Source organism: Bradyrhizobium sp. CCGUVB23 (assembly GCF_024199885.1).
Taxonomy (GTDB): Bacteria; Pseudomonadota; Alphaproteobacteria; order Rhizobiales; family Xanthobacteraceae; genus Bradyrhizobium.
On the sequence record NZ_JANADQ010000001.1, the window covers coordinates 747,772 to 804,354 of the forward strand.

At 62.0% G+C, this 56,583-nt stretch carries 57 protein-coding genes, 1 tRNA gene, 1 pseudogene and 1 riboswitch (2 of these 60 cut by a window edge); of the genes and pseudogenes, 35 read left to right on the plus strand and 24 right to left on the minus strand.

The window, feature by feature from the left end:
- Positions 1-32 carry the 3' end of a carbohydrate ABC transporter permease gene (locus NLN62_RS03245; RefSeq protein WP_035664785.1) on the plus strand. Its footprint begins 823 nt before the window's first position, so the window shows 32 of its 855 coding nt (coding positions 824-855); the start codon falls outside the window, past its left edge; the stop codon is at positions 30-32.
- A gap of 151 nt (positions 33-183) precedes the next feature.
- On the opposite strand, the gene NLN62_RS03250 is transcribed toward NLN62_RS03245, so the two are convergent.
- Both NLN62_RS03250 and NLN62_RS03255 read right to left on the minus strand, forming a co-directional pair.
- The gene (locus NLN62_RS03250) at positions 184-1,737 is read right to left on the minus strand and encodes a PAS domain S-box protein (protein ID WP_254107352.1); all 1,554 of its coding nucleotides are present in this window, start codon (positions 1,735-1,737) and stop codon (positions 184-186) included.
- A 435-nt stretch (positions 1,738-2,172) separates the two neighbouring features.
- Positions 2,173-2,427: a protein-L-isoaspartate O-methyltransferase gene (locus NLN62_RS03255; protein WP_371932907.1), complete on the minus strand. Its 255-nt coding sequence runs from the start codon at positions 2,425-2,427 to the stop codon at positions 2,173-2,175.
- Positions 2,428-2,524: 97 nt separating this feature from the next.
- On the opposite strand from NLN62_RS03255, the gene NLN62_RS03260 reads away from it, so the two are divergent.
- Together NLN62_RS03260 and NLN62_RS03265 are read left to right on the plus strand one after the other, a co-directional pair.
- Entirely contained in the window at positions 2,525-2,767 is a 243-nt protein-coding gene (locus NLN62_RS03260) for a hypothetical protein (RefSeq protein WP_027527511.1), read from the plus strand.
- Between the two features lie 483 nt (positions 2,768-3,250).
- Positions 3,251-3,493 (plus strand): hypothetical protein, encoded by a 243-nt coding sequence (locus NLN62_RS03265; RefSeq protein ID WP_254107354.1) that lies wholly within the window; start codon positions 3,251-3,253, stop codon positions 3,491-3,493.
- A gap of 141 nt (positions 3,494-3,634) precedes the next feature.
- Here the strand turns inward: NLN62_RS03265 and NLN62_RS52880 are convergent, their stop codons facing one another.
- Positions 3,635-3,769: a hypothetical protein gene (locus NLN62_RS52880; RefSeq protein ID WP_256375336.1), complete on the minus strand. Its 135-nt coding sequence runs from the start codon at positions 3,767-3,769 to the stop codon at positions 3,635-3,637.
- Positions 3,770-3,919: 150 nt separating this feature from the next.
- Between NLN62_RS52880 and NLN62_RS03270 the strand changes: the two genes are divergently transcribed.
- Positions 3,920-4,132: a hypothetical protein gene (locus NLN62_RS03270; protein WP_254107355.1), complete on the plus strand. Its 213-nt coding sequence runs from the start codon at positions 3,920-3,922 to the stop codon at positions 4,130-4,132.
- Positions 4,133-4,482: 350 nt separating this feature from the next.
- On the opposite strand, the gene NLN62_RS53135 is transcribed toward NLN62_RS03270, so the two are convergent.
- The 5 genes from NLN62_RS53135 to NLN62_RS03295 form a co-directional block, all read right to left on the minus strand.
- The gene (locus NLN62_RS53135; RefSeq protein WP_305881688.1) at positions 4,483-4,632 is read right to left on the minus strand and encodes a YbdD/YjiX family protein; all 150 of its coding nucleotides are present in this window, start codon (positions 4,630-4,632) and stop codon (positions 4,483-4,485) included.
- Positions 4,633-4,708: 76 nt separating this feature from the next.
- Entirely contained in the window at positions 4,709-6,796 is a 2,088-nt protein-coding gene (locus NLN62_RS03280; protein ID WP_254107357.1) for a carbon starvation CstA family protein, read from the minus strand.
- 168 nt (positions 6,797-6,964) lie between these two features.
- Entirely contained in the window at positions 6,965-7,222 is a 258-nt protein-coding gene (locus tag NLN62_RS03285; protein WP_156944821.1) for a hypothetical protein, read from the minus strand.
- Positions 7,223-7,280: 58 nt separating this feature from the next.
- A complete protein-coding gene (gene acs, locus NLN62_RS03290) occupies positions 7,281-9,311 on the minus strand; it encodes an acetate--CoA ligase (protein WP_254107359.1) in 2,031 nt (676 codons plus the stop codon).
- A gap of 561 nt (positions 9,312-9,872) precedes the next feature.
- Positions 9,873-10,310, minus strand: a complete 438-nt coding sequence (locus NLN62_RS03295; RefSeq protein ID WP_254107360.1) for a CBS domain-containing protein — start codon at positions 10,308-10,310, stop codon at positions 9,873-9,875.
- A gap of 360 nt (positions 10,311-10,670) precedes the next feature.
- Between NLN62_RS03295 and NLN62_RS03300 the strand changes: the two genes are divergently transcribed.
- Positions 10,671-11,897: an ABC transporter substrate-binding protein gene (locus NLN62_RS03300; RefSeq protein WP_254107362.1), complete on the plus strand. Its 1,227-nt coding sequence runs from the start codon at positions 10,671-10,673 to the stop codon at positions 11,895-11,897.
- Positions 11,898-12,230: 333 nt separating this feature from the next.
- Positions 12,231-12,473 (plus strand): hypothetical protein, encoded by a 243-nt coding sequence (locus NLN62_RS03305; protein WP_027527522.1) that lies wholly within the window; start codon positions 12,231-12,233, stop codon positions 12,471-12,473.
- 119 nt (positions 12,474-12,592) lie between these two features.
- Here the strand turns inward: NLN62_RS03305 and NLN62_RS03310 are convergent, their stop codons facing one another.
- Positions 12,593-12,784 (minus strand): hypothetical protein, encoded by a 192-nt coding sequence (locus NLN62_RS03310; protein ID WP_371260580.1) that lies wholly within the window; start codon positions 12,782-12,784, stop codon positions 12,593-12,595.
- 1,408 nt (positions 12,785-14,192) lie between these two features.
- On the opposite strand from NLN62_RS03310, the gene NLN62_RS03315 reads away from it, so the two are divergent.
- From NLN62_RS03315 to NLN62_RS03325, 3 genes are all read left to right on the plus strand, one after another.
- A complete protein-coding gene (locus NLN62_RS03315) occupies positions 14,193-14,603 on the plus strand; it encodes a hypothetical protein (protein WP_371932908.1) in 411 nt (136 codons plus the stop codon).
- A gap of 143 nt (positions 14,604-14,746) precedes the next feature.
- Positions 14,747-15,103, plus strand: a complete 357-nt coding sequence (locus tag NLN62_RS03320) for a hypothetical protein (RefSeq protein WP_371932909.1) — start codon at positions 14,747-14,749, stop codon at positions 15,101-15,103.
- Between the two features lie 329 nt (positions 15,104-15,432).
- Positions 15,433-15,591 carry a hypothetical protein gene (locus tag NLN62_RS03325; protein WP_254107364.1) on the plus strand — a complete coding sequence of 53 codons (159 nt, stop codon included), beginning with the start codon at positions 15,433-15,435 and terminating at the stop codon, positions 15,589-15,591.
- 2 nt (positions 15,592-15,593) lie between these two features.
- On the opposite strand, the gene NLN62_RS03330 is transcribed toward NLN62_RS03325, so the two are convergent.
- The gene (locus NLN62_RS03330; protein WP_254107366.1) at positions 15,594-15,839 is read right to left on the minus strand and encodes a histone; all 246 of its coding nucleotides are present in this window, start codon (positions 15,837-15,839) and stop codon (positions 15,594-15,596) included.
- Positions 15,840-15,919: 80 nt separating this feature from the next.
- On the opposite strand from NLN62_RS03330, the pseudogene NLN62_RS03335 reads away from it, so the two are divergent.
- The 4 genes and pseudogenes from NLN62_RS03335 to NLN62_RS03350 form a co-directional block, all read left to right on the plus strand.
- Positions 15,920-16,210: pseudogene (locus tag NLN62_RS03335) on the plus strand (epoxide hydrolase N-terminal domain-containing protein); the annotation flags it as partial.
- A gap of 339 nt (positions 16,211-16,549) precedes the next feature.
- On the plus strand, positions 16,550-17,302 hold the full coding sequence (locus NLN62_RS03340; protein WP_254107369.1) for a hypothetical protein: 753 nt from the start codon (positions 16,550-16,552) through the stop codon (positions 17,300-17,302).
- 141 nt (positions 17,303-17,443) lie between these two features.
- Positions 17,444-18,100: a DoxX family protein gene (locus NLN62_RS03345; protein ID WP_254107370.1), complete on the plus strand. Its 657-nt coding sequence runs from the start codon at positions 17,444-17,446 to the stop codon at positions 18,098-18,100.
- A gap of 26 nt (positions 18,101-18,126) precedes the next feature.
- Entirely contained in the window at positions 18,127-18,858 is a 732-nt protein-coding gene (locus NLN62_RS03350; RefSeq protein WP_256575876.1) for a class I SAM-dependent methyltransferase, read from the plus strand.
- Positions 18,859-18,892: 34 nt separating this feature from the next.
- Here the strand turns inward: NLN62_RS03350 and NLN62_RS03355 are convergent, their stop codons facing one another.
- From NLN62_RS03355 to NLN62_RS03370, 4 genes are all read right to left on the minus strand, one after another.
- Positions 18,893-19,582: a glycosyltransferase family 2 protein gene (locus NLN62_RS03355; protein WP_027527529.1), complete on the minus strand. Its 690-nt coding sequence runs from the start codon at positions 19,580-19,582 to the stop codon at positions 18,893-18,895.
- A 5-nt stretch (positions 19,583-19,587) separates the two neighbouring features.
- The gene (locus NLN62_RS03360; protein ID WP_254107373.1) at positions 19,588-20,667 is read right to left on the minus strand and encodes a radical SAM/SPASM domain-containing protein; all 1,080 of its coding nucleotides are present in this window, start codon (positions 20,665-20,667) and stop codon (positions 19,588-19,590) included.
- Positions 20,664-21,953, minus strand: a complete 1,290-nt coding sequence (locus NLN62_RS03365; RefSeq protein WP_254107374.1) for a glycosyltransferase 87 family protein — start codon at positions 21,951-21,953, stop codon at positions 20,664-20,666. The genes NLN62_RS03360 and NLN62_RS03365 overlap by 4 nt, the downstream gene beginning before the upstream one ends.
- Before the next feature lie 80 nt (positions 21,954-22,033).
- Entirely contained in the window at positions 22,034-22,738 is a 705-nt protein-coding gene (locus NLN62_RS03370; RefSeq protein ID WP_254107375.1) for a TIGR04282 family arsenosugar biosynthesis glycosyltransferase, read from the minus strand.
- Positions 22,739-23,086: 348 nt separating this feature from the next.
- On the opposite strand from NLN62_RS03370, the gene NLN62_RS03375 reads away from it, so the two are divergent.
- Positions 23,087-24,232, plus strand: coding sequence for an acyl-CoA dehydrogenase family protein (locus NLN62_RS03375; RefSeq protein WP_254107376.1), 1,146 nt, complete (start codon positions 23,087-23,089; stop codon positions 24,230-24,232).
- 82 nt (positions 24,233-24,314) lie between these two features.
- Positions 24,315-25,154: a phosphate/phosphite/phosphonate ABC transporter substrate-binding protein gene (locus tag NLN62_RS03380; RefSeq protein WP_254107378.1), complete on the plus strand. Its 840-nt coding sequence runs from the start codon at positions 24,315-24,317 to the stop codon at positions 25,152-25,154.
- 6 nt (positions 25,155-25,160) lie between these two features.
- Here the strand turns inward: NLN62_RS03380 and NLN62_RS03385 are convergent, their stop codons facing one another.
- Positions 25,161-26,192: a radical SAM protein gene (locus tag NLN62_RS03385; protein WP_254107380.1), complete on the minus strand. Its 1,032-nt coding sequence runs from the start codon at positions 26,190-26,192 to the stop codon at positions 25,161-25,163.
- Positions 26,193-27,046: 854 nt separating this feature from the next.
- Positions 27,047-27,121, minus strand: a tRNA-Gln gene (locus tag NLN62_RS03390).
- A gap of 261 nt (positions 27,122-27,382) precedes the next feature.
- Between NLN62_RS03390 and NLN62_RS03395 the strand changes: the two genes are divergently transcribed.
- Complete coding sequence (locus NLN62_RS03395) at positions 27,383-29,161, plus strand: acyl-CoA dehydrogenase (RefSeq protein WP_254107382.1); 1,779 nt, start codon at positions 27,383-27,385, stop codon at positions 29,159-29,161.
- Positions 29,162-29,339: 178 nt separating this feature from the next.
- Complete coding sequence (locus NLN62_RS03400; RefSeq protein WP_254107383.1) at positions 29,340-30,101, plus strand: enoyl-CoA hydratase-related protein; 762 nt, start codon at positions 29,340-29,342, stop codon at positions 30,099-30,101.
- A 207-nt stretch (positions 30,102-30,308) separates the two neighbouring features.
- Here NLN62_RS03400 and NLN62_RS03405 read toward each other — a convergent pair whose 3' ends face one another.
- Positions 30,309-30,677 carry a hypothetical protein gene (locus tag NLN62_RS03405; protein ID WP_027526550.1) on the minus strand — a complete coding sequence of 123 codons (369 nt, stop codon included), beginning with the start codon at positions 30,675-30,677 and terminating at the stop codon, positions 30,309-30,311.
- 558 nt (positions 30,678-31,235) lie between these two features.
- On the opposite strand from NLN62_RS03405, the gene NLN62_RS03415 reads away from it, so the two are divergent.
- The 12 genes from NLN62_RS03415 (at position 31,236) to NLN62_RS03470 (ending at position 43,256) form a co-directional block, all read left to right on the plus strand.
- Complete coding sequence (locus NLN62_RS03415; protein ID WP_254107385.1) at positions 31,236-31,988, plus strand: outer membrane protein; 753 nt, start codon at positions 31,236-31,238, stop codon at positions 31,986-31,988.
- 219 nt (positions 31,989-32,207) lie between these two features.
- Positions 32,208-32,642 carry a hypothetical protein gene (locus tag NLN62_RS03420; RefSeq protein ID WP_156944676.1) on the plus strand — a complete coding sequence of 145 codons (435 nt, stop codon included), beginning with the start codon at positions 32,208-32,210 and terminating at the stop codon, positions 32,640-32,642.
- A gap of 109 nt (positions 32,643-32,751) precedes the next feature.
- A complete protein-coding gene (locus NLN62_RS03425) occupies positions 32,752-34,413 on the plus strand; it encodes a bifunctional UDP-sugar hydrolase/5'-nucleotidase (protein ID WP_254107387.1) in 1,662 nt (553 codons plus the stop codon).
- Between the two features lie 133 nt (positions 34,414-34,546).
- The gene (locus NLN62_RS03430) at positions 34,547-35,476 is read left to right on the plus strand and encodes a histone deacetylase family protein (protein ID WP_027526546.1); all 930 of its coding nucleotides are present in this window, start codon (positions 34,547-34,549) and stop codon (positions 35,474-35,476) included.
- A gap of 72 nt (positions 35,477-35,548) precedes the next feature.
- Entirely contained in the window at positions 35,549-35,800 is a 252-nt protein-coding gene (locus tag NLN62_RS03435; RefSeq protein WP_027526545.1) for an exodeoxyribonuclease VII small subunit, read from the plus strand.
- A 248-nt stretch (positions 35,801-36,048) separates the two neighbouring features.
- Positions 36,049-37,359, plus strand: a complete 1,311-nt coding sequence (locus tag NLN62_RS03440) for a hypothetical protein (RefSeq protein ID WP_254107389.1) — start codon at positions 36,049-36,051, stop codon at positions 37,357-37,359.
- A gap of 356 nt (positions 37,360-37,715) precedes the next feature.
- The gene (gene dxs, locus NLN62_RS03445; protein ID WP_254107391.1) at positions 37,716-39,644 is read left to right on the plus strand and encodes a 1-deoxy-D-xylulose-5-phosphate synthase; all 1,929 of its coding nucleotides are present in this window, start codon (positions 37,716-37,718) and stop codon (positions 39,642-39,644) included.
- Positions 39,645-39,829: 185 nt separating this feature from the next.
- Positions 39,830-40,384: a nucleoside 2-deoxyribosyltransferase gene (locus NLN62_RS03450; protein WP_027526542.1), complete on the plus strand. Its 555-nt coding sequence runs from the start codon at positions 39,830-39,832 to the stop codon at positions 40,382-40,384.
- A 25-nt stretch (positions 40,385-40,409) separates the two neighbouring features.
- Positions 40,410-41,144, plus strand: a complete 735-nt coding sequence (locus tag NLN62_RS03455; protein WP_027526541.1) for a TlyA family RNA methyltransferase — start codon at positions 40,410-40,412, stop codon at positions 41,142-41,144.
- Entirely contained in the window at positions 41,137-42,384 is a 1,248-nt protein-coding gene (locus NLN62_RS03460; protein WP_027526540.1) for a class I SAM-dependent RNA methyltransferase, read from the plus strand. Before NLN62_RS03455 ends, NLN62_RS03460 begins: the two co-directional genes overlap by 8 nt.
- Positions 42,385-42,452: 68 nt before the next feature.
- Complete coding sequence (locus NLN62_RS03465) at positions 42,453-42,755, plus strand: DUF1778 domain-containing protein (RefSeq protein ID WP_027526539.1); 303 nt, start codon at positions 42,453-42,455, stop codon at positions 42,753-42,755.
- Positions 42,756-42,758: 3 nt separating this feature from the next.
- Positions 42,759-43,256, plus strand: coding sequence for a GNAT family N-acetyltransferase (locus tag NLN62_RS03470; protein ID WP_027526538.1), 498 nt, complete (start codon positions 42,759-42,761; stop codon positions 43,254-43,256).
- A gap of 95 nt (positions 43,257-43,351) precedes the next feature.
- On the opposite strand, the gene NLN62_RS03475 is transcribed toward NLN62_RS03470, so the two are convergent.
- Genes NLN62_RS03475 through NLN62_RS03495 form a run of 5 tightly spaced genes read right to left on the minus strand, consistent with a single transcriptional unit; the run spans position 43,352 to position 48,277 of the window.
- Positions 43,352-44,203, minus strand: coding sequence for an ABC transporter permease (locus NLN62_RS03475; RefSeq protein ID WP_027526537.1), 852 nt, complete (start codon positions 44,201-44,203; stop codon positions 43,352-43,354).
- 1 nt (position 44,204) lies between these two features.
- Positions 44,205-45,050 (minus strand): ABC transporter ATP-binding protein, encoded by an 846-nt coding sequence (locus NLN62_RS03480; protein ID WP_027526536.1) that lies wholly within the window; start codon positions 45,048-45,050, stop codon positions 44,205-44,207.
- Positions 45,047-46,093: an ABC transporter substrate-binding protein gene (locus NLN62_RS03485; protein WP_027526535.1), complete on the minus strand. Its 1,047-nt coding sequence runs from the start codon at positions 46,091-46,093 to the stop codon at positions 45,047-45,049. Before NLN62_RS03485 ends, NLN62_RS03480 begins: the two co-directional genes overlap by 4 nt.
- Before the next feature lie 37 nt (positions 46,094-46,130).
- Positions 46,131-47,345 carry a CaiB/BaiF CoA-transferase family protein gene (locus tag NLN62_RS03490; RefSeq protein ID WP_254107393.1) on the minus strand — a complete coding sequence of 405 codons (1,215 nt, stop codon included), beginning with the start codon at positions 47,343-47,345 and terminating at the stop codon, positions 46,131-46,133.
- Positions 47,342-48,277, minus strand: coding sequence for a hydroxymethylglutaryl-CoA lyase (locus NLN62_RS03495; protein WP_254107395.1), 936 nt, complete (start codon positions 48,275-48,277; stop codon positions 47,342-47,344). The genes NLN62_RS03490 and NLN62_RS03495 overlap by 4 nt, the downstream gene beginning before the upstream one ends.
- Before the next feature lie 85 nt (positions 48,278-48,362).
- Between NLN62_RS03495 and NLN62_RS03500 the strand changes: the two genes are divergently transcribed.
- The 3 genes from NLN62_RS03500 (at position 48,363) to NLN62_RS03510 (ending at position 51,578) form a co-directional block, all read left to right on the plus strand.
- Positions 48,363-49,274 carry a GntR family transcriptional regulator gene (locus NLN62_RS03500; protein ID WP_254107397.1) on the plus strand — a complete coding sequence of 304 codons (912 nt, stop codon included), beginning with the start codon at positions 48,363-48,365 and terminating at the stop codon, positions 49,272-49,274.
- 492 nt (positions 49,275-49,766) lie between these two features.
- A complete protein-coding gene (locus NLN62_RS03505) occupies positions 49,767-50,060 on the plus strand; it encodes a hypothetical protein (RefSeq protein WP_254107399.1) in 294 nt (97 codons plus the stop codon).
- A gap of 462 nt (positions 50,061-50,522) precedes the next feature.
- On the plus strand, positions 50,523-51,578 hold the full coding sequence (locus NLN62_RS03510; RefSeq protein ID WP_027526530.1) for a class I SAM-dependent methyltransferase: 1,056 nt from the start codon (positions 50,523-50,525) through the stop codon (positions 51,576-51,578).
- A gap of 224 nt (positions 51,579-51,802) precedes the next feature.
- Here NLN62_RS03510 and NLN62_RS03515 read toward each other — a convergent pair whose 3' ends face one another.
- Complete coding sequence (locus NLN62_RS03515; protein WP_254107401.1) at positions 51,803-52,480, minus strand: DUF2278 family protein; 678 nt, start codon at positions 52,478-52,480, stop codon at positions 51,803-51,805.
- Between the two features lie 307 nt (positions 52,481-52,787).
- On the opposite strand from NLN62_RS03515, the gene NLN62_RS03520 reads away from it, so the two are divergent.
- Positions 52,788-53,636, plus strand: coding sequence for a nucleotidyltransferase domain-containing protein (locus NLN62_RS03520; protein WP_051390042.1), 849 nt, complete (start codon positions 52,788-52,790; stop codon positions 53,634-53,636).
- A 24-nt stretch (positions 53,637-53,660) separates the two neighbouring features.
- On the opposite strand, the gene NLN62_RS03525 is transcribed toward NLN62_RS03520, so the two are convergent.
- Positions 53,661-54,503: a DUF1194 domain-containing protein gene (locus tag NLN62_RS03525; RefSeq protein WP_027526528.1), complete on the minus strand. Its 843-nt coding sequence runs from the start codon at positions 54,501-54,503 to the stop codon at positions 53,661-53,663.
- Positions 54,504-54,807: 304 nt separating this feature from the next.
- A riboswitch (Fluoride riboswitch) is annotated at positions 54,808-54,884 on the plus strand.
- A 37-nt stretch (positions 54,885-54,921) separates the two neighbouring features.
- Here NLN62_RS03525 and NLN62_RS03530 point away from each other — a divergent pair.
- Together NLN62_RS03530 and crcB are read left to right on the plus strand one after the other, a co-directional pair.
- On the plus strand, positions 54,922-56,187 hold the full coding sequence (locus NLN62_RS03530; RefSeq protein ID WP_254107403.1) for an MFS transporter: 1,266 nt from the start codon (positions 54,922-54,924) through the stop codon (positions 56,185-56,187).
- 25 nt (positions 56,188-56,212) lie between these two features.
- A protein-coding gene (gene crcB, locus NLN62_RS03535) for a fluoride efflux transporter CrcB (RefSeq protein WP_027526526.1) crosses the window boundary here: on the plus strand, positions 56,213-56,583 show its 5' portion. 19 nt of this gene lie beyond the right edge of the window; only the first 371 of its 390 coding nucleotides appear in the window; the start codon lies at positions 56,213-56,215; its stop codon lies off the right edge, out of view.

The window sequence follows — 56,583 nt, forward strand, 5'->3', positions numbered from 1 at the left end:
GCGGTCTTTCTTTCGGCGCTGTCAAAGGCTGAGCTGGATTGACAGTACTGGGCGCTGACTTGGATCAAATGGCCCATTAACGGTCGATCATTTTTCAAGAGTCCGCTTTGCGCCCAACAGCGGGCATCCCACGTGGCCGAGGATACATTTGAGGCTGTCGGCGCCGGTCGGCGGAGCCCCCCGTCAAGACATGCGACGTGGATCACCCTGTCCCGCGGGAAGATTGAACTGAAACACCGCGCCCCGTGGCTCGTTCGCGCCGGCCCAAAGCCCTCCTCCATGCGCTTCGATGATCGAATGGCAGATAGACAGGCCCATGCCGATCCCCTCCGGCTTGGTGGTGTAGAAGGGCTCGAACAAGCGGTCGACCATTGCCGCGTCGAGTCCAGGACCGTTGTCTCGCACGGTGACAACAACGACATTTGAGGCATCTGCGGCCGTGCTGATCCGCAGCTCCCGTCCCCCCTGCTCGTGGCCGTTCATTGCCTCGATCGCGTTGAGGATCAGATTGAGAACAACCTGTTGCAGCTGGACGCGATAGCCCTCCACGAGCGGCAAGCCCGGCGCGAGGTCGGTCTGGAGCAAGACACCGTGTTTAATCAGTTCGCTCCGGACTATCGTGATCACGTCCAGGATGACACCGTTGACATCGAGGCTCCCTTTCGGCGCCGGCGTCTTCTTGATGAGGGAACGGATCCAGCCGATGATCTCGCCGCCCCGCTTGGCATCCGCGACAATGGATGCGAGCGCCCGCCGCGCTTTTTCGAGATTCGGAGCTTGCGATCCTAGCCAGTTCAGTGCGGCCTCGGCGTTACAGAGCATCGCGGTAATGGGTTGGCTCAATTCGTGTGTCACCGAAGCCGTGACCTGTCCCATGGCCGCCGCGCGATTGGCGTGTGTCAGTTCCGCCTGCATCTCCCGGAAGGTCTCGGCGGCTCTTTTACGCTCGGTGATGTCACGGCTCAGACAAATGATCTGTCGCTGGCCGCCTTCACAGAATTCTCGCATGCGGACTTCAACGGGAAACACGGTGCCGTCCGTTCGGCGATAGCGGCTCTCAAGCGTAGCGATGCCGCCGGCCTTGAGGCGCTCGCGGTTGACCCGCCAGCTCGCTTCATCCATATCCAGATTGAAGAAGAACGGAACAGCCCCAATCAGTTCGTCCCGGCTGTAGCCCAGGCTTTCGCAAGCATTTCGGTTCACGTCGAGAACACGACCGTCTTCATCATGGAGCATGAACGTGTCTGTCGCGTGGTCCACGAAGGTCCGGTAACGGGCCTCGCTCTCGCGCAGCGCCTGTTCGGCGCGCTTGCGCTCCGTGATGTAGCGCCCGACACCGCGGTAGCCCATGAAGCGCCCCGTCTCGTCAAACACGGGCAGCCCGGAGACGGACGTGTAGCGCTTGCCGCCATCGGGAGTCGGCCGCGCGTGCTCGAAATCACGGAATGGAAGGTGGGCATCCAGCGTCTTCCGGTGCTTGCGCCAGCCCTCTGCATCAGGCTCCAGATAAGACACTTCCCACCGCGTCCTGCCAATCTCGGCGACCGGCGGCTGGGAAAGCGTCTCAGCGAACTCCTGGCGAATGAAGCGATGATGCGCGTCGGTTTCCCAGTACACATCGAACGAGAATTGCACCAAGGTGCGAAAGCGCTCCTCGCTCTCACGTAGCGCCTCCTCGGGGTGCTTGCGCTCATTTAAATCCACCGCGGCCGACGGCACTTGAACCGGATGTTGCATAATCGACTCTTGCTGAAGAGCGATAGATCAAATCGACTTGTTTCTCGCGCCGGGTAGCGCGGTTGTCCCCCGGCCCGGAGCGGCAAGCGCCAGCGATCGTTGACGGTGCACGGGGGGTCGAACCCGGCCTCACGGTGGCCAATGATTGATCAGGAATTATGTCTTGTGACGACTATACTTATGTATACGAGGACTTCTCGACCGCCATATACCGCCATATTGAGGTGACGAGTCGGCCCGGCGGGCGGCAAACAACGCGAGCTGAACCCTGGTTCCATCGTCTGCGCGTGAGGCGGACCCGTTCTTCTTGTGCAGCAGGCGCTCGACCAATGTCCGCCGCGCGCCAAAAGCTGCTGCTCTCCAAAGTGCATTCCCGCAAGGCTTTGGTCATCTGGCCCACAAGCGCGTGCTCCAGAACTGAACGTTGATTGGCTTTCAATCTTTTGAACGCGTAAAGGGCACAAAGCGCACAAGGCCGACGGCGCGCTTGGCCGTCTCGCCAGGGCCAGTCTTTTCGACCACAGTGAGGGTCTGGGTCGTGTAAGCTGAGCCCACCGGCATCACCAGTCGGCCCCCCACTTTGAGCTGCTCAATCAGTGACGGCGGCACCTCGCCGAGCGCTGCGGTCACGACGATCGCGTCAAAAGGACCGCATTCCGGCCAGGTGCTGCGAGACGCTCGATCCTTCAAATCTGAGGGTGTTCCTAACCGCCACAGTGAGTCTTCTGGGATCGACGCTGGACGGTCGCCGCGATTTCACGAATCATCCGATGAGCCATCGCCCTTTGTGGATATCGAACTTCACCAAGCCTCAGTCTCGAATTTTCAACAAGAGGGCTTGGCAAACTTCTTCATTCACGACATTGGCGCGTTTCATGACCTCGCACGTTTTGAGCGGCTTCTCGCGAGGCGCCCTCAGGATATTTTCTCGATCATTCAGAACGACCAGACTCCTACCGTCAGCAAGCGCGCTAAATTACTGAGAATACGAAAGCTGATCTTCCGTAACGACTCGCTCGATATTCTCTGACTTGCACTTGATGCGGTATCTAAGACGTCCGTCTGCCTCGATGGGCATAAGTTGAACGATGGTGTAAATCATTTGTGGATCAGTTGCGGCACGTCCTTGTGGACCTTGGGGCTGGTGGCGAACGTCTTCATTCAGCTTATAGGCATATGACATGTGTCTACCTCTAAAAGTCGCAGCTGCTCTAGCGTGGACCATACCGTGATGCAATGCATCCGATTGCCCTCTGGCCCAGCGTCGTGAAAGCAAGAGCGGACGCTGCGGCTGCGCGACTGGTGGTCTAACGAGCTTAGCAGTGCGTCAGTAAGGTTGACCTAATACCTCGAGAAATATGCTTTAGGTGTCCGTGGTCGCATTTGACGGAGGCGGGACGAGTTAAGCAAGCACGCCTTGAGCCAATCGCCCGCTACCACTTCCCGAGCACGCGTTGTTGCGATTTGGTCTCGGCAGGTGGATGCTGTCGGCGCGGGCACAATGGAGGGCAGCATGAGCAAGGCAACTCTCGACAATCGCCACCGCAACACGGACGGACAAATCAGCGCCAAACACGGAAACACCCTCATTCGCACGTTGCGCAAGGTGTACGGCCAGAGTTTCGCGGCTGGCTTTCCTGACACCGAGAAGCTCAGCGAGGTTCTACTTAAGCTGAACGAGACATCGTTGAGCCAGCTCCGCCGTGATCATGAGACCGGCCACTTGGAGCACAAAATCACCAAAGCCTCGAAGTAAGGCCGCCGGCCCCGCGGCGGTGCGTCTAGGAGCTGGGGCGACCAACCTGCTGCAACAGCTATCGTGTACAGTCCGCACGGCAGCGCCGCTGGTGCGGACGAGACCAGGCGGCCTTCCGGACAAGGCATCAGACGACGCTAGCTATTTCTTTTTGCCGGAAGCCAAGGTCGGCTGCCATGCCGAGGCCTTTTGGCTTAGCGCGGCGGCAATGACCTTGATCTTCTCTTTTTTAGGCTTCTTGGCCTCCCGATTCCCTCTCTGCTGGCGGTTAGCCATGTCGAACTCCTTGGGTTTGAAGGTGACACAGGAATTAGATCCAAACCGGGCTAACGCCGTATCACAAGTTTCATTCGGCCCGGAGAGGCGATGTGCGTTTGGTGAGTAGCCTTGCCCTTGCCACCGACGACACGATCGAGCCCTTCCGTAGTGAGCTCAGCCTCGGCCTTGTCAGTTCTCGAGCGGGCCAAGCGCCAGGGCAAGAAGTTTGGGCGTCCGGAGCGTCTTGATGACGGCCATAAGCGCAAGATCGCCGAGTTCTATGCTGCCGGGAAGACGATCCCCGAGCTTGCCGAGGAATATGGCTGTGGCGTCGGCACCATCTGGAGGGCGCTTCAACCCGAAACCAGCCAAGCGGCGTAAGCAGAGGGGTAAATAGCGGCTCAACTGATCACGTCGAAGCGATTCTAACCGATGTGGCAACGGGGGACACTATGGGAAAAGCGGCAAGAAACGAGCGGCAGAAACTCAATGCGACGTTTCTGAACAACTTGGCGGCGGCTTTTGCAGTGGCGGGATTCGTCGCGCCCTACTTTTATGTGATGAACACAAAAGAACTGCGCGAGATGCCGATTTTAGAGCTGCTAGCTAATCAAGGTTTCTGGCCGTCCCTAAAGCTATTGATCATCACACTAATCTTCACTTTTGGCCTGCGCGTTTGGGCCCTCAGCTATCTGGCCGCTTGCAGTCAGCTGCAGAGCCAGGATTGGCTTTCAGCAGCAGCCTCTAAAGCGACCTTTCCCGACGGCATAGCGCGCCTGCTGGCGTTCGCGGAAGAACTCCACATACGTCATGATTGGCTGGTCCGGATGCTTCGCCTGCCGATGCGCGACGTATGTCTCGTAATCGGGAACGCCGATCATCAGACGCGCAGTGCGCGTGCTCCAATAACGGGCGGCCCGGACCGCGCTGGCGGATTGCTCGAACAAGTCGTGCAGGTCAGGCATGGCCACCTCCCGCGGTTACTCCAGCGAGCCCAATCTCCGATGCGGTCGGCTGCGGATTGCCCAGCGCTCGCCGGATATTGATCAGGCCATAGATTACTGTCGCAACGACCACCAGCACGAACACAGCTGCCAGCGTTGCATCGATGTAGTCGTTGAAGACGATCCGGCTCATCTCGCCAAGCGTCTTTGCAGGTGCCAACAACTGACCCGCTGCGATCGCATCGCCGTATTTGAGTGCGTGGCCGATGAACCCCACATTTGGATCGGGGCTGAGCACCTTCTCGAGCCCCGCGGTAGTCGTGCAGACCACGAGCCACGTGGCGGGCACAATCGTGACCCACGCAAACCGCTCGCGTTTCATCTTGAATAGGACGACGGTGCACACCGTCAACGCGATTGCCGCCAGCATCTGGTTGGCGGTCCCGAACAGAGGCCATAGCGTCCAGATACCCCCCAATGGATCGATCACTCCAACGTAGAGAAAGTAGCCCCAGAGTGCGCAGGAAAGCGCCGAACCGATAATATTGTTGGTCCAGGACGAAGTCTCCTTGAAGGCTGGAACAACGTTGCCGATGAGATCCTGAATCATGAACCGGAGCACGCGCGTTCCGGCATCGACTGTCGTGAGGATGAACAGGGCCTCGAAGAGAATTGCGAAGTGGTACCAGATGCCCATCAGGGTACGGCCGCCAAGGAACGACGACAGGATTTGGGCCATGCCGACGGCGAGCGTTGGTGCGCCGCCGGTGCGCGACATGATCGAGGTCTCTCCGACGTCCTTTGCCACCTGGGTGATATCATCCGGGGTTACCGTGAACCCCCATGCCGAGATTACCTGTGCCGCTTGCTCGGCCGTAGTGCCGATCAGTCCCGCTGAACTGTTCATCGCAAAATAGACGCCTGGATGGATGATACTGGCGCCGATCATAGCCATTATGGCGACGAAGGATTCCATCAGCATTGCGCCGTAGCCGATGAATGCGATCTGTGTTTCGTTCTCGATCATCTTCGGCGTCGTCCCCGACGAAATGAGTGAATGCCATCCTGAAACTGCGCCGCAGGCGATGGTAATGAACAGGAACGGGAACAGGCTGCCAGCCCAAACTGGTCCGCTGCCGTCGATGAACTTGGTGACGGCCGGCATCTGGAGATCGGGACGAACGATGATGATGCCAATGGCGAGCAGCGCGATGGTGCCGACCTTAAGGAATGTCGAAAGGTAATCGCGCGGAGCCAGAAGCAGCCAGACCGGCAGCACGGATGCGACGAAGCCGTATCCGATGATGATCAGCGCGAGGGTCTCCCCGCTCAGATCGAAATACGCGGCGAGCGAAGGCGTCTCGGACACGGTCTTGCCATAGATCAGCGCCGCGAGAAGCAATATGCAGCCGAGTAGCGACATTTCGCCGACCCTGCCCGGGCGGATAAACCGACTGTAGACCCCCATCAGAAGCGCGATCGGAATCGAGCAGAACACCGCGAAAGTTCCCCACGGACTGCCGATCAGAGCCTTATCGACAACGAGAGCGAGGACCGCAAGTACGATGACGCAGATCAGGAGAATGCCGACACCGGCGATGGTGCCAGCCACCGGTCCCATCTCGGCGCGCACGATGTCGCCGAGCGAACGACCATCGCGCCGCGTCGATAGAAACAGCACGGTCATGTCCTGGACCGCACCGCCAAACACCGCGCCGGCGAGGATCCAGAGCGTGCCCGGCAGATAGCCCATTTGCGCGGCAAGCACTGGACCAACCAGTGGACCCGCGCCGGCGATCGCCGCGAAATGATGGCCGTAGAGCACGTACTGATTGGTCGGGACGTAATCGAGACCGTCATTGTGGCGAGCGGCAGGCGTCTGCCGCGTACCGTCGACCCCGAGCGCGCGGTTGGCGACGAACAACCCATAAAACCGATAGGCGATAAGATAGATGCAAGTCGCGGCGACGACCAACCACGCGGCGTTGACCGCTTCACCACGATTGAGCGCCACGATCGCAAATGCCACGGCACCCAGAAGAGCAACCGCGATCCATAAAAGCTTCACCTGCGGCGCACTTGTGTTGTTGAATGTACTCATGGATGTCCTCCGCACTACAGGAGCCCAAACAAGAGTTTGGTGCTTTTCACTTCTTCTTTGCGCTGCAGGCTCCCTTTGCTGAAAGGTGCCTGCGCCCCGATAGCTCGGCGAGCACTCAGCTCTCTCTATCCACGACTGCTTCGCGCTCCGCGCTTCGTGGGATTACGGCTACTGCGGCTGATATCCTTCAATGCGCGTTAGCAGTTGTTCTTCCAGCCGAGCCCGGCGCTGCTCGAACTGCTCAACCTCCGCCTCGTGACCAACGTCCGCCTTGCAGCTCTCAAGGAGGTCGATGACGTGGCGGTACTGGTGACAAAGCGCATCGAAGCTTTCGTCCATCGCCACTAACCGGCGGACGGTTTCTTCATTCTCGGAGAACCTTGCCAGCAACGGCCGGATGCACTCCACGACTTCATTTGTTGCCATGGGCTCCTCCCGTGTTCCGTCCGACGCGTTTCGCGGGACAGGCCGCGAAGACCGCGGACTAGGGTTTCATCTTTCGAATCTCATCAACGATCTCGGGATTGGCCAACGTCGAGATGTCGCCGGCATCCTCGTTGTTCGAAATCGCTCCGAGAACGCGGCGCATGATCTTCCCGGAACGGGTCTTTGGCATATCAGGGACAATCACGACACGGCGCGGACGAGCTATCGCCCCTATCTCACGGATCACGGAGTCTTCCACTCGCTTGCGGATGTCCTCGCCGGGGGCGAGTCCAGGCTTTAGCGATACGTAGAGATCAGGGACCTTGCCTTTGATTTCGTCCCTGGCAGGAACCACTGCCGCCTCGGCGATCTCCTCAACAAGCAGGCTGGCGGACTCGATCTCCTTGGTCCCAAGCCGATGCCCGGCCACGTTGATGACGTCGTCGATTCGACCCAGGATGCGATAATACCCATCGGCCGCCTGCAGCGCGCCGTCGCCGGCCATGTACGGCCAATCGCGCCAGTTGCGGCTCGTTCGGTCCTTGCAGTAGCGCGCGTAGTACTGTTGGACGAAGCGATCGGGGTCTTTCCAAATCGTCTGAAATGAGCCCGGCCAGGGGTTCTGGATGCAGATGTTTCCGGCACGGCCAGAGCGCGGTGGAATCTCGGTGCCTGCCTCGTCATAGATGATCGGATGAATGCCGGGCACGCCCGGCCCTGCGCTTCCCGGCTTCATCGGGTAGAGAGCCGGTACCGTGCTGCACAGAAAACCGCCGTTCTCCGTTTGCCACCAGGTGTCGACGATGACCGCCTCGCCCTTGCCAACGACCTCGTGGTACCACTTCCACACGGCCGGTTCGATGGGCTCGCCCACAGTGGTCATATGCTTAAAGTGGTGATTGTACTTTAGCGGCTCGTCCGGCCCGGCGCGCCGAAGCGCGCGTATCGCTGTCGGTGAGGTGTGAAAGATGTTGACGTCGAGTTCTTCGGCGATGCGCCACGGACGCCCCGCGTCGGGATAGGTTGGAAGCCCCTCGTACACCACCGATGAGGCGGCGAGCGCCAGTGGCCCATAGACGATGTAGGAGTGGCCCGTGATCCAGCCGATATCGGCCATGCACCAGTAGACATCCTCCGGATGGATGTCCTGAATGTACTTCGACGTTCCCGCGACGTAGGACAGATATCCACCGGTGCTGTGCTGACATCCCTTCGGCCTCCCGGTTGTGCCGCTGGTGTACATCAGGAACAGCGGATCTTCCGCACGCATTTCCACAGCGTCGACCCGGCGCTGTCGATAGGCCGACAACATCTCGTTCATGACGAAATCGCGGCCCCCGACCAGCGGCGTTTTGCTTGAATATCGCCCTGGGTATCTCTGCCACACGAGCACCTTCTCGACCTTGACGCCTTCCTTCTCTGCCTCGCTGACTGCGACGTCGGCTTTCTCCTTGTGATCGAGAAGTTGGCCGCCACGGTAATAGGCGTCCATTGTGATCAGCACACGACTTTCGGAATCGACGATGCGATCTGCCGTGGCCTTCCCGCTGAAGCCGCTAAAGACTTGCGAGTGAATGACCCCGAGCCTGGCGCAGGCGAGCATCGTGATCGGAAGCTCTGGCACCATGGGCATGTGCAACGTCACCCGGTCGCCACTCTCTAGACCGCAGCCTTCGCGCAACAATGCAGCGACCTCGTTTATGCGAACATAGAGCTCCTGGTAGGTGACGTGCTGGATCGCTTCGTGCTCTAGCTCAGGGACGAAGTGGATCGCCGTCTTGTTCTTGTACTTGGTGAGATGGCGATCGACGCAGTTGTAACTGGCGTTGATCCTGCCGCCGACAAACCATCGCCAGAACGGCGGATTGCTCGTATCAAGTGCGACGTCCCAGGGCCGGTACCAGTCAAGAAGATCGGCGTACTCTTTGAAGCACTCCGGGACGTTGTCGAGACTGAAGCGATCAAAGACCGTTTTGTCTGTCAGGTTGGCCTGCGCGACAAATCTCTCTGGCGGGTTGACGTAGTTCTCTTCCTGCCAGTGGACCGCGATCTCGGCTTCTGACACTTCTGCTGTTGTTCTATCTGACATACGCTGTCTCCCAAGCTATCGCGTAGCCTCGAAATCACACGGGCCAAGTGGCGCTCTCGCGCAGACGGACGCTAATGGCACTCATAGAGCGAGGCCGTCTCAACAATGTGTCCAGCAAGGATCTCGCGCGCGGCTTCATCGCGTGAGGCGGAGAACTATCGGCCTTGTAAGTTTTTGGGAACTGCCACGCGTCGTTGATAACGACAGTCACTACACCAACGGTGTCCGGACCGAATGTCCAACCACGCACGTGTTGCAGAAACTTGATCATCGGGCACTCCCCATACCGCGACGGGAGCGCAATTCAACGCCAGACGCCCAAGTAGGCGTTTCATGGAAAGTTTAAATCATTTCATTCGGTTTGACGAGGCTTTCCCTAAAGACGGCGCCTGTTGCAATGCAGCGTCCGCAAAGCCCGAATTGAGCGCGGCGCAGCTATGCAGCGCACCGCCAATGTGAGGCACCCTTACTGAGCCGCGACGCAAAATCCGAAGCCGACGGCAATCGCTCTCCACCGGAGGATTCGACTGGATCGGCGGAATGGATCAATTCAGCTTAGAATCATCGGCCGCTGCCGCGGATATAGTGCTCCAACTGCTCGATCACAAATTCCCGGTCGCTGATAATACTCTTGACCAGATCACCGATCGAAACGATCCCAAGAAGCTCGCCATGTTCAATCACCGGCAGATGGCGGACGCGCTTTGTAGTCATGAGCGCCATGCAGTCTTCGATTGATTGGTCGGGCGCAACGCACACGACGTTGCGTTCCATGATTTCGTCGACTCGCGTCTGTGGCGACGCGCGCCCCTTCAAGAAGACGTTGCGTGCGTAGTGCCGCTCGGTGACGATGCCGGCTATTTTGCTGCCGTCCAACACGACCAGCGAGCCAACGTCCTTGTCGGCCATCATCTTAATTGCGTCGTAGACTTTATCGCTGGGATGGAGAGACCAGACCCGATGACCCTTCTCTTCCAAGATATGGCGGACTGTCGTCATGACGGCACCAAAGGACTCGCAAAGCATAAAATCCACTTGCCATTTTGACAGAGATCAAATCGGGCTCCTCATGGACGGCCCCTCAGGATGGAAAGCGAACCGCGCCGCCGCACACCAATGCGGCGTTGTGCGCGGTACTTCTGGTAGCCCGACTTCTGCAAAGGGTCATTCTCGACTGAGCCAGCCGGCCCTGCCTGCTGTTTGTTGTCCGCTTTTACCTGAAAGCACCTGATTGTTACGCGCTCGCGAAATGACGCGAAGGGCCAAGAACGGAAGTCGGTCTAGCTAGACAAGTTCGCGGCGCAAACCTTAGACTGCCTTATGATCGGCAAGCAGCCGACGACACACAGGGAGGCCAACATGTCCCAGACGCGGGGGATTCTACTGGCAATTCTGCTTGTCCTTTGTGTTGGCACGGAGCCAGTAGCGGCGGAGAAGAAATACGACCCCGGCGCCAGCGACAACGAAATCAAAATCGGCAACATCATGCCCTACAGCGGTCCGTTGTCGGCCTACGCGCTGATAGGCCGGGCGGAGGCGGCTTTTTTCAAGAAAATCAACGACGAGGGCGGCATCAACGGAAGAAGGATCAACTTTATTTCTTACGACGATGCGTTCAGCCCGCCCAAGACTGTGGAGCAAGCACGCAAACTGGTAGAGAGCGATGAAGTGCTGCTCATCTTCCAGAGTCTCGGTACACCGACCAACAATGCCATTCGGCAATACATGAATCAAAAGAAGGTGCCACAGCTCTTCGTTGCTACGGGCGCCACCCAGTTTGGCGATTGGAAGAGCTTTCCATGGACTATGGGCTGGCAGCCGACCTATCAGACCGAGGGGCGGATCTATGCAAAATACATCCTGCAGAACATACCGCAGGGCAAGATCGGAATTCTCTACCAGAACGACGACTCGGGTCGCGACTACGTCAAAGGCCTCAAAGATGGCCTTGGTGCCGAGGCCGCAAAGCGCATGATCGTAGCAGAACTCCCCTACGATCCTTCGGAGCCAACTGTCGACTCGCAGGTTGTTACGCTCAAAACCTCGCGCGCCGACATCTTTTTTAATGAGACCTCCCCGAAGTTCGCCGCACAGGCGATCAGAAAGGCAGCTGAGATCGGGTGGAAGCCGGTTCAGCTCCTCGCGAGCATTTCGAACTCGGTGGGCTCCGTGCTGCGGCCCGCTGGACTTGAAAACGCCAAGGGCATTCTGTCGACCAATTATCTCAAGGACCCCACTGATCCAACCTGGAAGGACGATCCCGCGATCAAGGAGTGGGCTTCATTCATGGACAAGTATTTTCCCGAGGGAGACAAGACCAGCACTTTCAGTGTCTATGGCTACCTGACAGCGCAGACCATCGTTCAAGTGCTCAAGCAATGCGGCGACGAACTCACCCGCGAGAACGTGATGAGACAGGCCGCCAACCTCAAGGATTTTGAACTTGGTTTGTTGTTGCCGGGCATCAAGATCAATACAAGCCCGACCGACTATTTCCCAGTCGAGCAGATGCAGATGTCGCGGTTCAACGGTGAACACGGTGAACTGTTCGGACCTGTGATCTCCGGGGAAATCGGGACGCAATAACCGTCGCCATGGGTCGGACCCGCGAGGTCCGTTCCGGGTCAAAATGCGAAGAACTCAACGTGAGCAAATCTCGACCGCTTCACTGCGCTGAGCGGACCTCAACAAGACGTGCCGCCACTTCGCTGACGGGCCGATTCCGTTGAAAAAGGCGGCTGTCGTGACGCAGGCCAGCGTGATAGGCGTCACAGCCTTGGCGAGAGCGTTGCGCCAGAGTGGCCTCGGATAATCCGGCCTGGCTCGAAGAGTCCCACTGTGTTTCAAGACAAAGCAGAGGGGCCAGTCACCGGATTCGGCAACAACGGAATGGACGATTTCTTGTTTGGAGGATGCTGAATGCGTGACCTTGCCGAAGCGCCGAAGTGGATCATCGATCTCGCGCGCACGGCAGCAAGCGCTCAGCTCAGTCCGAGTGTGCACGACACGGCCGCGTTCAATATGGAGCGAGTTCGCGGTTACTACGAGACTCACCTAGGATGCTCCCGCAAAGAGGCGGCGCGTGACCTTGGTCTGTCATGGACCCAGGTGCAGCACGCAGTCGGTAAACTTCGGGCTGAATGGAAGAACAGGGGTAAGTGATCGACCCAGCCGGGGGAGAAAAAAAATCTCGATGAAGCATCGTCGAAACACAAAGCTGCAACGTAGCAGAGACTTCCGAGCCGGGTCATTTGGTGATGTTTCCGCCAACGAGCGTGATTTCAGTGATCTCTGTTGAGGTGCATAAGCATAGTTTTGCAGGCTTCATCGGCTTCCGCGAAAGTCTTGAACGGTGAACCGCCGATCTTGATCGCGCCGCTGCCCCCGATAGCGCGGCGCCACGACGCCACATAGCCGGCGCGCCCGCGAAAGCCGGGGCCGGTGGGACTCTCATAGCTGATCACGAACGACAAGCCCTCGCTGCTTGCGCTCCATATTTCCATGTGTTCGATGGCACGGTGGAATTGCAGGGCCGTCCCCAGTCGTTCACCTGTAGCGGATCGCAAATATCCATCGGTATGAAAACGCCGCAAGGTTTGAACAGATGGCCTACCCCGTCTGTTCGAAAGCCGACGAACAGACGCCTTTCCGGTCGCAGTGTGGGAATTGGGACACTACTGTCCCGGACCAGTTGCGGCCGGCTTGCGGTGCCGCCTCAGCATCCTCTCCGCCATCGTCGCCAAGTCCCGCGACTGGCTTTAAGGCACCTCGGTCCCGAATCGCGGCCGAACGTGCGGCTGAGGTGCTAGCACTTCCTTCTCCGGAAAAATAATTCATTTGTGCGACCGCACCTGCCAAGCGTAGCCTTGCTGGTACCGGGGCTGAAGAACTTTGAATTCGTAACGATGTTGAGCCCGGGGGCGGGCGGCTATGCTGCCAAAGGTTCTTTGACCTACTTTATTAGATCAGCGCTTTAGACTTTCAGAGGCCGCTTTCGGGCGGCCTTTCTGCTGTGGCATGGGACAGTGGATTGGCATTTCTGTCTCGGTGACGGGCTGTCGCTCTCGCCGTGCCCAACTGCATCGATTTCCGGGAATTCCCCTTCGCCGCCGACGACGCGCAGCGATAAATTCACCGGAACAAATACGGGCAGCCAAAGTTGACAGGCGCTATGGTCAAGCCCTCGCCCGGAATGCGCAGAGTGTTGAGGCAGGCGCACCTGTACGGTCGCCTAATCGCGCACAATGGGAAACTGTATTCTCCTGGCGACAACCACCGTTTATGCAGCGAGGAGACCGCAATCGCGATGGTCAAGGCAGGCTGGCTCAGGCATCGAGGCGAGGACTATGAGGTTACGCCCGACGGCCTAAGGGCCGATGCGCGCCGCGAATAGCTTGGTCTGACCAGCCCATCCACCACGGGGCCCAAATGAACCTAGGGGGCGCTGTCCCTTACTCAGCGACGCTGCCTGCGTTTCAATTTCTCCAGATCACATAGCCCCGACGTGAGCAATAGTTGAAACAAGGCCCGCGCGGCTTTGTACCTTGCTGCGGAATGCGAAATCACGCGTCCGAACGTAATAGTCTTCCCGGAACGGTCACTTACCCTCCATTCCCACCAGCCCCATTTGCGATTGAGCGTCATCTCGTACGTGCCGCCATATTGAGATTGTCCCGCAAAGGCAGCCCTTGAGTTATGTCAAGCAAGCTGATCTTCCGGGAAACCAACTCTTCGAGCGCCGTGACAAGCGCGAACACCGAGGCCAACGCATTGGGAAACCGATCCATCCGAAGGCGATGCCGGTGATCCTAACGACCCGATGAATAGCGCGATGTCTGGATGCGCGCGCCATGGGATGAGGCGTAGGCGCTGCAACGGCCGTTGCCCGATGATGCGCTCAAGATCGTGATGCGTGCTGTCTCGCAACGGCAGCGACTGGACCAAGCGCTATCCATGGATTGCAGAGGAATCGGCAAACGCCTTTCGTCATCGATGGCGAGGCTGTGGTGCTCGATGGGCGGTAACGACCTACGGGAGTTGCCGCTGCACTACAAGTCGAACCTGGAGCGGTTTCTGGCGAGGCGACCGGACGGGATCACTGTTGCACCCTTCGAGAGCGGCGAGATCGGGCCAGACCTATTCCGGGCGGCCTGCCGCATTGGGCTGGAAGGATTGGTCTCGAAGCACCGGGACCGGCCGTATCAGGCCGGACGGTCGATGTATTGGGTGAAGGTCAAGAACCGCACCCACCCGGCGATGCACCGGGTGATGGACGCGCTCGCGCAGGCTTGACCCGTCCCAAGTTTCCAGCCCTAGCGTGCCACCGCATCCGACGCAGCTTGGGGAAAACTGCCGTTAATTCCGCCTCGCTGCATTTTCCGACTCAGCTAAAATCAGTTTCTATTCCGGCAGCGCGGGCCTTTGTCGGATGTATCATGCAATTCAGCCGCATAATGAGTCCCGTGAACGATCTGGAAGTGTGGAGCGCGAGCAGCCGCGGCTTTTCGTTCGTGATCAGCTTCGATAGCCGCACTGGTCCTGGTCTTCACGGACGACCCGGCTATCTTGCCTCGTGGCGTCCCATCCATCCGAACAGACCTGCAATCAAATTGATAGGCTCGCCCTTCAAGACTCTCACTGAAGCGGAGGAGGCCTGCCAAGCCTTCCTGAAGTACCTGACCGGATGTTACATTGGGCCGACCAATGAGCCCGTAAATCAAATCGAGGCTATCCGCCGGCTGATCCAGATCGGGCTGGAAGGCAAAGTCGAAATAATCCAGCGCCCTCCATGAAGGCCGAGCGAAAGGGGAAAGTGGAGTACGAAAATCATGAAGGTAGCGGTCGGACTTCTCGCCCTTTTGTTTGCAACGAGTGCCCTTGCTCAGAGTCCACCACCGAAGGCGGCTAAAAGACCAGTGCAGGCCAAGCCGCATCCGCCGATGGGTTGCAAACTAGTCGGCACGGTAAAGGGCACCAAGATTTGGGCCGGCGATTGTGCGGCTCCGTCAGAACTCAGAGGCACCACACCGGCCGCCGAGCCTCCAGCGCCAGAAGCACCTTCCGAAGCACCAAAACAATAGCGGCTCATCCAAGATCGGGCTGAAGTCGAAGAGATCCTAGAATGCTCGACCAGGTGATGCAGCTTCAGCTTCCTCATTGGCTGATCATCGCCGGTACTTTTTGTTGCAGCCGAGCGATGACCATCGCCGAGATGCGGGCTCGCCTTCCAAGAGACGAAAGCAAAAAACCTCCCGACCTTCGTCAGGAGGTTTTCGTTTGACCTCAGCGCTTCGCTTTCTTTGTCTTTTTTTTCTTGGCTTTCGCCTTCTTGGGCGCTTTCTTTGCGGATTTCTTGACTGACTTCTTGGCCTTCTTACCGACCTTCTTCTTTGGCCCGACCTTCTTAGCGACTTTCTTTGCGGCGTGCCGGACTTTCTTCATCTCAGGCTTCGGCGCTTCTGCAGGTGCTTCCGGAGGGGCGCCCATTGCATCGGTCGTTCGTTCGATAGCAGCTTTAACGTCGTCCATATCGAACCCCCAAAGTGTTGACAATGCGAGAACGATAAAGCGATTCGCGAAGCCATCAAAGAGCAGGTGCGCACGCTCATCTCGACATTCACTTCATCCATGTCCGGTCGGGCCACAAGGACGCGCTTGCCTTGGTCATCAATTATGGTTGGCCACGCCCGGTGCTGGAGCAGATCAAGCTCATCGGGCCGCTACCGATCCAACCGCGCATGGCGGGAAGGCCGAAGACGCGTTCGACGTCGTCATCCTGTCGATGCCCGGCAACGGTTTCTCCGGTAAGCCGACGAGCACCGGGAACGCATGGGCCAGGCATGGGCGGAACTGATGAAGCGCCCGGGCGCTACGCCCGCCATGTCGCCCAGGGGGCGAACTCAACGATATTCGGCAAAGCTGCCACTCCGGCAAGGTCACGCTTTGGCCGCGCAAAGGCCAGGCAGATCTCAGCCGCATGGAACATGAATTGCCGCGGCTCGCGACCGCTAACGGTCTCTCACAACACATAACAGGCAATTTCCCTGCATCCGCGCGAATGTTCGGGTAGTCTCCTTAGGCGCGACGTACCTGCCGAACCGCTATTCGTGCGCAACGCGATAGATAGTCTCTCCGCCTGCCACGTCTACGCCTCGGTTCCGGCCGGACCTAAGTCGCGTTGGGCGACCCGAGCCTTGGCTCAGTCGGCGTTTTTTGCATCCAAAATCAGGGAGCTCGATATGAGCAGAACTCTTATTCTGGCACGCAGCGAAACGAGACACTTCAATCTGATCTTTCTTCTGGCTTTGAGCATGCTGCTGGTCTCTCCTGCGCCATCGAGGGCGGAGCCAGCGATTGCCGAACAGATCGCCAAGACCTACGGACTCGATTCGTTCGGACAAGTCGAGGCAATCCGGTACACTTGGAATGGTGAGTTTCCTGGCGGTCACAATCTTTCTAACAAATGGGAGTGGAGCCCGAAGACCGGCACGGTGTCTTTCGAGGGCAAAGACAAGGAAGGCAATCCGATCAAGGTGACCTATCAGCGCTCACAAATCTCTAGCCAAAGCGATGTCGTCAAGAAGGAAGTCGATCCGGCATTCGCCAACGATCAGTATTGGCTACTCCTACCGTTCCATCTGCTATGGGACGGCGCGGCCGCGACCGACGAGGGCCAGCAGAAGCGACCGACGGGTGACACGTCCGCTCAGCGGGTCGTGATGAAATACCCGTCAGAGGGCGGCTACCAGCCCGGCGATACCTGGGATCTCTATGTTGGTGCCGACAAGCGGATAGAGGAGATCGTCTACCATCGGGGCGCAGCCAACCCGCCCCACCTCGTGTCGGCCAAATATGCGGACTACAAAAGGGCTGGCCCGCTCCTGATTTCAACAGATCATCCAGGGCTGGTGGACGGGGAGACCTTCCGGATTACCATCACGGATGTGTCCGTTAAACTGACTGGATCCGATAATTGGATCAACGCCCAGTGACCGTCGGAGGAGCTCGTCCGGGCCGCTGATAGGCTGATAGCGCATCGCCCGACCGCCCCACACGGCGGTGCGCTGGTTAGCTAATGGATGCGCACGGTAACGCTTCAATCAATGTTACGTCGAAGTTCGGAGCTCGCGTACATGCCCACCAATCCCTTCACCGACGTCTGGCATTTCCTGACCGCAACGACGAATGACTATCTCCACCAAGGAAATTGGCGCTATGTGATCCTTGCACTGTTCTGGGCGTTGCTGTTTGCCAGCATTGTAGTGGCCATCCGGAATTGGCAGGAGGATTCGACGCAACGGACCGGCAGACACCTGGGAATCTGGCTGGCCCGCGTCCTGATCGGCTGCCTTTGGTTCCAGGGGATGTTGTGGAAATTGCCGCTACCCGTGTCTGACGGTCTGCAGTACTGGACCGAACAGGAATCGACGAGCGCGGCCTTCGAGTTTCACCGTACGTTTTTGAAGGACACGGTGTTGCCTCACATGACGATCTTCGGGCCGGTCGTCTTTCTGGCCGAGCTTGTGTTCGCCGGGTCGATGCTGCTTGGGCTTGCGGTGCGGTTCGTGGGCGTACTGGCCTTGGTCTATACGCTGCAGCTCTGGCTCGGCCTCTACGCCAACCCGTCCGAGTGGCCGTGGACGTATATGTGCCTGGCCCTGCTGATGTTTCTGTTTGCGCTCGAGGGTGCCGGCCGGAGTCTCGGCCTCGATGCCTGGTTGCGCCGCAACGTCCTCACCGTGCGCGAGGGGAAGGGCTTTGTCGGCTGGTTCTTCAGTATCGCGGGCTAGTCGCCAACGTTTTGAGGACGAGCCCCATGATAGCACTGGCCCGCGCAGTGACGCTCCTTGTGGCGCTGGGTCCAACTTGCGCACACGCCGCCGACATCGGCTACCTGGCTCCGCCCGGAGTTGCCGCAATCGAGTTTCCCTCACCACGACGCCCGGTTGCGGAGATCGTCAGCCCACGCCGCTCATCTGAGGAACACCGTGACGCCCTGAATGAGGCCGGTGAGGTCGCCCGCCACCTTGAACTAACGCCGGGCATGACGGTCGGCGACATTGGTGCGGGCAGTGGCTACCACACGGTTCGTCTGTCGCCGCTCGTCGGCCCCGGCGGCTCCGTCGTCGCCGAGGATGTCACGCGGGATTATCTCATCGAGCTCGCCAGGCGAACGGAACGCCTTAAGCTGAAAAACGTCAAATTCGCGCTGGGCGAACCGCACGACCCTCGCCTGCCCGCGTCCTCGCTGGATGCCGCCATCCTCGTGCACATGTATCACGAGATCACCCAGCCCTATGCCTTCCTGTACAATCTCGCGCTTGCCTTGAAGCCGGGCGCACGCATCGGAATTGTCGACCTCGAACGTCCAACGCCGCAGCATGGCACGCCGATTGAGCTCTTGCGTTGCGAACTGTCCGCCGTCGGCTATCACGAGATAGCCACTTATCGGCTCGCGGGCGATGGCGGATACCTGGCGGTGTTTTCTCCACCTGGGGGAGCCGGCCGAAAGTCTCCCCGCGACATCGTTGCTTGCGGCGCGCGCTGATGACCGCTCCCGACAGCTATTGTCTGTAAGAAGCTCACAGCTCAAGCGCGAGGCGAACGAACGTCGTCGAAATGGACCAGACCGCCTTGACGCCCGCGATGAGATTGCCGGACACCTTCGATACGCCGCCGATCCGGTGGCGTTGCCCAACGGCGATCTCCAGTGCCGGCAGCCGGGCGGCCGCGACCCGCATCAGCATTTCCAAATTCCAGCCATAGGTTTCCTCTTTCATGCCAAGACGGTTGAGTTCGTCCCGGCGGATGGCGCGAAATGGCGACAGGTCGGTGAAGCTTGCGCCGTAGGCGAATCGCAGGAGCAGCCGGCCGACATGGGCCGCGATGAGCTGCTGCGGCGCCAGGCTGCCGGGCTCGCGTGGACCGCGAACGCGCGAGCCGAGGACGAAGACAGCCTGGCCCGCAACAATTGGCGACACCAACTCGGGAATGAATTCTGCAGGATCGCTGCCGTCGCCGTCGAGGAAGAGAAGAATGTCGGCGTCATCACGCGCTGCAGCAATGCCTGCCTGGATTGCGCGACCGTAACCGCGTCGCGGCTCTACAACAACATGCGCCCCAGCGGCCTCGGCCCGCTCGGCGGTACGATCCCGCGAGCCGCCGTCAACCACGATAACTTCGCTCACATTCTGCGCCAGCACCGCGGTCACAACCGGCCCAATCGCCGCTTCCTCGTCGAGACAGGGAATGATCGCTGAAACGACGGCCACCTCGCTTACAGGCTCCAGCGCAGACCGCAATTGGCGCAGCTTTTCGGCGGCTCGTCGGACAGCAGCGCCGCGCGAAAGTCCCAATACGCCGGCCCATTCCAGATTTCTCGCAAGGACTGCCGCCCTGCATGCCCAAGGGTATAATTGTCGTAACCGTGCTGCGAAAACGGCGCGATACAGCACGGCAATGCGCGGCCATTGGCCGTGAAATACATGAGCGACCACGGGCGCCGGCACAGTGACCAGGGCGAACTGTCACCGCTGCCTTTCAGACTTAATCCCGGCTCGCTCGCCGCGCCGGACGCGCTGAAGGTCACGCCAAGGGAGCGCGCCAGATCCTCGGCCTGCTTCAGACATTCGGCTTCCCCCTCGGTCAGGCGCTCGAACAAGGCTTGATCCGGCCGCGCCTTACCGATTGCCGCTTCGTCGAAAAACACCAGCCGTTGCAGATAGACTTCCTTGACGCCGATTTCGGCCGCAACCTTCACGAATGCCGGGAGTTCCGTGACAGTCTCTTTGAGGCCTGTGAGCCAGATGGAAACGAGCGGCTTCCTGTGCCCTTCCCGCTCCTGCAGCTCGCGAAACGCACGCACATTGCGGGTGATGCGGCCGAAATAATCCCTTCCCCGGATCGCCTTAAAACTCTCGCGGTTTGAGGCGTCGAGCGACACACGCAATTCATCAAGTCCGGCGTCGATCAGCGCACGGCCGTTGCGCTCACTGAGAACCGTTCCATTGGTGTTGAACAGGACGTAAACGTCGCGGTCCTTCAGGTACCCGACCATCCGTGGCAGGTTCGCAACCAGCATCGGTTCGCCGACGCCATGCAGGACCGCCCGCGTAAGACCGGGCGCCTGATCGACAATCGACGTGAACAGGTCCCATCTCATGTCTGCCGCCGGCTCGAGCTCCTCATAGGTGCGAGGACAAGTGGTACACAAGAGATTGCAACGATTGGTCACTTCGAGATAAAGGCAAACCGGCGGTCGCTGCGCGACCTCCGTGCGCTCGCCCGTGACCTGCTCGTGATAGCGGCGCGGATCGAAGCGCGCCTGGGCACCTGCCACTTCGCCGGAACTACTCATGCCGATGTCCCTGTATCTGCGGTTCGCTGCATGCGAGTCGTCCAGGCCATGAAGGCCCAAGCAAGCAAGAGACCTCCGAACAGTACCGACTTGGTCACCATTCTTGGAATGTAGAAATCCCAGTCGAGTTGCTCTGACAGCAACAGCGCTCCGATCGACGCGACCCATGTTGGCGCGGAGCCACACAGGGCGACAAACGGGGTGATGACAAGAAAATACCAAGGATAGTTTGGCGACAATAACAGGAGCGTGACGAGTAACAGCATGTTGATGTCGGCAAGCGTGGACGCGACGCTGCGATGAGAGCTGCGGGCCACAGAAAGCCCTTTGAAAAGGAGGATCAGCGCGGCCAGCACAACGTACGCGACGACATCACTTTGATGCTCGCCAAACACTAGCCGCCAGAGCGACAACAGCCAGAGATCATTGCCGGCACGGATGCCCTCTTCCGTCAGATAGCCTTCGGTCAGGAAGCCGAGAACTCTCCAACCGACCGACAAATAGGGAAGATAGCAAAGTGCGGCGGTGGCGAATACGACGAGCGGCATTTTGACGTCCCACGGCCGCCAGATCCCGGCCAGCACCGGCGCAACGTATGGTTTCACCAGCACCGAAAACGCGATCACGACGGCGCCGCGGAGCGCATGACCGGCCAGCGCAATCCACAGGCCGAGCAGCATCAGCGCCACCATCAGCGCGTCGACATGGCCGCTATTGGCAATCTCCCACACGGGAAGCGGATGCCAGAGATAGGCAGTCACCCGCGTCAGCGGGCGGCCCATTCGCCGCAGCAGGAGCACTATCAGCAAAACAGTGGCAGACTCGCACCCCAGTAGCGCGACACGCATCACAGTCACGCTCTCACCGACTCGCGTGACGACGAGAAAGAAAAATTGCGCCACCGGAGGATAGAGGGTGACGGCGGTATCGGCCCGATTGATGTGGGGAAAGATCCTCCCGTCTCGTAGAAACGCCAGCGCCTCATCGGCGGGGACATAGCGGTATGGATTGATGCCGGCGGCCTGAACCCTGCCATCCCAGACATAGCGATAGACGTCGCTGGACAGCAGCGGATCGAACCACAGCGCATAGCCTCTCAGAACGATCGCAAGGCCAAAGACGAACCACAGCGCACGCCTATCTGGCGCGCGCTCGGCGAGCCGTGTCGCCGCAATTGTCAGTAGACCCGCAGGGATAGTCGCAGCCATGAAGGCGTTGTCACCGAAAGCCTCGAAGGCGAACGGGGTCACAAGCGTCAAGCCGACGACAACAATACCGATGCTCACCAGGAGATGAAGCGGAAGCACGTTGTCCGCGAAGCGCGCCAGTCGACCGAATTGATTGGTAGCAGCCCCTGGCATTGGCTTCACAGGTTTGTCGGCGGCGCGGCTCGGAGAAAGGCCCGGCTCGCCGCAGCAAACCCACCGCCAAGAAAGCGGGTCGAGTGCCCGGCCAGCTCGTCCTGAAGCCAGCGCAAAGTTTGGATGTCGTCGACATCGTACCATTCCGAAAGCAGCGTCGTGGCAAGTTCGATTTCGGCGGCGCGCTCGCAAGTGCTGCGCGCCACGCTATCCGTTCCCCACGCGATCCGTGTGAACAATTGCCGATGCGGACGCTTCAAGCCGATGAGATAGTAGCCGCCGTCGCTTGCCGGCCCGAGCACCATCCGATCGCCGGGCTCGCGCAGGGCTTCGATCGCCTGCACCAGCAGGCGAGTTGGCAGGGTTGGGCTGTCGCCATTGACGAGCAGGACGCAGTCATGTCCGGCATCGAGGAGCGCACACGTAGCGCCAAGCAGCACGTGTCCGAGATCTTCACCGGCCTGTAACAGCAGTCCGAAACCCGCAGGAAGCAGCTGCCGAATAACGTCTTCGGCGCCGGCCGGCGCGTAGACGCCATAGCCGCGCCTGCCAAGCACCTCCGGTACCGCCTCTATGGCCGCGGCGACGTCGCGCAGAAAGCAAGCCGACAGTTCGGAAGCGGCTGCAGGACCAATGGCCCCCGCAAGCCGCGTCTTTGAGCGGCCGGGCTGCGGCGCCTTGCCGATGATCCCGATCGCCGCGCCGCTCACGGCAGCGGGGCCCCGCCATCATTGACCGCCATCGCCGGACAAACCTCGTCACACCATTGCCGGTCATTGGTAGCGTTCTCATCGACAGCCGGCAAGCGTCGCCGGATAGCTACCGCCGAGGCCAAAGGTTTCACCGAGCCTTAAAAAGATTTCGAAGGATGTAACAAAATGGCTTTGACGGACGTAATAAGCATGGCCTTTGCCCGCTGCTGGAACATCCAGATTCTGCCATACCCCGAAACTGGTCGTGTTGATCCGGTGCTGCGGGTCGCGTAGCATTGGTCGCAAGAAAGGGCGGGTTCGCTAATTTCGAACTTGGCAGGCTGTGCGCAGGTGTCGAGGATTGTCATGAACCACGAGACCGCAGTTTCGAATGCCAAAGAAATCGCCGATCGCATTCTCGCGCCGGCGGCCAGGCAAAATGACAAGGAAGCTCGATTTTCGCCCGAGGCAATTGCGGCGCTTGGTCCGGCCGGATTGCTCGGAATCACGCTGCCCACTGAGGTCGGCGGCTCGGCGCTTGGACCACGGACGCTCGCTGCCGTCATCGCCACGCTTGCGCAGGCGGACGCGTCCGCCGCGATGGTTTACTTGATGCACATGTGTGCCACCGCAACGATTGCGGGAGCTCGTCCGGGTGCCGCGGTCTCGCAGACGCTGGCGGACATTGTGGCCGGAAGACACCTGACGACCCTGGCATTCAGCGAAGCCGGATCGCGCAGCCACTTCTGGGCACCAGTCTCGCGCGCAAAGCGAAACGCTGTAAATGTGCATCTCACGGCCAAGAAATCATGGGTGACGAGTGCCGGTCACGCGCAAAGCTATGTGGTCTCGGCGCTTGCGCCTGAAGGCAAGAGCCCAACGGATTCAACCCTTTATCTTGTCGCGAGTAACACGCTCGGACTGTCGGTCGCGGGCGCCTGGGATGGTCTTGGGATGCGGGCCAACGCCTCCGCGCCGATGATCCTCGAGGATTGTGAGATCGCACCCGAGTTCCAGCTGACCGACGACGGTGCGGGGTTCAAGGCGATGCTGGAGGTCGTGCTTCCGCTGTTCAACCTCGGGACATCGGCGGTCGCGCTTGGTCTTTGCCGGGCCGCGGTCGCGGGGACCGCGGCCCATCTCAATAGCGCTCGCTTCGAGCATTTGGGCCAGACCCTCGGAGAGAGCCTGCCGACGCTCCGCGCGCAGCTTGCGACGATGCAGATCGACACCGATGGGCTCGCCGCGCGCGTCGACGATCTCATCGATCACCTTGAACGCCCCCAAGAGGCGACCATGTTGCGCGTGCTCGAGAGCAAGGCGGCGGCGGGAGATGTTGCGATCGCCGTCACCTCGGCAGCGATGCGAGTGTGTGGGGGCGCAGCGTTTTCCAAGCATCTCTCGATCGAGCGGTTGTTCCGCGATGCCCATGCGGGAGCAATCATGGCGCCGACGGGCGATGTTTTGCGCGAGTTCATCGGCAAGGCCGTTTTGGGACTACCGCTGTTCTGAGCACGCGAGTGTCGCGGCGTTCGGAAGCAGTCTGAAGCGAATTGATCGCATCCGAATATCAAGCATGGCGGGTGGAGCAGTCATGAGCCAGACGATCTGGGTAGGTGCCGTCGCATATGATCCGAAGGTGGTCAGCATCTGGGAGGGCATGCGGCGGTACTTTCACGAGGAAGCGCATCTACCTGTCGAGGTGGTGCTGTTTCAGAGCTACGAGACGCAGGTCGCCGCCCTCCTCGCCTCGCCCGACGAGCCGCTGCCGCGCATCGACATCGGGTGGAACACGAACCTCGCTTATGTCCAGGCCGATGCCTGGAGCGACCACCGCTGCCGACCGATCGCGATGCGCGACACCGATATAGGCTGGATGACCAAGATCGTCGCCGTCACGGGTGGGCCGGTGGCCAAGCTCGCCGATCTCAGAAATCGCACACTCGCGCTCGGCAGCCGCGACAGCGGCCATGCGGCGATCCTCCCCGTCTATTTTCTGCAGCGCGAGGGCCTGGCCGAGGGAAAGGATTACCGATCGCTGCGCTTCAACACCGACCTCGGCAAGCATGGGGACACCGGGACAAGCGAGGCCGACGTCATACGTGCGGTACTTGACGGTCGTGCCGATGCCGGCGCCATTGGCAGCCCATTCTGGAGTACCGTGCGCAGCGAGCGCCTGGTGCCCGAAGGCGCGCTGACGGAGATCTGGACCTCTCGGCCCTATAATCACTGCATGTTTACTACTCGGTCCGATCTCGACCCTGCGTTGGAGCAGGCGTTTGCCAAAGCACTGTTTGAAATGAGCTACGACAATCCGGCGCATCGCCCCGTGCTCGAAGCAGAAGGGCTCCGACAATGGATAGCGCCTCAACTTGAAGCGTATGCCGAATTGCGGGATGCTTCTGCGCAACAGGGCTTTTTGAAGCGGCCCTGAACGCTATCAGGCGCAATTGAAGATCGTCGCCAAGCGGCGTTGATGCTCGGATTCGCGATCATAGGCGCGGCGCACGGCCGCGAAGGAATCGGCAAGCGGAAAGATGTCGCGGCTGACCAGGAGGTCGTTGTCTTCAGCGCCAACCGGATGCCAAAATACGCCTTCTGCGGTGATCGTTACCTCGGGAACCAGATCTGCCCTTGCCAACGCGATGCCCTGCGTAGCGGAGCCTCGGAGCGCAATTCGCCTGATCACCCGATTCACCTCGCTCACGTGATGGGTGTCAAGGAAGTCACGAAACTCTTCCGCTTCTGTGTCGGTCGAAACAGTCGCCGCCAACCGCACTCGAAATCCCTCGACGCGGGCCCGCTCGATTCCCTTCCAGGTGCGCGCCCATGTCCCCTGGCCGCGATGGCGGTCGTGGCGCTCCGGCGTCGGACTGTCGAGGCTAATTTGCAAAGTGACGCGCTCCCGCGGCAGCGAGCGCAGCGTTTCGAGGCGGCGTCCCGCAAAGAGCATGCCGTTGGTGAGGACCGTGGTCGGCGCAGCCGCGGCGCAGGCGACAAGCATCTCGCCAATATCCGGCAGTATGAACGGCTCACCGCCGGTGACAAAAATCTCGCGCACACCGAGCTCCGCCGCCTCGACAGCGATGCGTTGCACCCGCTCGAAGCCAAGCGCGCGCCGCGGCGCTTTGGGCGACGAGCGCACACAACAATAGTCGCAGCTCAGGTTGCAGTCGAAGTTGGTGTAAAGCCATAGGCGAGAGCCGACAGGCCGATCTTCTCCCACATTTTCAGGAGCCTCTCCGTATCGGAGCACCCATCTGGTGCGACCGTCTTCGAATGCGGTGTCGATCAAACTGTTGCGGGTGAAGCGACACCATGCCTCGAGCTCGGGGCCGATGTTTGAATTGCTGCTGACTACTGCCACCAGATCGCCCTTACGGCTGCGGCGAAGTGCAGCGATCAAATCCGGCAGGAGGCCCGAGGCGAATGTCTTGGTGCCGGCGTCGAGCTCAACGTTGGCATTGGTCATGCGGGATATCATAGCTTTTGCCTCAAGAAATCCAAGACGAGCCTGGATCTCCAAATTGAGCTGCCTGGCGTCGCCAGCCGAGATCGAAATGACGAGGGGCGCAATCAAGGACCGCCTGGTCGGCGGGCAAGGCATGATGGCATCCGACATGCCAGTCGAGAATGGTCGGCAGATTCTGGCCGTATGCAACGACCCTGCTCGACTACATTCGGGAATGGCAGCAAGGTGAGCTCGACCGAAAAGCGCTGAGTGGGGACCGCAGGTCCGGCCGGATCGAGCCAGAACTTTGGTCTAAACCGACCCAATATGAAAACGCCAAAGCCAACGTGATGGGCCGAGCAGGATGTCCGACGATTGGTTAGGCGCGCGCGGATGAGCTCGTCCAACAGATAGAAGCGATAACGCTGCATCGTGGTGTCAAGGCCGCAGCCTGCATTAAGACACGTTGGCGGCCTCCGTTTAGAGATGTGCAGTAACTCAGTCGCCTCGTTAAGAGACCTTACAATTCCATCGCGCGGCTCGTGAACTTGCACAGAGCAGCCGCGGCTCGAACGCCCTTCGCTGGGCAGGCTGCAGCTCGACGCCAAATACGTACACAAATACGTACAAATGCATCGATTGGTTGTCCGATTTATTCGCCGTGGCCCTCTATCCTACGATCAGTATGAAACAGACCTGCTCCCCGACAATTTCCGCGATATACATTGAGACGAGCGAAAAGAGATAACCCGATATAGGACAACGCGCGCGATACCTTCGATTTTCAACCAAGCCTGAGAGGCTCTGTTTCCAAACGCGCTCAGAAATTGGTGGACGTAGATCTGTTTAAAATAATGAATTCAGCAGCTTGGTTCTGGCTGGGGCGGGAGGGATCGAACCTCCGAATGGCGGAATCAAAATCCGCTGCCTTACCGCTTGGCTACGCCCCAACACCGCCTTCGGGAACGGCGCCAGAACAGGCTACCGCGGATTCCCTTCGGGTCCCGCCGGTCTACAGAGAGTAGCCGGCCATTTCAACCGCCTCCGCGCGCAAATTGGCCGGCGGCGGGGGCGTTTGCGCCACTCTTTATTATGGGCGCCCTGCCCGCGCCCGGCCTGGCTTGCCAGTCACGAAACTTGGCCCTCCCGGCCATTGAGACCCCGGCGGTTTCGTGGGAATACGGCGGCAACGAGGTTTCCGGGAGTACGCCATGACCTACCGCGCGCCGATCAACGACATGCTGCTTTCGCTCAATCACGGCGCGGGCCTCAAGGCCGCCGTGGAGGCCGGCCATTACGGCGATTTCGACGCCGATATCGCAGCTGCCGTGCTGGAGGAAGCCGGCAAGTTCGCGACCGACGTTCTTGCGCCGCTCAACCGCGTCGGCGACGAGAACGGCATCAAGCTCGATGATGGCAAGGTCACGACCGCGCCCGGCTGGCCGGATGCCTATAAGCGCTGGACGGACGGCGGCTGGAACGCGGTGTCGGGGCCGGAGGGGTTCGGCGGCCAGGGCCTGCCGCTCGCGATCAACGCGGCCTGCACCGAGATCTGGAGCGCCTCCAACGTCGCCTTCGGCCTCTGCCCGCTGCTGACGGCCTCCGCGATCGAGGCGCTGGAGGCGCATGGCAGCGACGAGCTGAAGCAGATCTATCTCGAAAAACTCGTCACCGGCGAATGGACCGGCACGATGCAGCTCACCGAGCCGCAGGCCGGCTCCGACGTCGGCGCGCTGCGCACCCGTGCCGAGCGGCAGGCCGACGGCACCTATCGCATCAAGGGGACGAAGATCTTCATCACCTATGGCGAGCACGACATGACCGACAACATCGTGCATTTCGTGCTCGCGCGCCTGCCTGATGCACCCGCCGGCACCAAGGGAATTTCTCTGTTCCTTGTTCCCAAATTCATGGTCAACGTCGACGGCTCGCTCGGCGCGCGCAACGACATCTATGCCAGCGGCGTCGAGCACAAGCTCGGCATGCACGCCTCCCCCACCTGCACCATGACCATGGGCGATCATGGCGGCGCGATCGGCTTTCTGATCGGCGAAGAGAACCAGGGCATGCGCTGCATGTTCACGATGATGAACCAGGCCCGCCTCGGCGTCGGCCTCGAAGGCGTCGGCGTCGCCGACCGCGCCTATCAGCAGGCGCTGGCTTACGCGCAGGAACGCAAGCAGGGTCGCGCCCTCGGCAACAGGGGCGACGGCTCCGATGCCATCATCGTGCATCCCGACGTCAAGCGCATGCTGATGCGGATGCGCGCACAGACCGCGGCCGCGCGCACCATCTGCTATGCGACGGCAGTCGCAATCGACGTCTCGACGCGCGCCAGGGATCCCGGCGTGCGGGTCGAGGCCGCGGCGCGCGCGGCGCTGCTGACGCCGATCGCAAAGGCCTATTCGACCGATGTCGGCAACGAGGTCGCCTATCTCGGCGTCCAGGTGCATGGCGGCATGGGTTTCATCGAGGAGACCGGCGCGGCCCAGCACTACCGTGACGCCCGCATCACCGCGATCTATGAAGGCACCAACGGCATCCAGGCGATCGACCTCGTTACGCGCAAGCTGGCGGCCAACGGCGGCACCGCAGTCTGGGGGCTACTCGGCGAGCTCTCCGGCATCATCAAGCAGGTCGAGGCCTCCAACGATCCCGCCTTCGGCACCACCGGCGTCAAATTGCGCGAGGCGCTGGACGCGCTCAAGCGCACCAGCAAGTGGCTCCTGGAGCGGCTGGCTGAGGCGCCGAACGACGCACTCGCCGGCGCCACACCCTATCTCCAGCAGTTCGGTGCGACGCTCGGCGGCTGCATGCTGGCAAGCGAGGCGCTCGCGGCCAAGAGCGACGGCAACCTCGATGCGCCCCGATACGTCTCGCTCGCCCGCTTCTTCGCAGAGAACATCACCGTGCAGGCCACCTCGCTGGAGCGCACCGTGACGGAGAGCGCGGAGTCGGTCGCAGCGGCGGACGCGGTGCTGCTGGGGTAAGAACTGCGCACTGTTCGCTCCGTCATCCCCGCGCAACCGCGAAGGGGTGGGATGCACCGCCCCCACCGTTGAAAACGGCAACCCCAGGTTTTGCAGTTCCGCAAGATGATGTAGGCTGACAGCAAAACGACAGGCTGGCGGCAACGGTGCTGCGGGCCGCTATTGGGGACTGGGAAGCATGGCCGGCCAGATTGTTGTGACGCACGAGGGCGCGATGCGCGTGATCACGCTGCGCCGGCCGGACAAGAGGAACGCGGTCACGCAAGCCATGTACCGCGACATCGGCCACGCGATCGACACGGCGCAGAACAACCCGGACATCCGCTGCCTCATCATCACCGGCGGCTCCGGCGCCTTCAGCGCAGGCAACGACATCGAGGAGTTCCTGGCCGATGCCACGGCGAGCCCCGAGACGCCGAGAGCCTCCAATGCCATCAAGCTGCTTTATTCGCTCGCCCACAATGTGAAGCCGATCATCGCCGCCGTCGACGGCGTCGCGATCGGAATCGGCACGACCATGCTGTTCCATTGCGACTACGTGCTCGCATCGACGGCTGCGACTTTCAGGACGCCGTTCGTCCCGCTCGGACTGATCCCGGAGGGCGCATCAACCCTCTTGATGCCGCGCACCATGGGCTACCAGCGCGCCTTCGCGATGCTGGTGATGGGACGCACCTTCACCGCCGCCGAGGCGCAAAATGCCGGTTTCGTCAACATGGTCGTCTCACCCGGACATACCGAGGCCGAGGCCAAGAAGGTGGCGCGCGACATCTGCAAGCTGCCGGCGGACGCGGTCGCGATCTCGCGCAAATTGCTGCGCCTGCCGCCGGAGGAACTGACGCGCCGCATCGACCAGGAGAGCCATCTCTTCGGCGAACGAATACGCTCGAAGGAAGCCATCGCCGCATTCAAGGCGTTCTTCGCGAGGAAGAGGCATTAGGCACTTCCTCTCGCCGCGCTTGCGGGGAGAGGTCGGAATTCAAGCGCGGTTTGAATTCCGGATGAGGGCGAGCTTCCGGGCTCACGTGTTGAGACGGCGACCCTTTGCACGCTTTCAACGCTGATCGATGCGAGGCTTGGGTTAGATCAAGCTTCGCTTCGCACCACCTCGTCGACGCCTTGGCTACCGGAGACACGACGGCGCCGATTATTGGTCCTTCAAGGTTCCCAGCGACACCGTTCCTTCGCAACCGGCGGCGATGCCGTCGACCACGCGAACGAACGCCGTTCGATATCCGCTGCCGAGGACATCGACCTTGCTGCCCTGCGGAGCCCTGCAAGAGAGCAAAGGCCCCACGGCACTTTCGTTCTGCGAAGCGGCGACGGCCAGCTTGCTGAAGCGACTGAGCGCTTCCGCGTCCTTGAAAATCAAGACTGTCGGCGAGTTGCCTTTGTCGCGCAACACCTTTGCTTCGCTCGCAGCCGTGGTCGCGATCGTCATGATCACAGCAAGAAAATAGGCCGGTTCGGAAAGCCTCGGCATGGTCGGGTCCAGGCACGTCAGGCCAATCTTCATGGCCAGGAAGGAACAAAATCGATTGACCTAGGTCAAAGGTGGACCCGGCTCCTCGCATGAACTGCAGCCCCCGACACCAATATTCGCCCACGCGTCGTGTGAAATGCAGCCAACCTGGTACGTCACCTTCGAGAGCCGCAAGACCGGTCTCCTGCCCAAGAGGCGAAGCCCGCGCGAAACCAGAACATTTGCAACGGAAGCCGAAGCCAAAATCTTCGCACGTGCAAAGCTGGAAGACGGACTGATCGTTTTCGCAGGCACGATAAATCCCCATTCCCCGAGGCGTCTCATCCCGTCCAACGGCGTCCATCTCTGGCTTGCGGAAAGCCAGGAGGATTCAACACAACGCGCGGCTCCTTCCGATGATGATGGCTGAGCGCGCACCGATCATGAGTCGCGCAATTTTTCGATTGCGGTTGAGTGTTGCCATTTTGTTACGGGGGCCTAAACGCGGCGCGACTAAACTTGAGGCTGGAATGGCAGAGATGTGCACGCGATCGTGCACACGAATTTATTGATTGAAGAAGACCCGCACTAGGGGACATGGAGACAATCAGGATGAAGAAACTATTAATGGCCGCTGTCGGCCTCGCGGCCTTGGGCATGGCCGCTCCCGCATCGGCTGCCGACATGGCCGTCAAGGCACCGCCGCCTCCGCCCGTGGTGACGATCTACAACTGGAGTGGCTTCTACATCGGCGCCAATGGCGGATGGGGCCAGAGCCACAATTGCTTGGATTTCGTCACCGTTCTAGGAACAGTCGCTAGCGGTTGCAGCGATCGTTCCGGAGGCGTCGTCGGCGGACAAATCGGGTATCGCTGGCAAACCAATCAGTTTGTGTTCGGGTTGGAGGCACAAGGCGATTGGGCCAACCTCAGGAACACGCGCGTTAGCCTGCTCGATCCGACGCTCTCAACCACGGTGAAAACCGACGGCATCGGCCTCTTCACGGGTCAAATCGGTTGGGCGTGGAACGCGGCACTGCTCTACGTGAAGGGCGGCGCGGCCGTGACCAGCAATAACCTTACTATATTCGACAACATCACCGGGCTCGGTCTGGTCTCGGCAAGTAACACGCGCTGGGGCGGCACCTTGGGTGTCGGCTTTGAGTATGGCTTCGCACCGAACTGGTCGGTTGGTTTTGAATACGACCATCTGTGGATGGGGCACGCGAACAACTCCTTCTCCGTGGTCGATGCGCGCCTTGCCGGCGTCCTCAACGACCGGATCAGCCAGGATGTCGACATGGTCACCGTGCGCTTCAACTACCGCTTCGGCGGTTACGGCGCGCCGGTCACCGCGCGCTACTAATCAAGCACTGGTTACCCACCACTGGAGCCCCGGCATAGCCGGGGCTCTTTTTGTCGCTCGGCGAATGGCACAAATTGCACAACCAACGTCTCGCCGAAGCGCAACCATCATCTGGTCTCGACGGCGCGGCGAAGATGCACATAGCTTGATCTGAATCAACTCGTGCCGGACAAACGCGGCCGAGCATGCACAAATGGTAGGGGGGTCTTGGAGCATCGTATGCCCCTGGCCCGGTACTTTGCGTTGATCGGCGTCGCCCTGCTCGTGCTGCTGTTCATTGCGGACGCCTGCGTGACGACGTCTCCCGTTGCCGAAAAGGCGGATTCCAATCGCATTGCCATTCGTATCCGGTCCGAGATGAAATTGCCGGAGCGCGTGGTCTACGACACCAGCCAGCCGACCATCGTTGTTGCTCCGATCGCGAACGACGAGCGCAGCACCCCGAAGTCGACAACGACCACCGCGGACAAGACACGCGAGGCATTTGCGCAATTTCAGCCATCCGATGCCGCGCGTCCGGCCGCGCCGAAGGCGAGAGCGCGTGAGACGAGACCGTCGCACCAGCACAAGGCGACAAGGAGGCGCGCGCCGCCATACGAGTTCATGATGGCACGGCAGGCGCATTTTGGCTGGTTTGGCCCCAGCATGTGGTGAGGGATGCGTCAACGCCACGAATCGGATTCTCGTTTACGAGCGTTCGCGATCGACGAATTGAAGCAACAAGCATCGTGAAATCTTTGCGTGGAGCGTCTAATCTTGTTCCATGCGATGCTCCCTCCGCCCGATATTCGCCACGCTGGCGCTCGGCTGCGCCCTGCCCGCTCTTGCCCAGAGCGCGACGCCGGTCGAACTGCGCATCCTCGCGATCAACGACTTCCACGGCAATCTCCGCCCGCCGCCCGGCGGCATCCGCATCGGCGATCCCGAGGACAAGTCCAAGAAGGTGTCGGTCGCAGCGGGCGGCGCCGAGTACATGGCGACGCTGGTCAAGCAGCTTCGCGAGGGCCGCAAGAACACGATCTTCGTCGCGGCCGGCGACCTCATCGGCGCGAGCCCGTTCTTGTCGGCGATGTTTCATGACGAGCCGTCTGTCGAGTCGCTGTCGACGATGGGGCTTGCGATCACCTCGGTCGGCAATCACGAGTTCGACGAGGGCAAGACCGAGCTACTCAGGATGCAGAACGGCGGCTGCCATCCGGAGGACGGATGCCAGGGACCGCATCCCTTCACGGGTGCCAAATTCCATTATCTGGCGGCCTCCACCATCGATACCGCGACCGGCAAGAACATCCTGCCGCCCTATGAGATCAGGGAATTCGACGGCATCCCCGTCGCCTTCATCGGGCTGACGCTCAAGGGCACCGCCGGCATCGTCTCGCCGGCCGGCATTGCCGGGCTCGAATTCCGCGACGAGGCCGAGACGGTGAATGCGCTTGTTCCGCAGCTGAAGGCGCGCGGCGTCGAGGCGATCGTGGTCCTGATCCACGAAGGCGGCGAGCCGACCGGCGACTACAATGAATGCCCGGGCATTTCAGGGCCTATCGTCGACATCGTCAAGAAATTCGATCGCGCGGTCGACGTCGTCGTCAGCGGCCACACGCATCGGGCTTACGTCTGCAACATCGACGGCCGGCTCGTCACCAGCGGCGACAAGTACGGCACGCTGGTGACCGCGATCGACGTCACGCTCGATTCCACGACGCGCGACATCGTCAGCGCGAAGGCCGAGAACGTCATCGTCGCGAACGCCTCGCTCGCCAAGGATCCCGATCAGACCGCGCTGATCGAGGCCTACGACAAGCTCGCAGCCCCCATCGCCAACCGTCCGGCTGGCTCGGTGACACAGACATTGTCGCGCGTGCCCAACGACGCAGGCGAGAGCGCGCTCGGCGACGTCATCGCGGATGCGCAGTTGGCGGCGACGAAGGACGCGAAGGACGGCGGCGCCGTCATTGCCGTCACCAATCCCGGCGGCATCCGCACCGACATCGTGCCGAAGGAGAACGGCGCGGTGTCCTTTGGCGAAGTGTTCGCGAGCCAGCCGTTCCGCAACCGCCTCGTCACCCTGACGCTCACGGGCAGCCAGCTCAAGGAGATGCTGGAGCAGCAATGGCTCGATCCAAAGCGGCCGCGGATACTCCAGGTGTCGAATGGCTTCAGCTATGTCTGGGACGCCTCAAAGCCGTTCGGCGAGCGCGTCGCGGCCGACAAGATGACGCTCGACGGCAAGCCGATCGATCCGGCATCGAGCTACCGCGTCACCCTCAACGACTATCTCGCCGTCGGCGGCGACGGTTTCACGGTCGCCAAGCAGGGCACCTCGCCGCAATATGGCGGCTACGATGCGGATGCGCTGTTTGCCTTCTTCAGGGTGCACGGCCCGATCGGCCCGCTGCCACCGACCCGCATCCAGCGCATCAATTGATCCGGATCAAACGGCCCGGAACGGGACCACCTTTGCCATTCCCGGCCAAAGCCCTACATTGCGTTTTGCATTGCCTTTTGGCGCCGGATGCGCCAAGCGACGTCAAAAGCCCGTTCGCAGTGAGCCCGACCTGATGAGCACGCTTCTTCTCTCCCACAAGGCCTGCCTCGACCATGTCACGCCGCAGGGCCATCCCGAGCGGCCGGACCGCCTGCGCGCGGTGGAGGAAGCGCTGTCGCACGAGCGCTTCCAGTTCCTGGTGCGCGACCAGGCGCCGGAGGGCAATCTCGACCTCGTCACGCTCTGCCACAACGAGCATTACGTCACCGAGCTTCGCCACATCGCGCCGACCAGCGGCCAAGTCTATATCGACGGCGACACCTCGATGTCGCCGGGTACCTGGGAAGCCGTCATGCGCGGGGTCGGCGGCGCAGTTGCCGCGACCGAGGCCGTGATGGCGGGCGAGCACCGCAACGCCTTCGTCGCGGTGCGCCCGCCCGGACACCATGCCGAGATCGGCAAGCCGATGGGCTTCTGCTTCTTCGATAATGTCGCGATCGCCGCGCGCCACGCGCAGCGCAAATACGGCATCAAGCGTGCGGCCATCGTCGATTTCGACGTGCACCACGGCAACGGCACACAGGACATCTTCTGGTCGGATCCGACCGTGATGTACTGCTCGACCCATCAGATGCCGCTGTTTCCAGGCACCGGCGCGCGCTCCGAGCGCGGCGATCACGACACCATCGTCAACGCGCCGCTCGCCTCCGAGGACGGCGGCCCTGAATTCCGCGACGCCTTCGAGAATTTGATCCTGCCGCAGCTGACGAAGTTCAGCCCCGAGCTTCTCATCATCTCCGCAGGGTTCGACGCGCATTACCGCGATCCGCTGGCCTCGCTGAACCTGCGCGGGGAGGACTATGCCTGGGTCACGCGGAAGCTCATGGACCTCGCCGACAAGACCGCGGGCGGACGCGTTGTTTCGGTGCTCGAGGGTGGCTATGACCTGCAAGGACTGAAAGAATCTGTTACGGCGCATGTCGGCGCCCTGATGGGCGCCTGACGACACCCGCCACATTGCGCCCGCAAAATCTTGCTTCGTAACTTAGCGAAGGGCGGGCAATCGGAAACTGGTATGGCCGAAAACACCCAAATCGACGTCACCAGGCTGACCTTTGAGCGCGCGATCGAGGAACTCGAAACGATCGTGAAGCGCCTCGAGGAGGGCAAGGTGCCGCTGGAAGAATCGGTGGCGATCTATGAGCGCGGCGAGGCCTTGAAGCGCCGCTGCGAGGAACTCTTGCGCCAGGCCGAGGCCCGCGTCGACAAGATCACCACGGACGCCAGCGGCCAGGCGAGCGGCACCGCGCCCCTCGACGTGCAGTAGCCGCCTTTCCCCGATACCCCCAAGCCATTCAGAACATTCAGGGAATGCGCCCGAAGGCCGCGCAGCCAGGCCGCAAATAGCTCTTGGCCTGTCCCGCGGACTGCTATAGTCCCGAGGCAGGGAATGCGGACCGGGCCAACGGTCCGGGCGAACATCGACGTTCTACGTCGAAGAAGCGCGTCAATCGGGGGAGAGAGGCTGGGGCGCCTGACGGGGCCCCAAGGCCGGCTTGCGGGATCACAAGGTCAGTGCGCGTTCAGAACCGCCATATCATCTATGTGCAGGGCTACGATCCGCGCGGCCTCGCGCGATATTATCGCATGTTCCGTACCGAGCTGCGCAAGTTCGACCGGCTCTACCAGCTCAAGACCACGATCAGCAGGCCGCAGGATCTGAGCGAAGGCGAGATCGCGTCGTGGAGCATCGAGACCCGCGCGGACGACTGGCAGACCCGCACGGCCTATGACTTCCTGCGCTTTGAGGATTTCATCAAGCGCGACCTCGCCCAGCCGATCCGCAAGACCGTGTTCGCTGCGCTCTGGGTCTACTGCCAGCTCGTGTTCGGCGGCACCATCGCGCGCTTCGCCAAGGCGAACTGGCGATTCGCGACCTTCGTCAGCTACCCCTATCTGGTGCTGCTCGCGGAGGCGCTGTGCGCGGCCGGCGTCGCATGGCTGTTCCGCAAAGGGCTGGATGCATTCGGCGTCCCCGATCCCTTCAGCCTGCTCGCAGCCGCCGCACTGTTCGTAGCGCTGCTCGGCACCACGCTGAAATACACGGAGGAGAGGACCTATGTGCTCTATCTCCTGCGCGACCACATCTGGACCTGGGAATTCGCCCATCGCCGCCAGCCGGAGTGGGACCGGCGCATCGACCGCTTTGCGGAGCATCTGTGCAAGGTCGCGCGCACCACGCGCGCAGAGGAGATCGTGCTGGTCGGCCACTCCTCGGGCTCGTTCCTCGCCATCGAGATCCTGGCGCGCGCGCTCAAGCTTGATCCTGCGCTCGGGCAACGCGGCGGCCGCATCATGCTGCTTACGGTCGGCGGCAATTGTCCGGTCGTCGGCTATCACGCGGCGGCACAGGACTTCCGCGACCGTTTGCGCGAGCTCGCGGTCGAGCCCTCGATCGAATGGATCGACTGCCAGGCCCGCAAGGACGTGATGAACTTCTTCCAGTTCGATCCGATCGCGGGCCACGGCATCGACGTCGGCGCGGCACGCTGCAATCCCGCCGCCATCGTGCCGGTGCGCTTTCGCGAGATCATCGCGCCGGAGCACTACAAGTTGTTCCGCTGGCAGTTCTTCCGCGTCCATTTCCAGTTCGTGATGGCCAATGAGCGCCCCCACGCCTACGACTTCTTCATGATCGTGTGCGGCCCGGTTCCCTTGCGGGAACGGATGGCCATGCCGGACGCGGCGCTTGCGGTCGCGCTAGGGGACGCCTCGGCCCGCGAGTTTGCCTGGCGACGGCTGGAATTGGAAAATTCCTGTCCCCGCGGTCAAATTCCTGCCGCGGAACTCGGCAAGATGGAACCACCGGCCCGGAGCCGGGGTTAACCAAACCGGCCCAAGGCTTGCAGGCTCATACCCTGTCCAGGGGCCTAACGGGTTGGCTTTGGCGGCAGCTTTGGTGTAAAGGTGCGCGGACTATGGCTATTTGAGAGCCTTTCGTAAGCAAATATTGCTGACGGCAAGTGCTTCAAATAGCTAATGAAATTGGCTGGGACGGGTGACGCCGAGCTGAGTGACAAGATCACAGAGACTGAACCGGAGCGCACTTAGGCTCACTTAAGCTTGAAGAAGGGGCTTTGCCCCTGCGCAGGTGGCTCCGACAGTCAGGGCTCGCGCTGCGCCAATATTGCATACCCATCTCGCGCCGGACGGTCGTCCGGCCCTTAAAATTGGAAATCGCCGTGAACGCATACAGCAAGACGCCGCTTCTCGACACCATCCGAACGCCGGATGACCTGCGCAAGCTCAAGATCGAGCAGGTCCGCCAGGTCGCAGACGAGCTGAGGCAGGAGACGATCGACGCCGTTTCCGTGACCGGCGGTCACTTCGGCGCGGGCCTCGGCGTGGTCGAGCTGACCACCGCGATCCATTACATCTTCGATACGCCGCGCGACCGGCTGATCTGGGACGTCGGCCACCAGGCCTATCCGCACAAGATCCTGACCGGGCGGCGCGACCGCATCCGCACCTTGCGCACCGGCGGCGGCCTCTCCGGCTTCACCAAGCGCAGCGAGAGCGACTACGATCCGTTCGGCGCGGCGCACTCCTCGACCTCGATCTCGGCCGGCCTCGGCATGGCGGTGGCGCGCGACCTCGCCGGCGGCAAGAACAACGTCATCGCCGTGATCGGCGACGGCTCGATGTCGGCAGGCATGGCCTATGAGGCGATGAACAATGCGGGCGCGATGAACTCCCGCCTGATCGTCATCCTCAACGACAACGACATGTCGATCGCCCCGCCGGTCGGCGCGATGAGCGCGTATCTGTCGCGGCTCTACTCCGGCAAGACCTATCGCACGCTGCGCGAGGCGGCCAAGCAGATCAACAAGCGCCTGCCCAAGATCATCGCCAACCGCGCCAACCGCGTCGAGGAATACTCCCGCGGCTTCATGATGGACGGCGGCACGCTGTTCGAGGAGCTCGGCTTCTATTACGTCGGTCCGATCGACGGCCACAATCTCGACCATCTGCTGCCCGTTCTGAAGAATGTGCGCGACATGGAGACCGGCCCGATCCTGGTCCACGTCGTGACCCAGAAGGGCAAGGGCTACGGCCCGGCGGAAGCCTCCGCAGACAAGTACCACGCGGTCGTCAAGTTCGACGTCGCGACCGGCACTCAGGCCAAGGCCAAACCGAATGCGCCGGCCTACCAGAACGTGTTCGGCCAGAGCCTGGTCAAGGAAGCCCAGAAGGACGACAAGATCGTCGCCATCACCGCGGCAATGCCGTCCGGCACTGGCGTCGACATCTTCAACAAGGCGTTCCCCAACAGGACCTTCGACGTCGGTATCGCCGAGCAGCACGCGGTGACGTTTGCCGCCGGCCTCGCCACCGAAGGATACAAGCCGTTCTGCGCGATCTACTCGACCTTCCTGCAGCGCGGTTACGACCAGGTCGTGCATGACGTCGCGATCCAGAGCCTGCCGGTGCGCTTCGCCATCGATCGCGCCGGCCTCGTCGGCGCTGACGGCGCGACGCATGCGGGCTCGTTCGACAACGCCTATCTGGGCTGTCTGCCGAACATGGTGATCATGGCGGCCTCCGACGAAGCCGAAATGGTGCACATGGTCGCGACCCAGGTCGCGATCAACGACCGTCCGAGCGCGCTGCGCTATCCGCGCGGCGAGGGCCGCGGCGTCGAAATGCCCGAGGTCGGCATTCCCCTCGAGATCGGCAAGGGCCGCGTCGTCCGCCAGGGCAACAAGATCGCCCTGCTCTCCTTCGGCACCCGTCTTGCCGAGTGCGAGAAGGCGGCCGACGAGCTCGCGGCGCACGGCCTCTCCACCACGATCGCGGACGCGCGCTTCATGAAGCCGCTCGATACCGACCTGGTGCTCAAGCTCGCCCGCGAGCACGAGATCCTGATCACGATCGAGGAAGGCTCGGTCGGCGGCTTCGGCTCGCATGTCGCGCAGTTCCTGACCGACCAGGGCGTGCTCGACAGCGGCGCGGTGCGGTTCCGCTCGATGGTGCTGCCCGACGTTTTCCTCGACCACGACACGCCGGCCGCGATGTACGGCCGCGCCGGTCTCGACGCCAAGGGCATCGTCGCCAAGGTGTTCGAGGCGCTCGGCAAGGATGTGAAGACCGAGACGGTCAAGCTCGCCTGAGTCTGTTTACCTCTCCCGCTTGCGGGAGAGGTCGGATCGCGAAAGCGATCCGGGTGAGGGCTTTCCCCTCTTGGGGGTTCTCGATTGCGGAGACACCCTCTCCCCAGCCCTCCCCCGCACGCGGGGGAGGGAGCGCAGTTTTCGCCGCGGTGCGCAGCTCGCCTGATTCTCCTGAACGGTTCCCCATGAAAATCTATCTGGCAGGCCCCGACGTGTTCCTGCCGGATGCGGTTGAGATCGGCCGGCGCAAGGTCGCGATCTGCGCTGCCCAGGGGCTCGACGGCCTTTATCCCCTCGACAACGCGATCGATCTCACCGCGCCCGATGCTTCGCGGCAGATCTTCACCGCCAACGAGGCGATGATGGATGCCGCCGAGGCCATCATCGCCAATCTCACACCCTTCCGCGCCGCGGGCGCCGACCCCGGCACTGTCTACGAACTCGGTTACATGGCCGGCCGCGGCAAGCTGTGCCTCGCCTACTCCAACGATCCCGCCGTCTATGCCGACCGCGTCGGCCGCTTCATGGATGTCACGACCGAGGACGGCCGCCTGGTCGATGCGCAGGGACTGACGATCGAGGATTTTGGCCTGGTCGACAATCTCATGATGATCCACGCGCTGGAGCTGCACGGCTGCCCGCTGGTGACGCCGGCAAAGATGCCCGTCGACGTCTGGCACGATCTCGCCGCGTTCGAGACTTGCGTCCGGATGGCGGCCGCGCGACGCTTGCTTACATAAGCGCTTTGGTCGTCCGGAGAACCTGATGTCCCCTCCCCGCAAGCGCGCGGATGTTCTTCTGGTCGAGCGCGGCCTGTTCGAGAGCCGAGCGCGGGCGCGCGCGGCGATCGAGGCCGGGCTCGTCACCGCCAATGACAAGCCCGTCACAAAACCCTCCGAGACCATCGCGGAGAATGCTGTGCTCCAGGCCGAGCCGGCGCATCCTTATGTCTCGCGCGGCGGCGTCAAGCTCGCCGGTGCGCTGGAACGCTACCCCATCGAGATCGAGGACCATGTCTGCCTCGACGTCGGCGCCTCCACCGGCGGCTTCACCGAGGTGCTGCTGGCAAACGGCGCGAGCCTCGTTTTCGCCGTCGATGTCGGGCGCGAGCAGCTGCACCCCTCGCTGCGCGGTCATCCCAGGATCGTCTCGATGGAGGAGACCGACATCCGCTCTTACGAAGGCAAGCGCCTGCCGGCGCGGCCCGATATCGTCGTCATCGACGTCAGCTTCATCTCGCTGAAGACGGTGCTGCCGGTGGCGCTGTCGCTGGCGGCGGCACCGATGAGCCTGCTCGCGCTGATCAAGCCGCAGTTCGAGGCGGAGCGGAAGCATAACAAGAAGGGGATCATCCGCGACGCCGACGTGCATCAGGAGATCTGCGACGATATCGCGGCCTTTGCCGCCTCGCTCGGCTGTACCGACATCGAGGTATTTCCCTCGCCGATCACTGGTGGCGACGGCAACGTCGAATTCTTCCTGGGCGCGCGCCGTGGTTGAGCGCCTGAAGATCGATCACGTCGGCCATCGCGGCGACGGTGTCTGCCTCGACGAACGCGAGGCGATCTACGTGCCCTATGCGCTCGGCGGCGAGACCGTCGAGGTCGAGCAGGTTCCCGGCCATCATCCGGACCGCCGCAAGTTGCTCGCGGTGGATGTGGCAAGCCCCGAGCGCATCGCGCCGTTTTGTCCGCATTTCGGCGTCTGCGGCGGCTGCGCGATCCAGCATTGGGCGGCCGCGCCGTACCAGGCCTGGAAGCGCAACATCGTGGTCGAGACGCTGGCACAGGCCGGCGTCGCGTGCGAGGTGGCGCCGCTGGTCGACGCCCATGGCGCGGGACGCCGCCGCATCACACTGCATGGCCGGTTCGGCACGCATGAGATCCTGAAAGTGGGCTTTGCCGCGACGAGCTCGCATGACGTCATCCCGATCCATCGCTGTCCGATCCTCGATCCCTCGCTCGAAGGTGCGCTCGATGCGGCCTGGGCAATCGCCGAGCCGCTGACGTCGAAAATGGCGGTGACCAAGCCGCTCGACATCCAGGTCACTGCAACCGAGAACGGCCTCGATGTCGACGTGCGCGGATCGGGTCCGCTGCCGGCCGCGATGGTCGCGGCCGTTTCGGGCGTCGCCGAGCAGCATCGCCTGGCGCGGCTGACGCGGCATGGCGAGCTCGTGCTGCAACGGCTGCCGCCGACGCTGCGCATGGGGCGCGCAGAGGTGACGCTGCCCCCGGGCTCTTTCCTCCAGGCAACTGTGGCGGGCGAAGAGACGCTGGCCGCGCTGGTGAGCGAGCGCGTCGGCAAGGCGAAGGAGATCGTCGATCTCTTCTGCGGCGTCGGTCCCTTTGCCTTGAGACTTGCGGAAAAGGCGCGCGTCACGGCCTATGACAGCGACGCCGGCGCTGTCGCGGCGCTCGCGAAAGCTGCGCGTACCCCGGGCCTGAAGCCGATCACGGCCACGCCGCGCGACCTGTTCCGCCGTCCCCTGGTGCCGCAGGAGCTGCGCGACTTCGACGCCGTCGTGTTCGACCCGCCACGCCAGGGCGCGCAGGCGCAGGCGCTAAAACTCGCCGCAAGCAAGGTGCCAGTCGTGATCGCGGTGTCCTGCAACGTCGCGACGTTCGCACGCGACGCGCGGCTGCTGATCGATGGCGGCTACAAGCTCGAGGCCGTCGTGCCGGTCGACCAGTTCCGCCACACGCCGCATGTCGAGCTGGTGGCGCGGTTCAGCCGGTAGATCGACCACACCAGCGGCACTTTTCATGTATTGCAAAATGCGCTACAGTAGGACCTCATTTGTGGAGATTGCCCATGGCTGCCCGGCGCAAGGAACATCCGTTGTCGATGCGATTGCCCGAATCCGACATCGCGATCATCGATCGGGCGGCAACGCTGCGCGGCCGCTCGCGCACTGATTTCGTACGTGACGCGGCCGTTCGCGCTGCAGAGGATGTGTTGATGGAGACACTCCCTATCCGAATGAGTGCCGCAGGGTTCAAAGCATTCCTCGCTACGATATCCGAACCTGCCAAGCCCGTGCCGGAGCTGAAGGAGATTTTTCGGCGGGCTGCGCCTTGGGAGACCGGCAGCTCGAAGGCTAGGAGCTGAGGCTTGGCCATTTCCGGCCCGGAACCGCCCACGGCAGAACACGATCTCGAACCCTTTTCCTGTGGCAAGCCGTCGCTCGACCGCTGGCTCAAGACGCGAGCGCTCTCCAACCAGCAGAAGGGCTTCACCGCCGTCATCGTGGTTCATGAAGCAAATCAGGTGATCGGCTATTATGGCCTCGCGCCAACGGCGATCGTGCCTGCGCATTTGCCGCGATCAATCCGAACCGGACAGCCCCCGGCCCCCGTCCCCTGCCTGCTCCTCGGACAGCTCGCAACGGATCAGAACTGGATAGGCAAGGGTGTCGGGACCGGACTCCTCAAACATGCGCTCGAGCGTTGCGTGACCGCCGCCGGCCTGATCGGTGGGCGCGCTCTCGTCGTGAATGCGGTTGACCTTGACGCGGCTGCCTTCTGGTCGCGGCGCGGCTTCGTCCCATCCAAAGATGATCCGTTGATCCTGTTCAGGTCGATCGCAGACATTGCTGCCTCGCTGCCTTAGTGACCGCGCACGGCGACGCGTGGCTCCTTATCGATGGCGACTACAAGCTCCGGACTGCAGGAGTGCATGACGGAAGCTTCTCGAATCCTGCAGCCTTATGCCGACGGCTCGAATTGCGGCTGCCAGCGCAGCAGGTAGGACTGCAGCGAGCGTACGGCGACCGCGAGCAAAATGCCGACGAACATCATGACGAAGATGGCGACCATCATCTCGCTGGCGTTGGCGCGCGCTTCCGCTTCGATGATGAGCTTGCCGAGCCCGCGTTCGGCGCCGATGAATTCGCCGACGATAACGCCGATCAGCGCAAAAGACACCGCCGGCAGGAGCGAAGCGAACACCCAGGCGAGCGCGGACGGGATCACGACGGTACGCAGCACGGTGAATTCGCTGGCGCCGAGCAGACGGGCGACTGCGATCTGGTCGCGATCGACCGCGCGCGTTCCCTCAAAGGTGTTGAAGAACACCACGAAGAACACGACCAGCCAGGCGGTCGCGATCTTGGAGAGATCTCCGAGGCCGAAGATCAGGATGACCAGCGGCACCAGCGCGATGCGCGGTATCGAGTTGAGCGCCACGATGTAGGGCCCGAACACGCGGGCAAGGAAGTCGGAGCGGCCGAGAATCAGGCCGGCCGCGATTCCGCTCAAAGATCCGAACAAGAATCCCCACCAGGTGTTTTTCAACGTGACCAGCGTGGCGAGCCACAGATTATTGTCGTTGCCCTTGATGCAGGCGGCAAAGCCAGCGGCGTCAGAGAAGCAGCCCAGCCGCAGAAAACTCTGCCAGATCAGCGACGGCTTGGCGACGAAATAAGGATCGAGGATTTTTGGCACGTAAGCCTTCGGCAGCAGCGCCTTGCTCCATTCAAAGCCCCACTGCCAGATGACGAGCACAGCTGCGAGAATGGCCAGTTGCCAGAGCAGGATCACGGTTCGGCTTTTCGCCATGTCAGTCAGCCCTGGTGCGGCGGAATTCTTCGCCGAGGGAATGCCAGATGTGGGAATAGAGGCGGCCGAATTCGGCGGTCTCGCGCACGGCCACGGGATCGCGCGGCCGCGCGATGGCGACGTCGAAATCCTCCTTGAGCCGCCCGGGCCGCGCCGAGAGCAGGATGATGCGGCTTGCGAGTGTCAGCGCCTCGCCGAGGTCGTGCGTCACGAACAGCACGGTCTGCCGCTCGCGCTCCCAGATCTCCAGCAGAGTCTTGTGCATCTCGAGCTTGGTGTGGGTATCGAGCGCGCCGAACGGTTCGTCCATCAGCAGGATTTCGGGCTCCAGGATCAGCGTCCGCATCAAGGCGACGCGCTGGCGCATGCCGCCGGAGAGCATGCGCGGGAAGCTCTGCGCAAAACCTGTGAGCCCGGCCTTCTCCACGGCCGAAGCGACGCGCCGGGCGCGCTCCGTCTTCGGCAGCCCTGCGATCTCCAACCCATAGCCGATGTTCTGCTCCACGGTCCGCCAGGGAAAGAGTGTGTCGCGCTGGAAGACATAGCCGACCCTGGGGTTGACCTTGCCGGTCTCGACGGTGTCGTCGTCGATGAGGATGCGCCCGCCCGAGCGCGGCAACAGCCCCGCCACCATGTTGAGAATGGTGCTCTTGCCGCAGCCGGATGGGCCGAGCAGCGCGACGAACTCGCCCTGCTTGACTTCGAAGGACACATCATCGACCGCCACGAACTCCCGGCCAGATGCATTGAAGCGTTTGGCGAGACATTGCACGGCGATGCGCGTGCGCGCCGCGGCCCTGTCGTCGTCTCTCGCGCGCGCGAGGCCCGGGCTGGGTGCAGCCATCATTTGTATTTCGCCCTGGCTGCCTCAAGGAAGCTCATGTCGACGACATCCTCATACTTGGTTTCGGGAATGTCGGTGCCCTTGCGGTACCAGGGCTTGGCGCCGCGTTCGAACGAGGACTTGTCGATAACCCCGTCATAGGCCCAGGTCGACTTGTCGAAGCCGAGCTCGGCGCTGATCGCATCGGGGTCGATGCCGGAGAAATATTTCGGCGTGACCAGCGCCTGCACGTCCGCGAGCGGCGTCGTCTTCACGAAGGCCATCGCGCGGTAGATCGCGTTGACGTAGCCCTGCACCATCGCCTTGTCCTGCTCGACCGTGTCCTGGAGTGTGTAGATCACGAGCACGGGCAGCGTGCCGCCGAAATCCTTCTCGAACACACCGGGCTTTGACGTGTCGTAGATCGTCCTGCCAAACCCCTTCTTCTCGACTTCGACGATCCAGCTCGGCGGCGCCATGATGGCGTCGAACTGCTTGGTCTGGAGCGAGGGGAACATCGTGTTGGGCCCTCCGCCTGCGACCCAGTTCACCTTGTCGGCGAGACCGCGCGCCTCGAACACATAGGTGCCGAACACCCAGGTGCCCGAGCCGATCGCAGTGGCTGCGACGATCGGCTTGGCCCCGTCCGCGCGCTTGTAGTCCGCAAGCTTCTCGACCGAATTGATGCCGCTCTCATAGAGATCCTGCCGGACCATGATGTTGGCGTAGGAACACACCATCTCGGTCGCAAGCAGGATCTTGCAGGGCTTGCCGCGCGCGCTGAGCTGGAGCGGATGGCTGGCATCGCCATGCGCGAACAGCGCCTGCCCTGCCGCCAGCGTCTGGCGGCCGAACGTGCCGGCATTGCCGGTCACGAGCTTTGAATCGAGCCCTTCGTCCCTGAAGTACCCCTTCAGCTCCGCGATCATGCCGATGGCGTAGACCGGCGACACCGGTCCGAAAGCGAGCGAGACCTGCTTGCCCTCCGCGCGCAATCGTCCCGGCAGCAGCGATGCGCCGGCCAATACGGAGCCCGCGATCAGCGCCTGACGCCTGGTAATGCTCATGTGCTCCTCCCTGTCTTCTGTCTTGATCGCGCAAGCATCAGGACGGCGCGACCCTGATTGTTCCGGCTTGTCGCAGCGCTTCGATCTCGTTCTGGGAAAGGCCGATCTCGCTCAGGATCTCGCTCGTCTGCTCGCCGATCTGCGGCGGATCGTAGCGGTTGGGCAGGCGGCGGCCGTCCATGGAGATCGGCAACAGCGGCGTTCTCGCCTCGCCGCCGTCAGGCAGGCGAATGTCGGTCAGCCCACCCGACTGGTTGAGATGCGGGTCATCGAAGAGATCGCCGGGTTTGTTCACCGGCGCGTAGGGCAGATCGAGCTGCTCAAGGCGTGCGGCGAGATCGGCCTTGTCCCATTGCTTGAAGATGTCAGCGATTTCGGGGATCAGCCAGCCGCGATGGTCGACGCGGTCGTTGCTCGTCGCAAAGCGCGGATCGGTAAGCCAGGCTTCGCGATCGAAGGCGCGGCAGAACGCCTCCCATTGCTCTTCACCGACGATGGTGACGAACAGCTTTGAGCCGTCCCTGGTGTCGAAGAGGTCGTAGACCGGCCAGGGGCTGTCCTTGATCGAATAGGGGATCGACGGCTGGCCGCTGACCACTTCGCACATCATGGCCTGCGCCATCAGGAACACGTTGTTCTCGTACAGTGCGCTCTGGATATAACGACCGCGGCCGGTGCGCTGCCGCTCGGCGAGTGCAGCCTGAATCGCGATCACGCCGAACATGCCGCCCATGATGTCGTTGACCGAGGCGCCGGCGCGCATCGGCCGGTCCGGCAGTCCGGTCATGTAGGCGAGGCCGCCCATCATCTGCACGACCTCGTCGAGCGCGAGGCGATTTTCGTAAGGGCCGGGAAGATATCCTTTGAGCGAGCAATAGATCAGGCGTGGCGCGAAGGCCACCACCGTCTCGTAGTCGAGGCCGACGCGCTTCAACAGACCCGGCCGGAAATTCTCGATGAGGACGTCGCTGCTCTCGATCAACCGTCGCGCGATCGCTTGGCCTTCTGCGGTCGACGTATCCAGCGCGATGCTGCGCTTGTTGCGGCTGTAGGTGGCGAAGAAGCCGGCGGCAGGGCCCTTGAAATAGCGGGTGCGGTCGCCTTTGGGCGGCTCGACCTTGATCACGTCCGCGCCGAGATCGGCGAGGATCAGCCCGCAGCTCGGTCCCATCACCATCTGGCTGAACTCGATGACGCGAAGGCCGGCCAGCGGACGAAGCTCCGATGCGGTCTCGCGCATGGAAGCCGTCATGCCGCCCTCCGCAGCACCTTGGGGATGCCCGCCTCGTGCAGATGCCCCGTCAGATGTTTTGCCGGGATGTGACGGGCGAGAATCTCGCGGGTTTGCATCAGGCGATCGAGATCAATGCCGGTGGACAGGCCCATCCGCTCCAGCATGAACACGAGATCCTCGGTGACGATGTTGCCGCGCGCACCCGGGGCAAAGGGGCAGCCGCCGAGTCCGGAGACCGCCGCATCGAAACGGCGGATGCCTGCCTCAAGGCCAGCGACGGCATTTGCGAGGCCCGCGCCGAGCGTGTCGTGCAGATGCAGCCGCAGCGTCATCTGCGATCCGACCTCGCGCCTGACAGCCTCGACAATCTGCCCGATCAGTTTCGGGGTGGCATAGCCGACAGTGTCGGCAAGCCCGATCTCGTCGGCGCGACCCTCGGCAAAGGCGCGCGCAAGCCGGCACACGGCCGCTTCGCTGACCTCGCCTTCCAGTGAGCAACCGAAGGAGGTGGAGATCGCGCCGATCAGTTGCGGCCGCTGGTCCAACGGACGGGCGTCGATCGCGGCGCGGACCGCGCGAAATCCCTCGAGCTGCTCTTCGACCGAGCGCCGCACATTGGCGCGGTTGTGCGTCTGGCTTGCCGAGATGACGAAATAGACGGCGTTGACGCCGGCGGCGATGGCGCGCTCGGCGCCCTTCGGGTTCGGCACCAGCGCGCCGATGGTTACCGTCTTGTGCGTGAGTGCATGCGCCATCACCGCATCGACGTCGGCGAATTGCGGCACGACCTTTGGCGGGACGAAGGATCCGGCATCGATCTCACGCACGCCCGCGGCAGCGATCGTGTCGATCAGCGCGCATTTGGCTTCGGTGGGAACGAACACATCCAGATTTTGGAGACCATCGCGGGGAGCGACCTCGCAAATATGGACATCCGGCGCGCGCGCCATCGGGCTCTCCCTTGATTGTATATTATTGCATAAAAGAACAATCCGTGGGACAGTCTGTCAAGCCCTAAACTTTGCATGCACTGCAATGACCACGTCCGACAGTTCCCGACTGCGTGCCGCCAAAAACGGCGGTTCCGAGCGTGCCGAGCACCTCGCTGGCCTGATCATGGCGCTCGCCCGTCGCGAAGGCATGAAGGCCGGCGATCGCTTGATCGAACAAAGGCTTGCGGATGCGCTGGACCTTTCACGCGCGCCGATCCGGCTCGGCCTGAAGGCTCTGGAAGCGGCAGGGCTTGCGCGCGGCGAGCCGCATCGCGGCTTCGTGCTGGCGAAGAATCCGACCAGCGGCGCGGCCCAACCGGCGCTCGCGGCCGTCAGGCGCAGCGAGCAGGTCTACGCGACAATCGCGGGCGACGTGCTCGCGAGCCGGCTGCCGGCCGATGTCACCGAGGCGGAGCTGATGCGCCGCTATGATCTGAGCCGGGCCGAGCTGCAGCGGCTGCTCGACCGAATCGCTGCCGAGGGCTGGATCGCGCGCCTGCCGGGCTATGGCTGGCGCTTTGCGGTAACGGTCTCCAGCCCCGAAGCTCAGGCCAAGGCGATGGCGTTTCGCGCGGTGATAGAGCCGGCGGCGATCGCGCAGCCCGATTTCACGCTGTCGCAGGAGGTGATCGCACGTTTGCGCGAGCGCCAGCTGCGCGTCCTGGAAGGCGAGCTCGAGAAGATGACGATCGGAGAGATCTATCACTCCGGCTGCGAGTTTCATGAAGAGATCATCCGCGGCGCCGGTAATCCGTTCTTCGTTGAAGCGCTCAAGCGCGTGAACTCGATCAGGCGCCTGTTCGCCTATCGCAGTTTCGCCGACCGTGACGGCATGCGCCGGCACGTGCGTGAGCATCTGCGCCTGCTCGACCTCCTGGAGGCGCGGCGCTACGCCGAGGCGGCGGAGCTGATGGCAAAACACCTGCAACGCCCGCTGGTAGCCGGCTTGTCTTGAGGCCTGAGGCCTGCGTGGTCGCTGCTGCTCCCGCGATTGCGAGCGGTGACAAAAATGTCGCACGCTCGGAAAAGATCAGTGCCTGGCTTTGAAACTGGCCGATCTGCCGGCCCAGCCAGTCCAGAATCTGCTAATGTCCGCAATTATTACCTGTTCTTTTTAATACGGAACGACTCAAGTGATCATTGAAATCGCTTGTTCTGTAATTTGCATCGTCGCGATGCGGGCTATCTCGAAGACGTACAGGCGACGGCGAGACGTACTTTATGGCCCGTATATGACCCCGGCCGATTGATCGCCGGGCGGCGAGGTCGGCTTTGTCGTCAGCTTCCCCAAATTCGAGGCGAAACGTCCCGCCAACGTGAACGGCAGCGCTCGTCGATGGCACATGTGATTGCCACCCAAAAGAATGCGCCTGCCACCTGAATTGGCAGATAGGAAAATCCGCCTACCAGCGACTACTCTGGCAAAACATACCGCCGGAGCATTGCCATGTCGGCTCAGATTATTCAGTTCAGCAAATATCAGAGATCTCGTGAACTCGCTCGGATGCCCAGCGACATCGAAAGGAGCCTGACCAAGCTAAGCGAACTGGCCGCCCAAGTGTTCAAGGCTTTACGAGACGATGCAGTCGCTGGCCCCTCTCAGTTGAGCACTCGACAGCAGACACATCCCATTGAACCAAGGTTCGATCGCCTGCCGCTTCCGTCATCTGACCTCCAGCGCGACCTTGGTCCGGACGCAAGCGGGCTGCGATGGCTCAATGGACAAGACGACAATTCCTGATTGTCCAAGAATGGGATCGTTGGATCGCGAGGCAACGATTGCCGCGCTATCGAACCACGCGCAAAAAAACTCTCGAATTTTTCCTCGAACTTCAAAGTGCCAAGTCACCCCTCCTGGATTTCAATCCACGCGGACGCGACAAATGGGCGATCGTGCATCGTTGGTTGGTAATTGCGGGGCGGGTGCCGGACGGCAGGCCGCGCTCAAAATAGGCAACCCATTCAAGACGCCCGGACTCCACTCAGCCGCGCCCTCGGCGCGGCTGGACCTTCTCCGAGAGCCGGTTCCCGCCGAGCTCACGACGAGGTTTGCGCCGACACGTTGAACCTGCAGCGCGCCGGATTGACCCACATAGAGGACGCGCGGCTTCTCGAGAGCGTCCCTCTCCTCGCGGCCGATGGCTTGCGCGCAGTCCGGCAAAGCGCAACTGCTGGTAATGCCCCACATCGCATGGAGGCTGTCATGGAAGTCAATTCCGACAAGTTGAATGCCTTTATGGGCAAGATGATCACGGAGGTCGGCGCGGCGATGAATGCATCGCTGGTCCTGCTCGGCGACAAGCTCGGCCTCTACCGCGCCCTCGCCAAAGGACCGATGAACTCCGCCGAGCTCGCGAGCGCCACCGGAACGAAGGAGCGCTACATCCGCGAGTGGCTGGCGAGCCAGGCTGCGTCGGGTTACGTCGAATACGATTCCGCGTCGGGCAAGTTCTCGATGCTGCCAGAGCAGGCGATGGCGCTTGCCGACGAGGAGAGCCCGGTGTTCCTCGGCGCGGTGGGCAATGTCATTGCCGCGGCGTTCCTCGACGAACCTAAGGTCACGGACGCCTTCAAGACCGGCAAGGGTGTCGGCTGGAACCGGCGCAGCGAGTGCCTGTTCTGCGGAACCGCCCGCTTCTTCCGCACCGGCTACAAGCATCATCTGGTGCAGGAGTGGCTGCCCGCGCTCGAGGGCGTGGTGGAAAAGCTCAAGCGCGGCGCCAAGGTCGCCGATGTCGGCTGCGGGCACGGCGTCTCGACACGGCTGATGGCGGAAGCCTTCCCGAACTCCCGCTTCTACGGTTTTGACTATCACGAAGGCTCGATCGAGACCGCACGCCGGTCGGCCGCCGAAGCCAAGCTCGGCGACCGCGTCAGCTTCGCCGTTCACTCGGCCAAGACCTATCCGGCCGAAGGCTATGATCTCGTCTGCTTCTTCGACTGCCTGCACGACATGGGCGACCCCGTCGGCGCGATCAGCCACGTGCGCGAATCCATGGCGAAAGACGGCACCTGCATGCTGGTCGAGCCGTTCGCCAATGACCGCCTCGAAGACAACCTCAACCCGGTGGGGCGCGTCTATTACGCGGCATCGACCATGATCTGCACACCGGCATCGCTCGATCAGGAGGTCGGCATGGCCCTCGGTGCTCAGGCCGGCGAGGCAAGACTGCGCAAAGTTGCGCGCGAGGGCGGCTTGAGCCGCTTCCGTCGGGCCGCCGAGACGCCCTTCAACCTGATCCTGGAGGCGCGGATCTGACGTCGATCATGCCGGGCTCGGGTCTGCGCGCGACGTAGCCCTTGCGGCGCGGCCGCGGCGCAGACCTCCGAGACACGAAAGAGTTCGAGCAGCCCGGCGAGATCGGCGCTTTCCGCGAGTCTGGCGTTCGCCATTCCGCCGATTGACGGCTTCACCTGCGCATCATCGAACCGACCCTTGCAACGCTCGACGCGTCGATGGCTTCAGGACGAGCCCGCGCCGCGCTAGTCGAGCGGCGCGCCGGTGCGATCATCGGTGTGGAGCGATTGCGTCTGGAAGCGCACGAACAGCGCGACGACCTCCTGCCCATCGTCGAACGAGATGAACAGCGCGCCATCGCCATGGGTGCGGTTGTCGCTCGCGAACTGCCCGCGATTGCCCTGCATCATGTGGATGTCGTGAATCCCGCGCTCGGGCCGGAAGTGGAAATACTTGTCGGTCTGGCCATGGTCTTCAAAATATTCGCCGAACGCGATCACCATGGCGTGACGGTCCGCCTTCGCCCGCTTGATGTTGGCGTTGAGCAGGTTCTTCAGCGACACGCCGCGGCCCGTCGCCGGGATCGGCTGCATCGCATCGACCGGGAAGAGCTTGTCGCGGAGATAATCAAGCCCGCCCGAGCCTGACGGACCGGTCTCGAGCCGCCGAAAGCCGCGGTCGCGTTGCAGATATGGCTTCAGATCCAGAGTTCCGGACCTCGCGAAGTCGGCGTCGAAATAGGCCAGCACCTCACTGTCGTCGACGGACTGGACGTTGACCGCGATCCGGTAGTCCCCGGCGCCACCCACGTGAATCTCGTAGTGCGGCGATGAGCCGTCCGAGCTTTGCAGGCCATCGACGACGGTTCCTACCAGGACACCATAGTGACGAATTGCCCCCGGGGGTTTTCTGCGATGGGTCATGACGGCGATCCTCCTGTGAACATCGAGATCGTGCATGTCGCGTGACGTTCTCTCGACCGGAATGACAGGGACAGTAGATACGCCTTCACGGCGCCCGGGCGTGATCTAAACCACAGATTGAAAGGCATTTTGACGGCTCGCGGCAGGAACCCGCATCGCGAACGTCCACCGAACGGCCAACAAGTTGCGGTCTTTGCCTGCGCCGCGCGACTGACGGACGGCGGCAGCAGGGAGTTGACCATTGCCACAATCAGGACCATATCCGCCACCGGGCGCAAGCCGCGCGGGCTTCGGCGGGTTTCACCAGATGGCAGCGCAGACCGACATCCAGCGCGATCCGCTCATCGAGCGGGTGGTATCCACGCTTGGCGACGTGGCAGGCGTGGAGGCCATCGTGCTCGGCGGCTCGCGGGCGCGAGGGACGTCGCATGAAAACTCCGACTACGACATCGGGCTGTACTTCTCGGATAGCGGCAGCCTCGATATCGATCGCCTGCAACAGGCGGCGCGGCAGCTCGCCGACGATCCTGAGGCGACGACGGTCACCACGGTCGGCGAATGGGGGCCGTGGATCGTCGGCGGCGCCTGGCTGACGGTCGAAGGGCAGAAGGTCGATCTGCTCTACCGTAACATCGATGCGGTCCGCCGCACGATGCAGGCCTGCCGTGCTGGACAGATCAGCATGGACTATCAGCCCGGGCATCCGCACGGGTTCTGCTCGGCGATCTGGATGGGCGAGATCGCCTATTGTCAGGCGCTGCGCGACGAGCGCGCGGTGATTGCGGAGCTGAAGTCGATCGCACTGCCCTATCCAAAGCCGCTACGTGACGCGCTTATCCGGCGGTTCCGGTGGGAAATCCTGTTCAGCATCGAGAACGCCGAACTTGCCGTGCTGCACGAGGACCAGATCCATGTCGCAGGCTGCGCCTACCGTGCGCTCACCTGCGTCGCGCAGGTGCTGTTTGCGCTCAACGGGGAATATCTCATCAACGAGAAGGCGGCGTTGCAGCAGGCCGCAGAGTTTCCGCTGACAATTCCTGATCTGATGGAGCAGACCTCGGCGATCTGGCGGCGCATCGGAAACCACGCGTTCGGGACGGCGCTTTCGAACCTGCGCACGATCGAGCGGGAGCTGTCGACACTCGAACCGCATTGACGAGCAGGGTCGTCAGGTTCTCGCCTACCTGCCCCAGCGATCCTGCCAGATCTTTTCCCCGATCAGGCAGCTCACCCGCGGCTCTTTGTCGGCGACGTGCATGACTTTACGCTCGGGCGTGCGGCCGGCGACCTCCATCAGGAGCTTTGTGCGGATCGCCTCCTTGAACTTCTCGCGATCCTTGATCGCGATCACGAACGAGCCGGGACCGCCGATTACGCAGTCCTCGTAGTAATAGTCGAGATTGTCGATATCCATAGTCGAGTAAGACGGCTCTTTGACCATGATCGGCAGGCCGTTGATGACGATGCCCTTCTCCAGCGCCGCATCGCGCGACACGGTGACCGGCCCGCCATTGTTGTTGGGACCATCGCCCGAGATGTCGATGACGCGGCGCAGGCCCCGATAGGGATCCTCGTCGAACAGCGGGATCGCGAAATTGATCGCGCCGGAGATCGAGGTGCGCGAGGCGCGCCGGATCGGCGTCTTCAAAATTTCGGCGGCGACCGCATCCGCCGTCTCGGGCCCGTCGATCAATCGCCAGGGAATGATGATCTTCTGGTCGCTGGAAGCGGCCCATTCGAAATAGGTCACCGCGATCCGGCCGTTGGGCCCCGCCTTCAGCGCCTGGAGGAATTCCTTGGATTGTATCGCCTGGGCGTAGCCCTCGCGCTGGATCGCGAGCTCGTCCATATCCATCGAGTAGGAGACGTCGACCGCGAGGATCAGTTCGACATCGACGCTTTGCGCGTCCTTGTCTGCAGCTTGCTGCTGATACCTGGTTCCTGGCGCAGCGACGCTCGCAACGTCACCTCCGGCAAGCACGCCGGCCACCAGCACAGCCCCGATCGAGATCAGCAAGCGCATCGCGCCCTCCCGTCGTATGACGCGATGGTGACATGCAAATGCATTTAAGCAAAGCGCGAAGATCGACCTCGCTTCACATTCGAGTTAGGGATGCATACTGCTACGCAAAGCTGCCGCAGCTCCGCCATGGTCGCGTCGCTTCGCGCTGGCGATCTCCACCAACGTCATTCCGGGGCTCGCGAAGCGAGAATCCGGAATCTCGAGATTCCGGGTTCGGCTCTGCGAGCCGCCCGGGAATGACGGCATGGATGTGGAAGCAAAGACCGCACCCTATTGTGCGGCGCGATTTCCATGCTAGGCTTGTTACACAGATGGGGATGGAGTCCCCCGATAACCGCCCGGCGATGTCAGATTGTATGGGCTGATGACTCCTGCTTGAGGTGAGGCATTCCGGAAAGCCTCGACCTTCGGCGGGAGCATGGATAACCCGCCGGTGGCGGGTTTTTTGTTGCCTGAATGCGAAGGGCAAGAGGTGACGACGGCGACGCCAAATCCATCCGTGACCGCGGTCCCCAGGGGAGTCTGGGTGCTCGGCTTCGTTTCGCTGCTGATGGACGTCTCCTCCGAGATGATCCACGCGCTGCTGCCGGTCTATCTGGTTACCGTGCTCGGCACCTCCACCATCACGGTCGGCATCATCGAGGGCATCGCCGAGGCGACCGCCTCGATCACGAAGATCTTCTCGGGCGCGCTGTCGGACTGGCTCGGCCGGCGCAAGCTGCTTGCAGCGCTCGGCTATGGGCTCGCCGCGTGCACCAAGCCGCTGTTTCCGCTGGCGCCCAGCGCCGGATGGCTGGTTGCGGCGCGCTTTATCGACCGCGTCGGCAAGGGTATCCGCGGCGCCCCGCGCGATGCGCTGATCGCCGACATTGCGCCGGCGCAATTGCGCGGTGCGAGCTTTGGCCTGCGCCAGTCGCTCGATACGATCGGCGCCTTCGTCGGGCCGCTCGCGGCGATCGGCCTGATGTGGTGGACGGCGGATGATTTTACGGCCGTGTTCTGGGTCGCGGTGCTGCCGGCGTTTCTCTCGTTTGCCCTGATAACGTTCGCGGTCAGCGAGCCCGCGCCCGACGGGGCCCGCGAGCCGTCGCGAAACCCGCTCAACACCGCGGCGATGCGGCAGCTTGGCACGGCCTATTGGCGCGTCGTGGCGGTCGGCATCGTCTTCACGCTGGCGCGCTTCAGCGAGGCTTTTCTGATCCTGCGGGCGCAGAATATCGGGCTCAATGCGATGTGGGTACCGGCGGTGCTGGTGCTGATGAACATCGTCTATGCGCTCTCGGCCTATCCGGCCGGCGCCTTGTCCGACCGCATCAACCGCACCGCCCTGCTGGCGCTCGGGCTCGCTTTCCTCGCCGGTGCCGACCTGGCGCTTGCGCTGCTGCCGAGCCTTGCGGGCCTCGCGCTCGGCGTCGTGCTATGGGGCCTGCACATGGGACTGACGCAGGGGCTGTTCGCGGCGCTCGTTGCCGATACCGCGCCGCCAAGCTTGCGCGGCACCGCATTCGGCTATTTCAATCTGTTCACGGGGCTTGCGACGCTCGCGGCCAGCATACTCGCGGGCGCGCTGTGGGACGCCTATGGGCCGGCCGGCACCTTCCTTGCCGGGCTGGGCTTTGCGCTGATCTCGCTTTCGGGACTGCTTGCGATCGGCAAGAGCTTCACGAAGCCGGCGGGGCAGTGATGGGACAAGTGGGGGATCATTCGACGTGGTGAGCGGCGTTCTTGCAATCGTAATCGGCTGCGTGCTCGGCGGCTGCGCGCGATATTTTCTCTCCGGCGCGATCGCGCGGCGCTTCGGCGAGACCTTTCCCTGGGGCACGATGACCATCAACGTCACCGGTGCCTTCCTGATCGGCATTTTCGGCGCGCTGGCGACGCATCCAGGCTCGATCTTCGCCACCCCGACGCCATGGCTGTTCGCGGTGACCGGCTTCCTCGGCTGCTACACCACCGTGTCGTCCTTCAGCCTGCAGACGCTGACACTCGCGCGCAACGGCGAGCAACTTCACGCGCTCGGCAACATCGTGTTCTCGGTCGGCCTGTGCCTCACCGCCGTGACATGCGGCTTCCTGCTTGC

Coding starts and splice junctions, on each gene's coding strand:
- NLN62_RS03320 (WP_371932909.1), top strand. CDS start 14,747: ATGCAATTCAGCCGCATAATGAGTCCCGTGAACGATCTGGAAGTGTGG.
- NLN62_RS03295 (WP_254107360.1), bottom strand. CDS start 10,310: ATGACGACAGTCCGCCATATCTTGGAAGAGAAGGGTCATCGGGTCTGG.
- acs (WP_254107359.1), bottom strand. CDS start 9,311: ATGTCAGATAGAACAACAGCAGAAGTGTCAGAAGCCGAGATCGCGGTC.
- NLN62_RS03285 (WP_156944821.1), bottom strand. CDS start 7,222: ATGGCAACAAATGAAGTCGTGGAGTGCATCCGGCCGTTGCTGGCAAGG.
- NLN62_RS03405 (WP_027526550.1), bottom strand. CDS start 30,677: ATGAAGATTGGCCTGACGTGCCTGGACCCGACCATGCCGAGGCTTTCC.
- NLN62_RS52880 (WP_256375336.1), bottom strand. CDS start 3,769: ATGGCTAACCGCCAGCAGAGAGGGAATCGGGAGGCCAAGAAGCCTAAA.
- NLN62_RS03330 (WP_254107366.1), bottom strand. CDS start 15,839: ATGGACGACGTTAAAGCTGCTATCGAACGAACGACCGATGCAATGGGC.
- NLN62_RS03495 (WP_254107395.1), bottom strand. CDS start 48,277: ATGGCGCGCGCGCCGGATGTCCATATTTGCGAGGTCGCTCCCCGCGAT.
- NLN62_RS03300 (WP_254107362.1), top strand. CDS start 10,671: ATGTCCCAGACGCGGGGGATTCTACTGGCAATTCTGCTTGTCCTTTGT.
- NLN62_RS03530 (WP_254107403.1), top strand. CDS start 54,922: ATGGATAACCCGCCGGTGGCGGGTTTTTTGTTGCCTGAATGCGAAGGG.
- NLN62_RS03435 (WP_027526545.1), top strand. CDS start 35,549: ATGGCCGAAAACACCCAAATCGACGTCACCAGGCTGACCTTTGAGCGC.
- NLN62_RS03395 (WP_254107382.1), top strand. CDS start 27,383: ATGACCTACCGCGCGCCGATCAACGACATGCTGCTTTCGCTCAATCAC.
- NLN62_RS03425 (WP_254107387.1), top strand. CDS start 32,752: ATGCGATGCTCCCTCCGCCCGATATTCGCCACGCTGGCGCTCGGCTGC.
- NLN62_RS03250 (WP_254107352.1), bottom strand. CDS start 1,737: ATGCAACATCCGGTTCAAGTGCCGTCGGCCGCGGTGGATTTAAATGAG.
- NLN62_RS03305 (WP_027527522.1), top strand. CDS start 12,231: ATGCGTGACCTTGCCGAAGCGCCGAAGTGGATCATCGATCTCGCGCGC.
- NLN62_RS03345 (WP_254107370.1), top strand. CDS start 17,444: ATGCCCACCAATCCCTTCACCGACGTCTGGCATTTCCTGACCGCAACG.
- NLN62_RS03525 (WP_027526528.1), bottom strand. CDS start 54,503: ATGCGCTTGCTGATCTCGATCGGGGCTGTGCTGGTGGCCGGCGTGCTT.
- NLN62_RS53135 (WP_305881688.1), bottom strand. CDS start 4,632: ATGATCGGCGTTCCCGATTACGAGACATACGTCGCGCATCGGCAGGCG.
- NLN62_RS03430 (WP_027526546.1), top strand. CDS start 34,547: ATGAGCACGCTTCTTCTCTCCCACAAGGCCTGCCTCGACCATGTCACG.
- NLN62_RS03480 (WP_027526536.1), bottom strand. CDS start 45,050: ATGATGGCTGCACCCAGCCCGGGCCTCGCGCGCGCGAGAGACGACGAC.
- NLN62_RS03485 (WP_027526535.1), bottom strand. CDS start 46,093: ATGAGCATTACCAGGCGTCAGGCGCTGATCGCGGGCTCCGTATTGGCC.
- NLN62_RS03500 (WP_254107397.1), top strand. CDS start 48,363: ATGACCACGTCCGACAGTTCCCGACTGCGTGCCGCCAAAAACGGCGGT.
- NLN62_RS03280 (WP_254107357.1), bottom strand. CDS start 6,796: ATGAGTACATTCAACAACACAAGTGCGCCGCAGGTGAAGCTTTTATGG.
- NLN62_RS03510 (WP_027526530.1), top strand. CDS start 50,523: ATGGAAGTCAATTCCGACAAGTTGAATGCCTTTATGGGCAAGATGATC.
- NLN62_RS03450 (WP_027526542.1), top strand. CDS start 39,830: ATGAAAATCTATCTGGCAGGCCCCGACGTGTTCCTGCCGGATGCGGTT.
- NLN62_RS03265 (WP_254107354.1), top strand. CDS start 3,251: ATGAGCAAGGCAACTCTCGACAATCGCCACCGCAACACGGACGGACAA.
- NLN62_RS03415 (WP_254107385.1), top strand. CDS start 31,236: ATGAAGAAACTATTAATGGCCGCTGTCGGCCTCGCGGCCTTGGGCATG.
- NLN62_RS03490 (WP_254107393.1), bottom strand. CDS start 47,345: ATGACGGCTTCCATGCGCGAGACCGCATCGGAGCTTCGTCCGCTGGCC.
- NLN62_RS03505 (WP_254107399.1), top strand. CDS start 49,767: ATGTCGGCTCAGATTATTCAGTTCAGCAAATATCAGAGATCTCGTGAA.
- NLN62_RS03385 (WP_254107380.1), bottom strand. CDS start 26,192: ATGACCAATGCCAACGTTGAGCTCGACGCCGGCACCAAGACATTCGCC.
- NLN62_RS03340 (WP_254107369.1), top strand. CDS start 16,550: ATGAGCAGAACTCTTATTCTGGCACGCAGCGAAACGAGACACTTCAAT.
- NLN62_RS03515 (WP_254107401.1), bottom strand. CDS start 52,480: ATGACCCATCGCAGAAAACCCCCGGGGGCAATTCGTCACTATGGTGTC.
- NLN62_RS03420 (WP_156944676.1), top strand. CDS start 32,208: ATGCCCCTGGCCCGGTACTTTGCGTTGATCGGCGTCGCCCTGCTCGTG.
- NLN62_RS03455 (WP_027526541.1), top strand. CDS start 40,410: ATGTCCCCTCCCCGCAAGCGCGCGGATGTTCTTCTGGTCGAGCGCGGC.
- NLN62_RS03360 (WP_254107373.1), bottom strand. CDS start 20,667: ATGAGTAGTTCCGGCGAAGTGGCAGGTGCCCAGGCGCGCTTCGATCCG.
- NLN62_RS03350 (WP_256575876.1), top strand. CDS start 18,127: ATGATAGCACTGGCCCGCGCAGTGACGCTCCTTGTGGCGCTGGGTCCA.
- NLN62_RS03475 (WP_027526537.1), bottom strand. CDS start 44,203: ATGGCGAAAAGCCGAACCGTGATCCTGCTCTGGCAACTGGCCATTCTC.
- NLN62_RS03400 (WP_254107383.1), top strand. CDS start 29,340: ATGGCCGGCCAGATTGTTGTGACGCACGAGGGCGCGATGCGCGTGATC.
- NLN62_RS03380 (WP_254107378.1), top strand. CDS start 24,315: ATGAGCCAGACGATCTGGGTAGGTGCCGTCGCATATGATCCGAAGGTG.
- NLN62_RS03325 (WP_254107364.1), top strand. CDS start 15,433: ATGCTCGACCAGGTGATGCAGCTTCAGCTTCCTCATTGGCTGATCATC.
- NLN62_RS03375 (WP_254107376.1), top strand. CDS start 23,087: ATGAACCACGAGACCGCAGTTTCGAATGCCAAAGAAATCGCCGATCGC.
- NLN62_RS03520 (WP_051390042.1), top strand. CDS start 52,788: ATGGCAGCGCAGACCGACATCCAGCGCGATCCGCTCATCGAGCGGGTG.